This window comes from Actinomycetota bacterium, assembly GCA_012837825.1.
Taxonomy (GTDB): domain Bacteria; phylum Actinomycetota; class Humimicrobiia; order Humimicrobiales; family Humimicrobiaceae; genus Humimicrobium.
Genome location: DUQM01000090.1, coordinates 1 through 50,246 on the forward strand (window position 1 = coordinate 1; position 50,246 = coordinate 50,246).

The 50,246-nt window shown below is 36.4% G+C and carries 38 protein-coding genes; 31 read left to right on the forward strand and 7 right to left on the reverse strand.

The genetic code is table 11. The annotated features are described in order from the left end of the window. Positions 1 to 8: 8 nt before the first annotated feature. The 18 genes from GXZ93_06880 (at position 9) to GXZ93_06965 (ending at position 25,082) form a co-directional block, all read left to right on the forward strand. The gene (locus GXZ93_06880) at positions 9 to 1,157 is read left to right on the forward strand and encodes a hypothetical protein (protein HHT79496.1); all 1,149 of its coding nucleotides are present in this window, start codon (positions 9 to 11) and stop codon (positions 1,155 to 1,157) included. A 54-nt stretch (positions 1,158 to 1,211) separates the two neighbouring features. Continuing rightward, positions 1,212 to 2,480, forward strand: coding sequence for an oligosaccharide flippase family protein (locus GXZ93_06885; GenBank protein ID HHT79497.1), 1,269 nt, complete (start codon positions 1,212 to 1,214; stop codon positions 2,478 to 2,480). Between the two features lie 42 nt (positions 2,481 to 2,522). Then, the gene (locus GXZ93_06890; protein HHT79498.1) at positions 2,523 to 3,398 is read left to right on the forward strand and encodes a glycosyltransferase family 2 protein; all 876 of its coding nucleotides are present in this window, start codon (positions 2,523 to 2,525) and stop codon (positions 3,396 to 3,398) included. Positions 3,399 to 3,436: 38 nt separating this feature from the next. Further along, positions 3,437 to 4,564, forward strand: a complete 1,128-nt coding sequence (locus tag GXZ93_06895) for a glycosyltransferase family 4 protein (protein ID HHT79499.1) — start codon at positions 3,437 to 3,439, stop codon at positions 4,562 to 4,564. Positions 4,565 to 4,719: 155 nt separating this feature from the next. Further along, positions 4,720 to 6,234 carry a sugar transferase gene (locus tag GXZ93_06900; GenBank protein HHT79500.1) on the forward strand — a complete coding sequence of 505 codons (1,515 nt, stop codon included), beginning with the start codon at positions 4,720 to 4,722 and terminating at the stop codon, positions 6,232 to 6,234. 1 nt (position 6,235) lies between these two features. Further along, the gene (locus tag GXZ93_06905; protein ID HHT79501.1) at positions 6,236 to 8,578 is read left to right on the forward strand and encodes an O-antigen ligase family protein; all 2,343 of its coding nucleotides are present in this window, start codon (positions 6,236 to 6,238) and stop codon (positions 8,576 to 8,578) included. Between the two features lie 99 nt (positions 8,579 to 8,677). Continuing rightward, on the forward strand, positions 8,678 to 9,415 hold the full coding sequence (locus GXZ93_06910) for a glycosyltransferase (protein HHT79502.1): 738 nt from the start codon (positions 8,678 to 8,680) through the stop codon (positions 9,413 to 9,415). Between the two features lie 307 nt (positions 9,416 to 9,722). Next, on the forward strand, positions 9,723 to 10,433 hold the full coding sequence (locus GXZ93_06915) for a GerMN domain-containing protein (GenBank protein HHT79503.1): 711 nt from the start codon (positions 9,723 to 9,725) through the stop codon (positions 10,431 to 10,433). 89 nt (positions 10,434 to 10,522) lie between these two features. After that, the gene (locus GXZ93_06920; protein HHT79504.1) at positions 10,523 to 13,069 is read left to right on the forward strand and encodes a hypothetical protein; all 2,547 of its coding nucleotides are present in this window, start codon (positions 10,523 to 10,525) and stop codon (positions 13,067 to 13,069) included. 363 nt (positions 13,070 to 13,432) lie between these two features. Further along, complete coding sequence (locus GXZ93_06925; protein HHT79505.1) at positions 13,433 to 14,161, forward strand: ABC transporter permease; 729 nt, start codon at positions 13,433 to 13,435, stop codon at positions 14,159 to 14,161. A 97-nt stretch (positions 14,162 to 14,258) separates the two neighbouring features. Further along, positions 14,259 to 15,644 carry an ABC transporter ATP-binding protein gene (locus GXZ93_06930; protein HHT79506.1) on the forward strand — a complete coding sequence of 462 codons (1,386 nt, stop codon included), beginning with the start codon at positions 14,259 to 14,261 and terminating at the stop codon, positions 15,642 to 15,644. Between the two features lie 37 nt (positions 15,645 to 15,681). After that, entirely contained in the window at positions 15,682 to 17,280 is a 1,599-nt protein-coding gene (locus GXZ93_06935; protein ID HHT79507.1) for a glycosyltransferase family 2 protein, read from the forward strand. 35 nt (positions 17,281 to 17,315) lie between these two features. Beyond that, a complete protein-coding gene (locus GXZ93_06940) occupies positions 17,316 to 18,656 on the forward strand; it encodes a glycosyltransferase family 4 protein (GenBank protein HHT79508.1) in 1,341 nt (446 codons plus the stop codon). A 3-nt stretch (positions 18,657 to 18,659) separates the two neighbouring features. Beyond that, positions 18,660 to 19,853, forward strand: a complete 1,194-nt coding sequence (locus GXZ93_06945; GenBank protein HHT79509.1) for a glycosyltransferase family 4 protein — start codon at positions 18,660 to 18,662, stop codon at positions 19,851 to 19,853. A 117-nt stretch (positions 19,854 to 19,970) separates the two neighbouring features. Continuing rightward, the gene (gene rfbD / locus GXZ93_06950) at positions 19,971 to 20,837 is read left to right on the forward strand and encodes a dTDP-4-dehydrorhamnose reductase (protein ID HHT79510.1); all 867 of its coding nucleotides are present in this window, start codon (positions 19,971 to 19,973) and stop codon (positions 20,835 to 20,837) included. 30 nt (positions 20,838 to 20,867) lie between these two features. Continuing rightward, entirely contained in the window at positions 20,868 to 22,124 is a 1,257-nt protein-coding gene (locus GXZ93_06955; GenBank protein ID HHT79511.1) for an L-rhamnose isomerase, read from the forward strand. 452 nt (positions 22,125 to 22,576) lie between these two features. Then, positions 22,577 to 23,968: an FAD-binding oxidoreductase gene (locus tag GXZ93_06960; protein ID HHT79512.1), complete on the forward strand. Its 1,392-nt coding sequence runs from the start codon at positions 22,577 to 22,579 to the stop codon at positions 23,966 to 23,968. Between the two features lie 16 nt (positions 23,969 to 23,984). After that, entirely contained in the window at positions 23,985 to 25,082 is a 1,098-nt protein-coding gene (locus tag GXZ93_06965; protein ID HHT79513.1) for a (Fe-S)-binding protein, read from the forward strand. Positions 25,083 to 25,159: 77 nt separating this feature from the next. Here the strand turns inward: GXZ93_06965 and GXZ93_06970 are convergent, their stop codons facing one another. Next, positions 25,160 to 25,744 carry a glycerol-3-phosphate responsive antiterminator gene (locus GXZ93_06970; protein HHT79514.1) on the reverse strand — a complete coding sequence of 195 codons (585 nt, stop codon included), beginning with the start codon at positions 25,742 to 25,744 and terminating at the stop codon, positions 25,160 to 25,162. Between the two features lie 109 nt (positions 25,745 to 25,853). On the opposite strand from GXZ93_06970, the gene GXZ93_06975 reads away from it, so the two are divergent. The 13 genes from GXZ93_06975 (at position 25,854) to GXZ93_07035 (ending at position 43,241) form a co-directional block, all read left to right on the forward strand. After that, positions 25,854 to 27,398, forward strand: coding sequence for a hypothetical protein (locus GXZ93_06975; GenBank protein HHT79515.1), 1,545 nt, complete (start codon positions 25,854 to 25,856; stop codon positions 27,396 to 27,398). 45 nt (positions 27,399 to 27,443) lie between these two features. Further along, positions 27,444 to 28,385: a hypothetical protein gene (locus GXZ93_06980; protein ID HHT79516.1), complete on the forward strand. Its 942-nt coding sequence runs from the start codon at positions 27,444 to 27,446 to the stop codon at positions 28,383 to 28,385. Between the two features lie 10 nt (positions 28,386 to 28,395). After that, complete coding sequence (locus GXZ93_06985) at positions 28,396 to 29,829, forward strand: hypothetical protein (protein ID HHT79517.1); 1,434 nt, start codon at positions 28,396 to 28,398, stop codon at positions 29,827 to 29,829. A 54-nt stretch (positions 29,830 to 29,883) separates the two neighbouring features. Next, positions 29,884 to 30,948, forward strand: a complete 1,065-nt coding sequence (locus GXZ93_06990) for a TIM barrel protein (protein ID HHT79518.1) — start codon at positions 29,884 to 29,886, stop codon at positions 30,946 to 30,948. 203 nt (positions 30,949 to 31,151) lie between these two features. Further along, the gene (locus GXZ93_06995; GenBank protein ID HHT79519.1) at positions 31,152 to 32,534 is read left to right on the forward strand and encodes an extracellular solute-binding protein; all 1,383 of its coding nucleotides are present in this window, start codon (positions 31,152 to 31,154) and stop codon (positions 32,532 to 32,534) included. A gap of 78 nt (positions 32,535 to 32,612) precedes the next feature. Continuing rightward, complete coding sequence (locus GXZ93_07000) at positions 32,613 to 33,482, forward strand: sugar ABC transporter permease (protein HHT79520.1); 870 nt, start codon at positions 32,613 to 32,615, stop codon at positions 33,480 to 33,482. 13 nt (positions 33,483 to 33,495) lie between these two features. Further along, positions 33,496 to 34,323, forward strand: coding sequence for a carbohydrate ABC transporter permease (locus GXZ93_07005; GenBank protein HHT79521.1), 828 nt, complete (start codon positions 33,496 to 33,498; stop codon positions 34,321 to 34,323). 43 nt (positions 34,324 to 34,366) lie between these two features. Beyond that, positions 34,367 to 35,623, forward strand: coding sequence for a methyltransferase (locus GXZ93_07010; GenBank protein HHT79522.1), 1,257 nt, complete (start codon positions 34,367 to 34,369; stop codon positions 35,621 to 35,623). A gap of 112 nt (positions 35,624 to 35,735) precedes the next feature. Next, the gene (locus GXZ93_07015) at positions 35,736 to 36,761 is read left to right on the forward strand and encodes a LacI family transcriptional regulator (GenBank protein HHT79523.1); all 1,026 of its coding nucleotides are present in this window, start codon (positions 35,736 to 35,738) and stop codon (positions 36,759 to 36,761) included. Between the two features lie 192 nt (positions 36,762 to 36,953). After that, positions 36,954 to 39,917: a hypothetical protein gene (locus GXZ93_07020; GenBank protein HHT79524.1), complete on the forward strand. Its 2,964-nt coding sequence runs from the start codon at positions 36,954 to 36,956 to the stop codon at positions 39,915 to 39,917. Between the two features lie 41 nt (positions 39,918 to 39,958). After that, positions 39,959 to 40,804 (forward strand): carbohydrate ABC transporter permease, encoded by an 846-nt coding sequence (locus GXZ93_07025; protein ID HHT79525.1) that lies wholly within the window; start codon positions 39,959 to 39,961, stop codon positions 40,802 to 40,804. A gap of 101 nt (positions 40,805 to 40,905) precedes the next feature. Continuing rightward, entirely contained in the window at positions 40,906 to 42,264 is a 1,359-nt protein-coding gene (locus tag GXZ93_07030; GenBank protein HHT79526.1) for a sugar ABC transporter substrate-binding protein, read from the forward strand. A gap of 107 nt (positions 42,265 to 42,371) precedes the next feature. After that, positions 42,372 to 43,241 (forward strand): sugar ABC transporter permease, encoded by an 870-nt coding sequence (locus GXZ93_07035; GenBank protein HHT79527.1) that lies wholly within the window; start codon positions 42,372 to 42,374, stop codon positions 43,239 to 43,241. A 165-nt stretch (positions 43,242 to 43,406) separates the two neighbouring features. Here the strand turns inward: GXZ93_07035 and GXZ93_07040 are convergent, their stop codons facing one another. The 6 genes from GXZ93_07040 to GXZ93_07065 all read right to left on the reverse strand — a co-directional run bounded on the left by GXZ93_07040 (position 43,407) and on the right by GXZ93_07065 (position 50,058). Continuing rightward, positions 43,407 to 44,921: a hypothetical protein gene (locus GXZ93_07040; protein HHT79528.1), complete on the reverse strand. Its 1,515-nt coding sequence runs from the start codon at positions 44,919 to 44,921 to the stop codon at positions 43,407 to 43,409. 6 nt (positions 44,922 to 44,927) lie between these two features. Then, entirely contained in the window at positions 44,928 to 45,572 is a 645-nt protein-coding gene (locus tag GXZ93_07045; protein HHT79529.1) for a cobalamin-binding protein, read from the reverse strand. A 195-nt stretch (positions 45,573 to 45,767) separates the two neighbouring features. Next, on the reverse strand, positions 45,768 to 46,781 hold the full coding sequence (locus tag GXZ93_07050; GenBank protein HHT79530.1) for a flippase-like domain-containing protein: 1,014 nt from the start codon (positions 46,779 to 46,781) through the stop codon (positions 45,768 to 45,770). A 99-nt stretch (positions 46,782 to 46,880) separates the two neighbouring features. Next, entirely contained in the window at positions 46,881 to 47,876 is a 996-nt protein-coding gene (locus tag GXZ93_07055; GenBank protein HHT79531.1) for an NAD-dependent epimerase/dehydratase family protein, read from the reverse strand. 14 nt (positions 47,877 to 47,890) lie between these two features. Beyond that, a complete protein-coding gene (locus tag GXZ93_07060) occupies positions 47,891 to 48,901 on the reverse strand; it encodes a radical SAM protein (GenBank protein HHT79532.1) in 1,011 nt (336 codons plus the stop codon). Beyond that, positions 48,898 to 50,058 (reverse strand): glycosyltransferase family 4 protein, encoded by a 1,161-nt coding sequence (locus GXZ93_07065; protein ID HHT79533.1) that lies wholly within the window; start codon positions 50,056 to 50,058, stop codon positions 48,898 to 48,900. The genes GXZ93_07060 and GXZ93_07065 overlap by 4 nt, the downstream gene beginning before the upstream one ends. Positions 50,059 to 50,246: the final 188 nt, after the last annotated feature.

Genomic DNA, 50,246 nt, shown 5'->3' on the forward strand with positions numbered 1-50,246 from the left:
TGAAGTTTATGCTTTCAAAATTAAATGAAAAGGTCAGAGCCTGTGGATTCAGGCTTACAAAGGAAAGGGTCAAAGAAGGTGTTCTTCATGTCTGCGGATATCTGATAGATTTCCAGCTTTTCAGAAAACTGAATCTCAGCTTTATGCCGGAACTGCCTGATTTTGATATCGGAGACAGAATAATATATGAATTTATGAAAAACGGCTATGAGATATGCCCTATAAGAAATACTTTTGATGATGAAAATCTTATTGAAATTATTCCGGATACTTTGAAAGTAAAAAAACTGAATGTAACGCGTGCTTTTGATGATGATAATAATGTAATTTACATGCATCTTGGTCGAGGTATTTTAAAATCTCAGGGTAAATATGACAATCCTTCAAGGACAAATGCTGAACAATGGATTGAATATATTAATACTTGTCTGCTATCAAATATTTCATGTCAGAAATTAGATACCGTGTATGTCAGTGGCAGTGAAATTTCTTACGATTATAAGAATTTTGATCTGGATGATTTTGTCATTCATGAATTTTTTAAAGATAAAATCAAAAATCTTCCCGGAAAATCAAGGATACTTTTTGTTAACGGGAAACCTGATTTTAAATTGAATAAAAATATAATGTCTCTTTTTACAGATAAAACCGGAAATCCCTTAACTGTTTTTTATAACTCTCCGGATTATGAGATAAAGCAGCAGGAATTTGACTGTGTGGTTTTCAGCGATATTGATTATATAAACAAAATCGAAGAAGAAGATCTTTCACTTGTTTTTTCGACATTAAGAAAAGGCGGTGTTTTTATAGGGATCCATCATTATGAAATGAATAAGAATGTCGCTGATAATGAAGGAGTAAAAATCTATCTGAACAAAGTATCGGGCATTTTATGGAAATCAGGTTTTAGGGAAGTATGTATTGAACAGATGGGGAATGAAAGATTTACGGATTTTAAGGAAAGATTAAATAAATATATGCAGGTTAATATAAAAAGAGGTATAGAAGAGAATAGTAAAAAATTCCATGAGATTGAGGGAAGGTTTCTTTCAAAAGAGTTAAATAAGTTGTTGAAAAATTACAATAAAGAAATTGATTTTAAAAAATATATAAATGTCCCGGATAATATAAATTTTGGCATATATGCAGTCAAGTAAGTGTTTGAACAAGTTTCCGGTTTACCTGTATGTATATAGATTTAAATAATTTGTATGAAATTAAATAAGGAAAAATTCAAAAATTTTAAAAGCACAATGCTTTATAAATACTTCAAGCATAATTTCACAGACAGTATTTACAGCATATTAAATCTTCTTGTAGCGTCACTGGATGGATTTTTTCTTAATATAATACTTGTAAGATATCTGTCACTTGAAGATCTTGGCAATTATAAAATATTTTTTTCTGTCTTAAACATACTGATTATCTTTTCAATAAACGGATTAAATACATCGGTTTCAAGATCTGCTGCCAAAAAGTATAACAGGTTTTTCATAACAGCCACAAAAATAAGCGCTATCGTAAGCTTTCTGGGAACGATGATAATGATAGTTCTTGCGCTAACATATTACAGGGGAAGTGGCGTAAAGTGGCCGCTGCTTTATGCATGTCTCTTTGTTCCGGTTTATTTTGGTTTTAATATCTGGGAAGCATTTTACTATGGTGAGAAAAAATTCAGGCTGATATTTCTGACAAACCTGGTGCTTGCTGTAATCAGATTCGGCACCTGTGTGTCAATTCTGTATTTTTTAAGAAACTATGTTTTAACTATTGTTGCTTATGTCGGAATAGTATCGGGTTTCAACTTTATAATGTTTCTTAGAATATATAAACGGGTTAAACCTGAAGAAAGAGATGTTCCCAAAGAAAAAGAGCTTATAAAACACGGATTAAAGATAACAGGTGCAAGCACTGTATCAGTTATTGCCAAGAATATTGAAAGACTTATTCTGGATGGTGTTACAAGTGCTTCAATGGTAGGCATTTACAGCATAGTAAGTGTTTTCCCTACATTTATAAAGAATGCATTAAAAAATCTTGTAAATGTTCCAACCGTTAAGCTTGCTGCCTACTCTGAAAAAGATAATCGCAGGATTTTAAAAAAAATGCTTGTATGGATTTTTATTGCCGGGGTTGTTATTGTTGCAGTTTTCTGGCTTATAACTCCTTTTCTTTTAAAATTCTTCTTTAAACAGACTGATCCTAAAATGTTTCTTTACGGACGGCTACTTCTAATACCGTTATTATTTATGCCTATAGATATGACAATAAAATATATGGCGAGTTATCAGGGCTCGGGTTCTAGCCTGTTTAAATTAAGTGTTTCGACCGATATAATCAAGCTGGCCAGTCTTGCTGTATTTATTCCGATTTACAGGATTTATGGAATAATCATAGGACAGATAGTGGGAGAATTTCTGTCATTTCTGACTCTGAGTATCTGGTTTTTAAGAACAAATAAGAAATTTGGTATAAAATAGCTAAAAATATAATTTTATTTTTATAAAAAATACGTATAAAAAATGAATTATCAGCTTGGCATTATCACAATAAATTATTATTCCGAGGATCTTCTGGGGAACTTTATTGACAGCCTGCGCAGTCAGTCATTTGATAACTGGTGCCTTGTTGTGGTAAACAATGGAAGCAATGCTGATATTGCAGAACTGATAAAAAACAAAAATGATTCAAGATTGTTTTCCATTGAATCAGGCGGCAATCCCGGCTATGCTTCAGCAAATAATATCGGTTTTGATTTCCTTAAAGAAAAAAATCTTATAAGCAATAAGTCTTTTTTATGCTTTTCCAATCCTGATATCGTTCTTGAAGATAAAGACGTGATTATAAAGCTTATTTCAGGCATGCAAAAGCATAAAGCTGATTTTATAGGGCCAAAGATTATCAATCAGGATGGAAGCTTTATGCTTCCTCATCTTAAACCGGGCAATTATTTAAAGACTTTTTTCCATCTTGGAAATAATGGCCTTGCCGACAGGATTTTAGGCTATAATAAGAAATTAAAGAAAATGGAAGAAGCTGTTGAAGTATTTATGCTTAACGGCTCTTTCTTTATTGCCGGATTTAAAGCTTTCGAGCAGGCCGGAGGGTTTGACTCAAACACTTTTCTTTATTATGAAGAAGAGATATTTTTCAGGAAAGCAAAAGAATCAGGATTAAAAGCAGTTTATGAGCCTTCAGTTAATGTGAAGCATTTTAACTCAGCAACTGTCCATGCCCTGCTTGGAAGTGCCGGGAAAAAAAGAACAGTATATAATTCAGAACTTTACCTGATAAAAAATATCCTAAAGGCTAATGCTTTTCTTGTTTTTTTGTTCAGGCTTGAAAGAAAGGTGGAATACTGGCTTATAAAACTGACCGGTATTTTTCGTAAAAAGTAATAAATAAAATTATTTTAAATATCTGACAGGAGAAAAAAATGACTGGGAATAAAAAGATTGCGCTTGTCCATTACTGGCTTACAGGAATGAGGGGCGGAGAAAAAGTAGTGGAATCAATTTGCAATGTTTATCCTGATATAGATATTTTTACGCTTGTATATAATAAGGATAAAATATCTGATAAAATCAACAGCCACAAAATAACCACGTCTTTCATACAGAAGATACCTTTTGCCAAAAAGAAATACAGAAACTATCTTCCTTTAATGCCGGTTGCAATAGAACAGTTTGATTTGTCTGATTATGATATAGTTATCAGCTCGGAGTCAGGCATTGCCAAAGGAGTCATAACCCGGCCCGAGACATGCCATGTCTGTTATGTCCATACTCCCATGAGGTATTTATGGAATATGTATTTTGATTATCTAAGGGATGAGCGACCCGGTTTTTTAAAAAAGAATTTTATACGGTATTACTTTAATTACCTTCGTCTGTGGGATTTTTCCAGTGCATCAAGAGTTAATTATTTTATGTGCAATTCTGATAATGTAAGAAAAAGGGTGCTTAAATATTATAATCGTGAGGCTGAAGTGATTTATCCGCCGGTTGATGTGGATAAGTTCAGATATACAGAAAATAAAGAAGACTATTATCTCATTGTAAGTCAGCTTGTAAGCTATAAAAAAGTTGATCTTGCCATTGAAGCTTTCAATGAACTTGGCAGCAGGCTCGTAATTGTAGGAGAAGGTCCCGAAATGAGCAGACTCAAGAAGCTTGCCAAAGGCAACATTGAATTTGCAGGCTGGCAGCCAGGCGATTCGCTTATAGATTATTATGCGAATGCAAAAGCTTTTGTTTTTCCGGGTGAAGAAGATTTCGGGATAACGCCTGTGGAAGCCCAGGCAAGCGGAACACCTGTAATTGGATTTGGAAAAGGCGGACTTACCGAAACCGTAATTGATAAAAAAACAGGAATACTTTTCAAAAAACAGACAAAAGAGGAACTGACAGCAGCAGTAAAATGCTTTGAGGAAAACCCGCAGCTTTTTGTTCCTTCAGAGATAAGGGAGAATTCTCTCAAATTCAGCAGGGATAATTTTGAAAGCAAGCTGAAAAATTTTGTTGACAGGAAATACGAACATTATAAAAGTGTTTATTTGCAATAGTTTTGATATCATATATTAAAACTGAAACCGGTTTATTTCTTATGGTATTTTTCATTTTCGGGTAATTGAACGAGTGCGCAAAGCGGTATTCATATTTTTTATCAGATACAGATTGATATTAAATAATTTATTAACAATCATTTCCGGGAGAAAAATTGTCTGAAAGCAAATTAACCGATATTAATATACCGAATAAAAAGAGGGAAAGAATTTTCGGAATTCTCCTCTTTTTAAATGATGTAATATTTCTTGGTCTGGCTTTTTATCTTTCTTATGTATTCAAATTCAAGATAAACAATCTGGAATTTCTGGGCCCCAATGTCCGGTATTATGTATATTACTCAGTTATTGGCGGAATCATAATGCTTGTATTTTTTTATTTCAGGAGGCTTTATTCATTCAAGAACCTTTACAGGGGGATGGGAGAGAACCAGGGAGTAGTGCTTGGAGTTGTCGCAAGCATTTTTCTTGTAATTATTTTTAACTACTATTTCAACAGGGATTCTTACCAGCTTTCAAGACTCTGGATAGTTTATATAGCACTGCTTCCGGCAATTTTTGTAATGGTAAGCAGATTCTTTGCAAAAAAGATAATCTTCAGAATACTATCCAGGATGAATATTATAACAAATCTGCTCATAATCGGAATAAATGAAGAGGGCAAAAGAATTGCCAGGACTTTAAGTAAAAACAAGATAGAAAAAATAAATGTCATTGGCTTTATTGATGATAGTGAAAAAAGCCATAAAGCACTTACCGGAGCTGAAGAGGATGGACAGAATCTTTTAAAAACCTTTGATGAAAACAACCGGGTCGATCTTGAAGAATTCAAAATACTGGGAAGTATGGAAAATGTTGAAAGCATTATAAGGCAGAATAAGATAAACAGAATTATCATATCATCAAAACACATGGCTTATTTTGATGTGCTTGACCTGATGGACAAGGTGAAGGACTTAAATATTGAAGTCCAGATGTCCCCATCTCTTTTTGAATTTTCAGTTTCAAGAATGAAAATGTTTGAAGCAATGGGTATTCCTCTTATACAGATTCAGAAAGCAGGGATAAGAGGAATAGATATATTCTACAAATGGCTTATAGATTATGGGATCGGGATAGTGATTTTTGCTTTATTCCTTTTGATACTTCCTTTTATTGCCCTTGTCATAAAACTTGATTCAAAAGGACCTGTCTTTTACCGCCAGGAAAGATACGGCAAAGATTTCAGAAAAATCAGGATATTCAAATTCAGGACTATGAGGACAGGTGCGGATAAGGAAAAAGAAATAATCGCCAGTCTTTACAACAGGGAAGAAGGATTCAAGATAAAAGAAGATCCAAGAATAACAAGATTCGGAAAATTCCTGAGAAAAACTTCTCTTGACGAAATTCCCCAGATAATCAATGTAATCAAAGCTGACTTAAGCATAGTTGGGCCGCGCGCTCTTGCAATACAGGAAGGCGATATGCTTGAAGAGTGGGAAAAGAAAAGAATGCAGGTCAATCAGGGCATTACAGGTTTGTGGCAGGTCAGCGGAAGAAGCGATATAAGCTATGAGGAAAGAATGAAGCTTGACCTTTACTATATACAGAACTGGTCAATCCAGCTTGAGATAAGAATAATACTTCTGACATTTTTAAAATTTTTCCCGGACCGAAGCGCATACTGATATGTATTACAGACAGACTGATTTAAAAAAATTCAGGAATCTGAATATGTCTTCCTATATCAGAAATGCAGTGTTTTTCTTATTTTCATTTATTTTCATCTCTTTTTATTACAGTAAAATATTTTCTTCAAATAATATGCTCAGCCTTGCTGCTGCAGTGACCGGCCTTGCAGTATACATAGTGTCGCTGATTAATATTAAAAAAGGCGTTTATTTTTTTATATTTCTTATTCCTCTTTTCGGTTCTCTGCCAAAGATACTTAATGCTCCTGAAACACCTGTAATACTTTTTTTATTCTTCTTTCTTTTTCTGGCTTTTTTATTAAAAAAAGCAAAAAATCATCTGATGCTTGCAAAGAGAGAATATCTTCCCGGCTTAAATGAAAAAGGCGAGTTGGCAGACAGGTATTATTCTTATGCAAGCCATTATCCGGATAACAGTTTCAATATAGCAGTTTTATTGTTTTGTCTTCTTGCATTTGTATCTGCTGCCGTAACCGTATGGCGGTTTTCAAATTTCTATCCATTCATCACCGGCAATTATTATAATTTTAAGGTAAATACTCTTGGCCAGGGTTCAACTGATTCAATTTACTGGACAGTAAAATATTTTTTTAACTATATTGCCGGATTCGGTCTTTTGTATGTGATAGTCAACACTTTTAATAGCATAAAAGACATCCTGAAAGCATTTTTGGCAGTTTTTATTTCCGTTATTCTGATTTTTGCGGTATTTTTCTATCAGCTTCTTGTAAATCCTGCTTTTGGAAATTTTCAGATGTGGGTGGATGCCCAGAGATTTAATTCTGTTTTCTCCGATCCGAATTCTCTTGGCAATTTCATAATAATGGTTTTTCCGGTTTTGCCGGGACTTATGATTTATTTTAAAAAATGGTGGCAGAAACTTTTAACACTTGCCTGCATTGCCATTATCCTTGTTCTGTTTTTGTTTGCCGGCTCAAGGAATGCTTTCATAGGAATATTTTTATCAACGCTTGTTTTTATAATCATCTTTCTGATAAGAGGGCTGGTAAAGCTTGGCAGAAAAATAAGATTTAAGACAAATCCTGCAAAAACGGCAGTTATTATCACGATAATCGCCATTCTTATAATCGGAGCATTGATATCGCCTTTTTATATAATAAAAAAGGGCGGAATACTTGATGAAATTGATAAGCCCAAAACAAATATCAGTCTTGTAAACAGAATGGTATCCACAATATGGATGTCTTACAATACATATGTCCTGGCTGACCTTAAGGAAGCATTCAAGTCTGTTTCATCTTTCAGGTATGCCCTCTGGAACCAGGCAAGAGATATGTCAATGGATTTTCCGGTTACAGGAGTAGGAGCCGGAGCTTTTATAATTGAGCTTCCGGACTATTATGAAAGAAATAAAAGCGAAGTAAGGGAAATAGATTATGCAGGAAATTACTACCTTCAGCTCATGTCAGAGCTTGGAATCCCAGCATTGCTACTCATGCTTTTTATATTTTTTGTCGTTGCAAGAGATGCAGGCCTCTGTCTGGTAAGGAATAAAAAAAAGAAAGATTTTTCAATAAATAAAAAAACAGGGAAAGTTTCAGTAAATGGAAAAGAAAATAGAGACAAATGGCTGCTCACAGGTCTTCTTGTCTCGTTTTCTGTAATGGTGCTGATTCTTTTTCTGGGTCCGCATATGAATTTTTTTGAAATATTGTTTTATTTTTATCTGCTTATAGGACTTATCTTTGTATTTATAAAAGATTCAGAAATATCAGGACATATTAAAAAAACCGTGGCTGGCTTTAAAAAAATAAATCATGGCAGCCATATCAAAAATGTTAATGAAGATGAAAATAATTATGAAGGCAGCAAAGGCCGCGGAATAACGGCAGCAATATTGATTGCCGCCATAGTATTGATATACATGGCAAATTTTCTTTTCATATCAGTAAATAAAATATCCATTGCCAACAAGCAGAACAGTTATGGCATTGATAATAATTTTGGTTTTTACAGTCAGGAAAAAGCAGATAACCATATTTACAGATGGACTTCATCAGATGCAGGACTGACAATTAAAAAGGAAAGCAACAGGCTTGTCATTCCTCTGAGAGCTGCAAATCCCGATATTGAAAGTAAAAACCTGGCAGTAAATATATTTGTAAATAATAAAAAGGAAAGAAAAATTATTTTTAATGATAATGAGTGGAAGGAAACCGTCATAGACGTTTCCGGATATTATGGCGAAAATATATCTGTAATATTTTCCTGCAGCATGACATGGTGTCCGGAAGAGTTCGGCATCAAAGACGGCAGAAGACTCGGGGTGGCAGTGGGAGAAATCAGGTTCCCGGACTGAATTATTATCTCTTTTTCAAATAATATTTTTAAAAAAATAATCAATGGTTTATTATTTTTAAGTATTTAAATTTTGGATTTTAAGTCAGATCTACACTATATGGAAGAGGTAAAAGAAATATCTGTTATTATTCCTGCTTTTAATGAAGAGGGAATTATACAGAGGACCATACTTGAAACTGCAGAATCATTAAAAAGTTTTGGAATTAATGATTTTGAAATAATCATGGTCAATGACGGAAGCAGCGACAATACGCTTGCTGCCACGAAAGAAATACAGGAGCTTCAAAGAGATTTCGTAAAAATAATTGATTATAAACCAAACAGGGGAAAGGGATATGCATTAAGAAGGGGGGCTATGCAGTCTATTAAGGAAATAGTTGTATTTCTTGATGCTGATATGGAGCTTCATCCCCTGCAGATAAGAAATCTTTTAAATAAAATGCAGGAAAGTGGTTCGGAAGTCGTAATAGGCTCAAAGAGAAGCAGGGAATCAAAGGTAAGCTACTCATTAAAGAGAAAAATATTCAGCAGCGTCTACTACTATTTTGTCAAAATTCTTTTCGGCCTGCCCCTAAGAGATACACAGACCGGATTGAAATTGTTCAGAGCTCATGCTTTAAAAAGCATACTGGGCAGACTTGTTATCGATAAATATGCTTTTGATCTTGAGCTTCTGATTGCGCTTAACAGGAAAGGTTTCCGTATAGATGAGTGTCCTGTTGAAGTAACCCAGGTAAGGCAGAAGGGAAGGATCGGCATGAGGGATATTTTCCGGATGCTCAAAGACACATTCAGAATATTTGGCAGGCTTTACTTTAAAAAAGCTTACAGATAATATTTTTTACCTTAAACATAAATGCTATTAATGAATGGGGATATTTTTAATATTAAAGCCTGTATTTTGGGAAAGGCGCTAATTGCCTGTATTTCAGAAAAGATGCTAGTTTATTATAAAATAAAGATTAATACTTATTTTTTATATTTTATAAGTAAATTTGTTGACATATTTAATTATTTATGCAATTATATAAAAAAATTAAAACATGCCTTATTTTTTAATTTTTTGTTTTGAATCGTAGTTTTTTTATACAGTAATTTAAAAGTAATAACATAGTTTTTATCATAGAAAAAAAATAGAAAAAATGAATGAAAGAAAGTTTGTAAAAACTTCTTTTTGGTTTGTAAAATCAATAAAACTGTTTCTTGTAATATTTTTACTATGCATTTTTTGTGCTTTGATGGTTTTTAATTCATCATGCTCATCTTCTTCGGCCTCAGAAACTTCAAAAATTGATGTTGAAAGCAGCAATGAAAATCAGAAGAGCCAAACCGATAAGGGGCAGTCCAAAGAAGAATCCGGGGCAACTGAAAGCACCAAGGAAACTGCTGAAGAAGAATCTGCCACATCCTCAAGCGAAATGGTTACCACAACTACCAAGGAAGGCCTGACGATAAGAGTATATTATGCTGATGCAGAAACCATATATCTGGTTGGGGAAGAAAGACTTGTAAAAGGCTCTCATAAGTATTTTGAAGCTTTTATTGAGCTTATGAAGCCCCCTATTACTCCCGGGCTGATAAAACTTATTCCGGATACCGCAAAAGTAAACAAAATCACCAAAGATGATTCAAATATTGATATTGATCTTTCCCAGAGTTTCATAAATGACAGATTTAAAAGTGATTCGGTTGATATGCTGCTTATATATTCAATAGTAAATACCATGACTGAATTTCCTGAAATAAATACTGTTACTTTTCACTTTGACGGAAAAAAAGCAGATACATTCGGCCAGATGGATTTAAGCGAATCTTTTTACAGGGATACAAGCCTGATAAAGAAAAATAACTGATGCTTTAATAGTTTTAAATTATTTTTTAAATTAAAAGTTTAATAACAATTATAGAAATTAATAACAATTATAGAAAAAAGGTAATAATTATGGAATTTAAAAAAATATTGGCAAACACAAGGAACAGAAACGGTACCGCAGTTTACCGGACAAATGGAAGCAGGCTGAAAAAATTTATTTTCCTGTCTATTATTTTCATTTTTGTATTTACACTTGTTTTTGCCAATCTGGGAGTAAAGGAAGTGCAGGCAGCGCCTGTTTCGGTGTTCATTGATCCGGGACACGGCGGCTCAGACCCGGGTTGTGTACAGAACGGCTATCAGGAAAAGAATATTAATCTTTCTATCGCTCTTAAAACAAAAGCAATACTGGAAGGGTCGGGATACAGTGTTATTATGCGAAGAACCGGAGACACAGGCATGGCTCTGGATGATATCATAAATATGGCTAATGCAAGCGGCGCAAATCTTCTGGTTTCCATTCATTGCAATTCTGCTTTGAATCAGTCTGTTCAGGGCGTGGAAGCTTACTGGAGCACCAACGGGGGAGCAGGCTCAAGCCAGTTTGCAACCTCGATATTTAATTCTGTTGTTTCCGCAACCGGAAGGCCGGGCAGAGTATTAAGATCTTCAGATTTTAAGATTGTCAAATACACTACCATGACATCAGCCCTTATAGAATGTGCATTTTTATCCAATCCTGAAGAAGCAGCGCTCCTTGCAAGCGATGATTTTCAGAACAGGGTTGCACAGGGAATAGTAAACGGTATACATGCCTATGTAAACAGCGCCGGAATTACAGGAAATGTAAATACCGGTCAGGAGGTTTTAAGAGGAGATGTGCTGATGAATATTGATGTTCCGGCCGGAAATTCCAATGTAAGCGGAACAATAAATCTTCAGGGATGGGCTCTGGACAGAAGCGCAACAGTTACTTCCGGAATAACTGCAGTTCATGTTTATGATGGTCCTGCAAATGGTCCGGGAAATCTGGTAGGAATTGCAAATTATGGCATCGACAGATCTGATGTGGCAAAGGTCTATGGAAAGCCTAATCTTGCTCCATGCGGATTTGATCTTGAAATAAATACTTTAAATCTCTCAAAGGGTGCTCATGTACTGCATGTATATGCGCATAATGAGGCAGTAGGGTGGAGATATACTACTGTGAGAATAAATGTTGTAAATGATGGAAGTCCTTCGGAAAATACTTCATCGACACAGGCCGGCGCATCGACACAGACAGCAAACCAGAAGAGCACTACTCAGACTACAAGCTCGGTTTCAACATCTTCAGGGCCAAAAAAGACTGTTATAAATATAGATACTCCTGCAGCAGGTTCTTCAGTAAACGATACCTTTACTCTTGCAGGATGGGCTGTTGAAACTTCTTCGACAAATTCTACCGGTATCACAGCTATTCATGTTTATGATGGTCCTGCAAATGGTGAAGGCAACTTCCTTGCTGCGGCAACATATGGAATTGACAGGTCGGATGTATCAAAAGCCATGGGCAGGGCTAATTTCCAGAATTGCGGTTTTTCTGCAGATATAAGTCTTGCAAAATTGTCTAATGGTTCCCATACCTTATATGTTTATGCATATAATGAAGCAATAGGATGGAGATATGCAACTGTAAAAATCAATGTAGGCGGTGGAGGCGGAGGTATACAGACAGCAGGTATTTCGGCAAGCAACGGTTCTTCCGGAACCCAGACAAGCAGTACCAAAACAAGCCAGACCACAACTGTATCAGGTTCCAAAGCCATAACGATAAATGTTGATACTCCTTCAAATGGTTCGGGTGTGAACGGAGGTTTTACAATATCAGGATGGGCAGCCGACAGGAATTCGTCTTCAGGCACTGGAATAACTGCAGTACATATTTATGATGGTCCGGCAAACGGTGCACAGAATATGATAGGGGTTGCAAATTACGGAATTGAGAGACCGGATGTGGCAACCGCTTTTGGCAATGGCAATCTGGTATCCAGCGGTTTCAGTCTTTCTGTTGACGGCTCAAGGCTGGCTAATGGAAGGCATACTTTATATATTTATGCAAACAACCCGGAACTGGGTTGGAAATATACGACTGTTAATATCGTAATCGGCGGATCCAGCGCGACAGGCGGAACGGCCATTACAGGCGGAACAAATATCGTCGGATATGTACCTGTAAGCGTTGACCAGCTGCTTAGACCTTTTATTAACAGAGGTTCAGGACAAATTGACAGAGCCAGAAGGCTGGCTGATCTATATATCAGGTGGGGGCAAGCTTTTAATATCCGTGCCGATATTGCTTGGGCGCAAATGTGTCATGAAACGGGATTCCTGGAATTTACCGGTGTTGCAAAGGCAGATTGGAATAATTTTGCCGGAGTGGGGGTTACAGGACCTGGCGCAGTGGTCACATTTGCGTCTGAGGAGCTTGGAATAATTGCGCACTACGCGCATCTTGCATGGTATGTATATCCAAATCATGTTAACGGTTACTGCAGCAGCACCTATGATCCAAGACATATAGGAGCGCACAGGTTCAATGGCGACAGTTCGATAAACTGCTTAAACGGAAGATGGGCTCCTGCGGGAGATTATGCAAATAAGATAATTGCTTTTGCAAATCAGATATGGCAGTAATACAGTAAAGAAATAATTTAAAAGATAAAGAACAGGGTCCTGAGTAATTATAATTCGGGACTCTGTTCTTTTTAATAAAGCCGGTTTGTCAAAATGCCTGTCATAAGATATTGTTCCGGAGGAGCTGTTTTTTACTTTTTTAATTTAGGTAATAGGTTAAATAATGGTATAATAGTTCAGATTTTAAAAGCTATTAATCGGTCTTGAATTTTAATATTTAAGTTTTTTATTTTTTAAAAAGTGTTAAAATATCATACTTTAATTTAAATTGACAAGGAGAGCATCATCAAATCGAATACCCTGACAAATGTAAGAAATCTCTTTTCTTATCATGAGCTCATATTCAGTCTTACAAAAAAAGAATTGAAGGTAAAATACAGAGGCTCTTTCCTGGGATTTTTCTGGTCGCTGATAAACCCGCTGCTTACAATGCTTGTATATACTTTTGTTTTTTCTTTTGTGATGAGGCTTGGAATAAAGGATTATGCAGTTTTTCTTATTAGTGCGCTTCTTTCGTGGAATTTTCTTTCCAATTCAGTAAGCTACGGGGCAAACTGCATTGTTGCCAACAGCAATCTTGTAAACAAGATCTATTTTCCAAGAGAAATCATTCCGCTTTCAGTTGTATTTGCAAATCTTTTTAATTTTATACTGGAGATGGCAGCTCTTTTCATAGTCCTGATATTTCTGGGTTATAACTTTTATGTTTATCTTTACTGGCTGCCGGTTCTGATAATTGTTGAATTTTTTCTTGTTGCGGGCCTTACTCTTTTGGTATCGGCGCTGAATGTATTTTTCAGGGATCTGTCACATCTTATAAATATTCTTATAATGTTGTGGTTTTTCGGAACGCCTATCATTTATCCGATAAATATGGTTCCTGAAAGATTTCAGGCGATACTGAGATATAATCCCATGACGACAATAACATCCATGTTCAGGAATATGTTTTATAATGTCAAATATCCTGAAAATCTGATGTGGCCGACGTGGAAAACAGCGGTTATTACTCTTGCAGTGGTGGCAGTGATTTTCATGCTGGGTTATTTTATCTTTAAAAAACTTGAACCGCGGTTTGCTGAAGAGATATAGCCTGTAATCAGCGGTCAGGACTTTTGAGATGATGAAAATCATCCCTGATTACAGAATTTGAATATGTTTAAAATGACTGAAGGAAAAATCTTAATATATGACAGAAGAAAATAAAGAAAATTCAAGAGAGAGCAAAGAAAGCAAGGTTACTAATTCTGTCTTGTCCAGAGATGTAAATGATTATGCGGTTTGCATAAAGAATGTAACCAAAAGATACAGGATACATTATGAAAAAAATCCCAGCCTTAAGGAAACAATAATTCATCTTCGAAGGACCAAATTCATCGAATTCCTTGCGCTTAATGACGTTTCATTTGATGTCAGGCGTGGTGAGACCCTTGGCATTATAGGGCCAAACGGCTCAGGGAAAAGCACCATGCTCAAACTTATTTCAAGGATACTGAAGCCCACAAAAGGAGAAGTGATTGTAAACGGCACGATTTCTGCGCTTCTTGAGCTTGGAGCCGGATTTCACCCTGATCTGACAGGAAGGGAAAACATATTCATAAATGCTGCAATACTTGGAATGAAAAGAAAAGATGTGGAAAAGAAATTCAGCGAGATTGTGGCATTTTCAGAGCTTGAAAAATTTATAGACATGCCGGTCAAAAATTATTCTTCGGGGATGTATATGCGCCTTGGATTTTCTGTGGCGATAAACGTAAATCCGGATATCCTGCTGGTTGATGAGGTTCTCGCAGTCGGGGATCAGGCTTTTCAGGCAAAATGCTATAAGGTTATTTATGATTTCATAAAGCAGGGCAAGACCATAATAATAGTTTCACATGATCTCGGAACAATACAGGATTTATGCAACAGAGTAATATTTTTAAAGAACGGCAGAATAGAACAGATGGGAGGCCCTGTTGCTGTGGTAAACTCCTACAGAAAATATGTGGAAAATATTGAGATAGAGAGAGCGCATGAGCAGCAGAAAGAAGAGCGGAAAAAAATATTCCAGACAATCATAGAAAATAATCAGAAAGTAATTTCCGGCGAAGATATAGACAGGCTGGCAGCTACCAATCTTGGGAATAATGTGATCAACAGGTTTGGCTCAGGCGATGCAGAAATAACAGATATAAGGCTTCTTGACAGCAAAGGACAGCAGATAGATTACTGTAAATATGGAGACGAAGTAAGCATTGAATTTGATGCTGTTTTCAAAGCCGAAGTTGAAGACCCCATTTTCGGGATAAGAATAGTGGATTTTAAAGGCAATACTGTTTACGGTACCAATAACAGATTAAATAATATAGTGACCGGAGTTCTGAAGGATGGAGACAGGGTAAAAGTAGTCTTTAAGAATACAATAGTGCTTATGGGCGGCATGTATTATGTCTCTCCTGCTGTAGGTTATAAGGATTTCAGGACTTACTGCGATTGGGTCAATAATATGCTCACCTTAAATGTAATAAAACATGAGAAAGCTGAAGGGATTGCCGATCTTAATACCAGCATGTCCATACTGAGAAATAACTGACTTTTAACATCTTTATTTGTGTGTGAAAGGTTTCTTCTTGAACCCTGAAGTTTTATTAATAATCATAAATTACAACGGCATAAATTTTCTTGGTGAATGTCTTGACTCGGTATTTGCCCAGTCTTATAAAAATATAAAGGTGCTTGTTGTCGACAATAATTCAAAAGACGGCAGCGTTCAGTATATAAGAAATAATTATCCGTCAGTCGACATACTCCATAATATCTTCAACAAAGGATATGGTGATGCCATAAACAGGGCGGTCAGGTACGGAATGCAGAAATATCCTGATGCAATGTATTTCGGAATTTTAAACAATGACTTAAGACTTGGTGAAAAATGGACTGAGAATCTTATAAGATATGGTGAAAACCAGCCGGAGTGCGGAGTCATGGGTGGAAAGATGCTGATTTATTACTGGCCCAAATACATAAACAGTACCGGCAGTCTGGTAAATTATTTTGGAAGCGGATGGGACAGGGATTTTTTTGAAATAGATTCTGAAATTAAAAGAGAAAGCGGAGAGGCTCTTGCTGTTTCGGGCGGCGCAATGCTTGTCAAGAAGGATGTTTTTCTGTCCTGCGGTTTTTTTGACACAAAATATTTTATGTATTATGAAGACATTGATTTCTGTTTTAAAGTCTGGAAATATTCAGACTATACCGTTGATTATGTAAGTGAAGCCCCGGTATATCATAAGTTTTCTTCGTCAAGCGGGGTGCTGTCTTTAAAGAAACATTTTTACCTCAAAAGAGCAAGATTTATTTTTATACTGAAAAATTATCCTCTTGGTTTTTTAAGAAAGATTCTTCCCGAAATCTCTAATTATGAAGTCGGATTTATCATGAAAGACCTGCTGGCAAGATATGATATTATAAATTTCTGGAGAGAATTTTATATATACCTTATTTTTCTTGCAAAGCTTCCTGTTATTATCGGTTCAAGGATTTTAAAAAAAGATAATAAAAAATTCTTAAGAGCGTCTAAAGCTCTGAAAATGTGGGGAATGGTGAGCACTACGACAACTGATTCAGGGAGAAAGCAGATACCCATGCAATATCTGGATATGCTCTGGAACAGATATGAAAAATTCGGAAGCCTTACCAACAGGATAATAATGGGCATAAATGACGAAGGTCTGAAAAGAGGATGGAAAAGCCTTATAACAAAAGGCTACCCGAGGGGACGGTTCTTTTTCAATTATGCAGATGCTGTTCTTGCTAGCCCCTACAGGGGAGAGAATCACAAGTACTATTTCCAGATGCAGTATTTTTTATACGACAGAAAACAGGACAAACTTTTTATTGATATTGAAGGCAGAATTTTTGAAGCCGGGCTTAATGAAAGAATGAATACAATAGTTTTTGAAGTCCCTGATGACTTGCTCAGAGATAAAAACCAGCTTATGGTAAAATTATCTTTTTATAATGATTTTTTGAAAAGAAGCAATAAAAGCCATGCTGAAAGAAATGAAATATTGCTTGATGGCGAGATTGCCGGAATGGATAACAGGGTATTTGAAAAATATATAGCCTGCTTCAAAGATCTTTTTGTAATAGAGATAGCGATTTTAAGCGATGATTCCCAGTATCTGAGAAGAGAATTCTCACTGCTTGAAAAGATAAGCGAATACTGATTTTTTCTTTAATTCTGAATCATGAAAAAGATAATATGAATAAAACAAAAGATGAAATTGAAGAAATAAAAGATACTGACAGGAACTGGAAGGCCGGTCCTGATGAACTGTTAAATGTTGAGGGCAAAAGATGCCTGATGGTTCTTCACAGATTCTGGCCATTCCTTGGCGGTTCAGAAAAGCAGTTTTTAAAATGGGCCCGGGTTCTTGACGATAAAAAATGCAGGGTAAAGGTATTTACCACAAATGTCTGGGATAATGATTATTTTTATTTTCCGGAAAAAAGATATATTAAAGAAACCTCTGCAAAAATAGGAAATAATATAAAAATAAAAAGGTTTAAGGTCTGTCATCTTCCGAGAAGGAATGCCATGCTTTCTTTTCTGGAGAGGTTCCCGTCAAAGACTCTGAAATTTTTAATCGGAAAGCCTTATATATTTCTGCCGGGTTATTATTTTTATATGTTTATGAGCGCCCTGTTTCTGCCTAAAAAATTTGACTTTATAATAGCCGGGGTCTTTCCGCATTATTACCTGATATATCCGGCAATGTTTTATGCAAAAGTCAAGGGCATACCTTTTATCATGAGCCCGCTCATACATTTCGGTCAGCCCAATGATGAGGAGAATTTTGAGCTTTTTCTTAATGAAAAATCAAAATATCTTTTAAGAAGGAGTGATTACATTCTGACTATTACTGATGACGAAAGAGAGAAGCTTGTCTTACTGGGGATTGCCGGAACAAAAATAAAGGTCAGCGGAGTCGGCATTGAAAAAAATGATGAGAGTCTTGAAGGCAATGGAGCAAGATTCAGGAAAAAATATAATATCACCGGCCCTTATGTTTTGCAGATATCGACACAGACTCATGATAAAGGCTCTCATCATGCTGTTGAAGCTCTAAAGGTTTTGTGGCGCAGGGGAGTAAAAGTAAAACTTGTCTTAATAGGGCAGATCCTTAAGGAATTTGAAGAGTATCTTATAAGACAGAAATCGGAAGTATTTGAGAACACAATAATCTTAAGCTATGCGAGCGAACAGGATAAAAATGATGCAATTGATGGCTGTGATGTATTTTTAATGCCCTCAAAATCTGATTCTTTCGGTCTGGTATATCTGGAGGCATGGCTGCATAAAAAACCTGTAATAGCGGCTTACTGCAGCGGAGTCACCGGAGTAATAGATGAAGGAATAAACGGATTTTTTGTACCTTTCGGTGATTATGAAATGATTGCAGGATATATTTATAAATTAATTAATGACAAAGAACTTTCAATGAAGATGGGCGAAGAAGGATTCAGGAAAGTAGTTAATAATTATTTATGGGAAAAGCGTCTGAAAAATTTTATAAAACTTATTGAAAATCTTAAATTATAAATTATGAAAATCGGGATAGACATTTCAAGATATATAGATAAATCCGGTGGTGTCGGAATCTATGCTGCAAATCTTATGAATTTTTTACTGAAGCTTGATTCTGATAATGAATATCTCGGGTATACATTTTTTTATGATTGTTTTCCTGATGGATGGAACAGTGAAAAAGAGGCAGGCATTTTTGCAGACTATTACAGAAGCCCTAATATTTATACAAATTTTAAAATAAATGCTCTTAACCGGCAGACAGGAAAACTTAAAAAATTATGGCAGAAATCCAGTATTGAAAAACATGAGGCTATTCTGGGAAACCCTGATGTTATTCATTCAACGGCATATATGGTTCCGGAGCTGCTTAATGCAAAACTGGTAGTGACCATTCATGATTTAAGTTTTCTTTTGTTTCCTGATCTGCATACTGAAGAAAACAGGAAGCTGCTGATGCAGAATCTTATATATGTTAATTCAAGACCTGACATGGTTATCTGTGATAGTGAACAGACCAAAATAGACCTTATAAAATTTTTTCATGTTCCGGAAGAACGTATAGAGGTAATTTATCTTGGCGTAGACCATATTTTCAGCAGTCCTGTGGTTGAGGAAAACAGGCGGAAAGTCCTGGAAAAATATAAAATAGACGGTCTTGACTATCTTCTCAGTGTTTCCTCCATTGAGCCCAGAAAAAATTTCGAAAGAATAATAAATGTTTTTTCAGAAATAATAAAAAAAGAAGAATTCAGCAAGATGTATCTTGTATGCGCGGGAGGAGCAGGGTGGAAAAATGAAAAGATATATGAACTTGTAAAGAAAAACAAAGTGGAGGAAAAAGTAAAATTCATAGGTTTTGTAGACGAAAAGGATCTTCCGTCTATCTATAGCGGTGCCAGATTATTCTTATATCCTTCGCTTTATGAAGGGTTCGGCCTTCCTGTGCTTGAAGCTATGTCTTCAAGAGTTCCGGTCATTACATCAAACATATCCTCTCTTCCGGAAGTAGCAGGAGATGCCGCGGTAATGATAAATCCTTATAATAAGAAAGATATTTACAATGCCGTCGTAAATGTTCTGAGTAATGAAAACTTAAGAAAGCAGCTTGTTGCAGAAGGCACACAGAGGGCAAATCTTTTCACATGGGAAAGTACGGCACAGAAAACTCTTGAAGTCTACTATAAAGTTTTTGAGAATGATAAGATTTAAAAATTAAAAAAATATTTAAATAGTTTGAATAATAAAATATTATAATACTATATACGGCCTGTTTTACCGGGGTCTTTGTTTTAATGATAATATGGTTTTTATGCGGAAGGAATAAATTTGAAAATAGCCTTGATTGGTTCAAACGGTCAGATAGGTACTGATATCCTGAAATATTTCACGGAAGAAAAAGAAGAGGTAATCGGTCTTACACAGGATGATATTGATGTCTGTTATCCTGAAAAATGCGAAAACGTGCTTTTTAAAATTAAACCGGATATTATCATTAATACCGCTGCTTTTCACGTTGTTGATTTGTGCGAGGATGAAACTGCTGCTGCTTTTGCGGTAAATGCAGAAGGAGTAAGAAATCTCTGCAGAATCTGTGCAGGACTTGATATTCCTCTTGTTCATTTCAGTACCGATTTTGTATTTGGTGCCGATAAAGAAAGAAAAATTCCTTATGTGGAGACTGATTGCCCCGGGCCGATAAGCATGTATGGCATTTCAAAACTTGCAGGCGAGCTTATCATAAAATATATGCTTGAGAAGTATTACCTTTTAAGGGTCTGCGGTTTGTATGGATATGCCGGAAGCCTGGGCAAGGGAAGCAATTTTGTTGAACTGATGCTTAAGCTTGCAAAAGAAGGTCATGAAATAAAAGTAGTAGATGATCAGATAACAACACCGACAAGCACCAAGGATGTGACTGAAAAACTCTATGAGCTTATTAAAACAGGAAGATTTGGGACTTATCATATGACCAATTCAGGGCAATGCTCATGGTACGAATTTGCTCTTGAGATATTCAGGCTTGCAGGGCTGTCCCCTAAAATAATTCCTATCTCCAGTATGGAATTAGGAGCGAAAGCAAAAAGACCTTTTTATTCGGTTCTTGATAATATGATGCTGAGATCTACAGGTCTGGAAGATATGAGAGACTGGAAAGAAGCGCTTAAGGATTATATCGACGGAAGACCAATTTAAAAATTTTAAATAATTTAAAGGGTAGGAAAAATGAACAATAACTACATATCTGCCAGACAGAAATATGCAGAATTCGGCATAGATACCGATAAAGTCATAGAGAAAATCAGCGAAATACCGCTATCTATCCATTCCTGGCAGCTTGATGATGTCATTGGTTTTGAGTCAGATGTTTTTTCGAAACCAAGCGGAGGGATAATGTCCATCGGCGATTATCCCGGAAGAGCATCTAATATAGAGCAATACTGGAAAGATTTGGAAAAAGTTTTATCACTTGTTCCGGGAAACAAAAAAAAGATAAGCATTCAGTCAACAGAAGGAGATTATAAGGGCAAGCTTAAAAACAGAAACGATATGTCAAAAGAGCATTTTGTTTCATGGATTGACTGGGCAAAAGAGAACAAAGTCGGCATTGATTTAAGCCCTGCTTTTTACTCTCACGAAAATGTAAAGGAAGGATATACGATTGCTTCCAAAGACAAGGCAGTAAGGGAATTCTGGATAGAATATGAAAAAAGAAACAGGGAGATTGCTAATTTTATTGGCAAAAGTCTTAAATGCGCTTCAATATGCAATTTCTGGATTCCGGATGGCTCAAAAGATATTACGCCATCAAGATTTGACCACAGGATGATACTCAAGGAAGCTCTGGACGAGATCTATGCAATAAAATATCCGAAGAAAAATCTTATCGATACTCTTGAATGCAAGGTTTTTGGAATAGGCTTTGAATTTTACAATACCGGTTCGCTTGAATTTTATATTTCTTATGCAGTCAGAAATAATCTTGGATTTACATTTGATACAGGACATTTTCACCCTACGGAGGAAGTTTCAAATAAAATATCATCCGTCCTTCCTTTTCTGGATGATATAGTCCTACATCTTTCAAGAGGTCTGCACTGGGACAGTGATCATGTCACAGTGCTTACAGATGAGATTGTTGCAATAATGCAGGAGATTGTCAGGGCAGATGCTTTCGACAAAGTCCATATAGGGACGGATTATTTTGATGCCACCATGAACAGAGTCGGAGCCCTTGCTCTTGGCGCCAGAGCTGCCCAGAAAGCCCTTTTAATAGCGATGCTTGAACCTTTTGAGATTTTGAAGGAGTATGAAGAAGACAATAATTATTTTGCAAGACTTGCTCTTTTGGAAGATCTTAAAACAATGCCTTACGGCGATGTGTGGCAGCAGTATTGTGAAAAAAGCAATGTTCCCGGTGATGGAGACTGGGTAAAGGAAGCCCTTGCTTATGAGAAAGCAGTATTGCTAAAAAGGAAATAAGGGTTATTTCTATCTCGTATCATAAAAATTCTTATCTTAAGAAAATCTATCATAAAAACAAGAGCGGGGCTTGAAGAAAAAGGAAAATAGTATCAGATACTGACAATAATAAATTTTGGTTAAGGTTAATAAAGATAATCTGTGAACTGATTAAATATTATAAAAAGCGAACTGATTAAATAATTATGAAAAAAACTTGATTAAATATTATAAAAAGCGAACTGATTAAATATTATGAAAAATAACTTGATTAATTAATATCGATAACCTATAATAAAAAAAGCACATAGTTGGTAGAGATATAGAATCCAATAAAGCTTTAATGTTTTGTTGGGTTCTTTTTTTATGCCTTTGGCAGTCATTTCCAGGTTTTTCTGTTAAAGGCATTAAAACCGGATATTGAAGCTAGCTGTCTGATTAAATTATTTATTTATATGAAAAGGATGATTTTTTTGGATAAAAAACTGGCAGAATTGATTGGAAAAGATAAAGTAAGCACAGACATAGGTGACAGGCTTTGTTTTTCAAAAGACGTCACCCCTTTATGTTATAAATGGATAGATCTTTATAAATTACCCCCTTATGTAAGTGATATTATTGCAAGTCCTGAAACCACTGAAGATGTAATAAAAATAGTAAATTTTGCAAGGGAAAATAATAAAAAGCTATTTATTTATGGAGGCGGTTCCGGTGTTGTCGGAGGAGTGATTCCTACGGAAAGCGGTATCACATTGGATATGACAAGGATGTCCGGAATAATAAATTTGGATGAAGAATCTCTTACAGTGGAAGTCCAGTCCGGAATAATAGGTCAGAATCTGGAAGATTTTTTAAATAAAAAAAATTATACTCTGAGACATTTTCCGCAATCTATACGCTCAGCTTCTGTTGGCGGCTTGATTGCGACAAAATCCACCGGACAGTTTTCAACAAAATATGGAGGAATAGAAAACTATGTAGTTGGCCTGGAAGCGGTTCTGCCTGATGGTTCTTTACTGAATACGGGAGATAAGCCCAGAAGTTCAACCGGCCCGGATATCAATAATTTTTTCATAGGTTCAGAGGGAGTATTCGGGGTAATTACAAAAGCGATTCTGAAAATCTACAAAATGCCCGAAGAGGTAAAATACCACTGCTTTATTTACAGCGATATTTTCCGAGCCCTGGACTCAATAAGAGAAATTATGCAGTCGGGCATCAAGCCTCCGGTAATCAGGCTGTATAATAGTGAGGAATCCCGCCTGAAATTTGAAAAACTTGGTTTTGACTATGACGGATGCCTGCTCATATTATGTTTTGAGGGTAAAAAAGAATTAGTAGAAGCAGAATCTTCAGTTGCCAAAAAAATCTGTTCCGGAATGCATGCTCGTGATATCGGAGAAGAACTTGGAAAGATTTGGTTTGAAAACAGATTTGACACAAGACACATACTGGAAAAAGAGGAAGAATATGGAGGGATGTCAGATGCAATTGAGCTTGCTGCTTCGTGGAGCAAGATCAAGAAACTTTATACTGAAGTTGAAGAATACTTTAAAAAGAGAAATATAACACTGGCTTCTCATTTTTCGCATGTTTATACAAGCGGTGTCTCTGTTTATAATATTTTCTATCTTAATGCCGGAGATGAAAAAGAAGCAATTGATAGATTTTACCAGATCTGGGATGATGTAATGGAAATTGCCCTGAAAAATGAGGCAACCATAAGTCATCATCACGGAATAGGAATCATAAAAAAAACCAGGCTGAAGCAGGAACTTGGCAAAGGGATGGAATTAATTAAAAAGCTTAAGGATAATCTGGATCCTGAAAATATAATAAATCCGGAAAAATTAATAGAAAACTGACAAACAACAAATTACTATGAATATTGATAAAAAAACACAAAGACAGTGCATATTCTGCCATAACTTCTGTAAATTTTCCTGTGCCCCCTATATTGCAACGAAAAATCAGAAAGTGATACAGACCCAGAAAAATTACCTTGTTTATATGGCTGAAAAAGAGAAAATCAAAGCAAACTCCGGCCTGGGAGAGGCCGCTTACCTCTGCAATGACTGCAGACGCTGTGAAACATACTGTGTTTTTGAAAATAAAAAAGTAATCAATAATAACAGGTATTCTAGAAATATCATTTTTAAAGAGAAACTTGCGCCTGATAAAATATATGAAATTTATGATAATTTTGCCAGATATGGGAATTTTCTTGGAGAGAAAAAAGAAGCAAAAGAAATAAGAAGTTTTGATAAAGATAAGAAATATGACTACTTTATTTATTTCGGAGATTATGTGAATTTTCTTGTTCCTGAAATTAAAGAAAGTTTTATAAAAATCCTGACCAGTTTAAATAAAAATTTTGTGTTCTGTGATGACGAGGTTTCTGACGGGACACTTGCTCTCAGCCTGGGAATGGAAGAACTTGCGCAAAAATTGATGGAAAACAATTTTAAAAAAATAAGCCGGTACAGATTTGATACTATTATCTGTCTTGATGCCTATTCCTGCTATGGCTTTAAAAATGATTATAAAGATTATGGCTATAAATTTGATTGCAAAATAATCCATTATACTGAATTTTTGGAGAACAATATAAGTGATATTAAAATCAAAAAAACAGACACCTCCATAAAATACTTTGATCCCTGCATGCTTTCAAGAGGACTTAAGATAAATGAAAGTCCGAGAAAAGTACTTGATTTGATTAATTCCGGAAATAATTTTGATCTCATAAATAACAGGAAAGATTCAGAATGTTGCGGCGGACACTTAAGTTTTATTTTTCCCGATGTTGCTGAAGCTATTTCAGCCAGCTTTTTAAAAGAGCTGGAATCTTATGATGATAAAACAGAGATACTTATAACTGCCTGTCCGCTATGTCTTAGCAACCTTTCCAAAGTACAAGAATCATCAAGGTTTAAAATATATGATTTGGCAGATTATATCGGCAGAAATATTGATTAAGTAAGCAGATGGCTTCAAAATAAAAGTATCTGTTTCTGATTTTTTGTCTCTGGATAAAGGTTCTTTGAAAATTCATTTCAGCAGTAAAGATTCCAAAGTTCACGAGAGTTTGTGGTAACGCCGACAGCTCCGCTGTCCAGGATTTTTTTAAGCTCTTCCTGACTGTTGATAAATCCTGAACAAATCACCGGGATATCAAAACTCTCTCTGAGAAGCCCTGAAGCTTTAGGGTAAAGTATGCCCGGTCTTATATCAATAAGATCAGGCTTTCCTGCTTTTACAAGTTCAATTCCTTTTTTAAAAGATTTTGTATCAAGAATGAACATTGACTGCATTACAGGAAAGTTGATTTTTTTTAAACAATTTATTGATTTGGGAGAAGATGAGGTTACCATATTGATTCCTATATAATCTTTTAAAAACTTTATCCCGTACTCATCAGCTGACAATCCTTTTAAAGTATCGATATTAAGGATTATAATCTTCTTTCTATCCTGATTATTTTTTGCAACATCCATGAGATCAAAAATATTCAGATCATAAAGCAACACCACCCTGATATTATCATATCCGGCATCCAGAACATCACCAAAGTTGTTTGTGCAGGGGATAACAGGGTTTTTTGAAAGTTCTCTGATAATATTTTTTACATATAAGTTCATTTTTATTTTGCAATATATAGTTTTTTATATAGGTAAATGTTTTTCATATTATAACATAATAACTTTAAATGTCTTTTATTTAAAAAACAAAGGATCCGGAGTATAGATTATGTATCTGCTTGCTATTGATATAGGCTCGACCTCAATAAAATCAGTCATATTTGATTACAAAGGCAGAATTGTTTCCTTAGGCAGAAGAAAGACAGAAGTCTTTTATGAAAAAGAAGGTTCGCAGGAATTTGCTTTCTGGATGCCTGAAAACATATGGGGAAACGTATGCGGCGCAGTGAAAGATTCTGTCAACCTCATCAAAGACCCTGGCCTTATAAGATCAGTATCCGTTACCGGGTTTGCCTGCGACGGTGTCCCGATTGATAAGAATGGAAACTGGATATACCCTTTTATCAGCTGGCATGATACCAGATGTGTCGAACAGATAGAATGGGCAGAAAGAAATCTTGATTATGAGGAAATATATAAAATAAACGGCCAGAAACCCTGGCTTCACAATACTATAATGAGGAATGTATGGGTAAAAAACCATCTTCCGGAAATATATAAAAAGACTTACAAGTGGCTTCTTATAGAGGATTATATAAATTTCAGGCTTTGCGGGTCTATTGCTACTGATTACTCCCTGGCTTCAACCACGCTTGTTTTTGACCAGAAGAGTCTTAACTGGTCTGACAGACTTTTTAAAATGTTTGATATTGATATGGACATATATCCCGAGCCCAAACCCAGCGGCACTTTTCTTGGAGAGGTATCGGGTGAAGCTTCTGTGCCGACAGGCTTAAAAAAAGGAACTCCTGTAATTCTGGGCGGACTTGACGGTCTTTGCGGAGTCTATGCAACAGCAGGCGACCAGGAAGAGGATCTTGTCGGAGTAATGGGGACTTATGAGCATTATCATAAATGTCTTGACAAACCTATCCTTGAAAAGAATGGATTACTTTCCAGCATCATCTGCCAGGCACATGTAATAAAAGGTAAATATGGTATTTATGGAGTAGCTGTATCAGCAGGGATATTTGAGTGGTTTAAAGATGTTTTCTGCAGCGAAGAAGAAAGATATGCAGAAGAAAACAAAAAGAATATATGGGATGTCCTGATGGATAAGGCGGCAGAGTCTTCTGCAGGCTCCGGCGGGATTTTTATGCTTCCTGATCTGTATGGAAGCGCGTGTCCTGTTCAGGATAATTATTCCAGAGGAGTTTTTACAGGTATTTCTTCAACCTCAAAAAAAGAAGATTTCATAAGAGCTGTTATTGAAGGACTGAGTTATAAGGGGTTCGAGCTATACGAAGCTATCAGGGAGTATACATCTTCCGAAAGCAGAAAGATAATGATAACCGGCGGAGCTACAAGGAATTCATTCTGGATACAGCTTAAGTCGGATATTTCCGGCATTGAAATAGAAGTGCCTGATATTGAAGAAGCAACTCCTCTGGGAGCGGCGATGATAGGGGGAGTAGGGACAGGCATATTTGAAGATTTCAGTGATGCCTTTAAAAAAATAGAAAGAAAAATTAAAAAATACAGTCCGGATAAAAACAATCATAAATTATATAAAAAATATTATAATGATATTTATAAAAAGATTTATCCTTCATGCAGGGATATAAATAATTTAATATCAACAAGGATTCTGTAATTTATTCAGGCCTGGACAGAAAATTTAAAAGAACTGGAGGTTAGCATGTACGGCAAAAAGATAAGGATGGGAAGGCTTATAGATCCACGATATGGAAGAGGAGTAATAATACCTTATGCGCATGGCCTTCTTCAGGGCCCGATTCCCGGACTTGAAAATATAAATGAAATCAACAGGTATATGGAGATATTCAGAAAATCAAGGGCAACCGGGATAATCATAAGTTATGGATATGTCAAGTACAGTGCAGACTATCTTATCGGAAGATGCGTTCCTTCAGCCGTAATCCTGATTGACTGGATAAATATGACGAAAGCATATAGGGGAAATGTTCCTTATGACGAAGTAAGGACATGCATCTGCACATCCATTGAAGATGCGATAAAAGTAGGAGCAGATGGTGTAATGACTTATCTCACTTTGGGATTTGAAGATCCCTCGCTTGAGGCTGAAGAAATTAGAAAGAATGGTCTTGTAGTAAAAGAATGTGAAAGGGTAGGCCTTCCTGTCATAATCGAACCCGTTATGGCAGGATTTAAGAACAAGGATATTTTTTATGACAAGGAATATTTGAAAATAAATGACAGGATAGCTGCAGAAATAGGAGCAGATATAGTTAAATCACAATATACGGGAGACTCTGAATCTTTCAGGGAAGTGGTGGAAAACTGTGCGGCTCCGATAATGATTGCCGGCGGGCCTAAATCAGGGACAATGGAAGAAACGTATGAAATGATAAGAGGTGCAGTACAGGCAGGTGCGGCAGGAACAATAGTGGGAAGAAAGATATTTCAGGCTGAGAATATTGAGAAATGCTTAAACGAAGTATGCAAAATAGTCTATGATGAATTTCCCAGAAATAATGACATACAGATAAGATGCATAAATGGTGTCTGCAGCGCGTCCGGTGCTGGGGATGAAAATGAACTTGTTGAAAAAATCGCCAGCCAGGTTATTTCTGAATATAAAAATAAAATCAGTAAATAGGAGGGTTTAAATGGTAGGTCCCAGACCCAGAATCGGCTTGTTTGCTACAGTCGATGAGCTTTATTCCACAGCATTTGATATGGCTGAAATTGATAAGGTCGTAAAAGATGATATATCAAAACTTATCAATAATTTGTCGGTTCAGAACGAGGTTGTTTTCAGAAAAATAGCCCGGACAGAAAAAGACGGAATTGAGGAAGGCAGGTATTTCTGCGGACTTGATCTCGACCTTATTATAATAAGCGAATTTGTTTACACTCTTGATGAAGTTATAATCGGATTTTTAAAAAATATTAACAAAAAGGTACCCATACTTGTCCTAATGGTTCAGGGTTACGAAGGAATACCCGAAGATCTAAGTGTAAAAGACTTTTCCAGATCATGGGGAATAAACGGAACAGTTCAGCTGACCTCATCAATCCCCAATATGGTTGACGGTTTTGAATATAAGTTTCTTGTAGGAAATCCTGGTGAAAAAAGCATCTCTGAAAAGATCAGCCTGTTTGCAAAAGCATCATGGGTAATTAATTCTCTTAAAAAATTAAAACTGGCATATCTTCCCGGAGTTTTTAAGGGCATGCATGACAACTGGGATAATAATGCAAAGCTTGAAAAATTATTCGGTATTGAGCTGGACTGGCTTAATTTTTCCGATGTGGTAAAAGAGGTCAGGAAAGTCAAAGAAGAGGAGATAAAAGCTGAAGTTGAAGATATGAGAAAAAAATACAAAATAATTGAGCCCGAAGACATTGATTTATATGACGAAGCAAGAATGTATCTGGGGGTTAAAAATCTTATAAAAAACAAAAACCTCTCCGGACTTACAATAACAGTCGATCCAAATAATTGTAATGAATTCATGGATTTCAGGGTGCTTGCTTATTATACAATGTCAAAACTCATGGATGATTGTTTTGCATGTTCAGATGAAGGAGATATGTCCCATGTAATCTGTCAGCTTATACTTGGAAAACTCACCGGAAGCCCTGTCCAGCAGTGGGAGAACTGGGCGTTTGATAAAAGCAAAAATATTGTAATGGGTGGACATAGCGGGATTGGTTCAACCAGGCTTGCAAAAGACAAAAATGAAATATATGTAAGAAATCTTATGTATGATACATATACTCTTCCTGACGGACAGGTAAGGAAAGGTTTTGCATTTAATTTTGTTTTGAAACCGGGAAAGGTGACTCTTCTTACCATGGGAGCTATTCACGACGAATATAAATTAAAGATAGTAAGAGGCAGTGCTATTGATTATAGTCTTCTTGATATACACTCTCCCTTTGCTGTAATCAAAATAGATAATACGGACATTGAAGATTATTTTGAGAAAATATGCAGATTCGGCTGTGGAAAGCACTTTGCTCTTGTCTATGGTGATGTTTCAGAAGAATGCGTATCAATAGCGGAAATAATGAAAATGGATTATCTTCTGATTTAATACTAAAAAATAAATTTTCTTAAACTATTATGACCGGACATATTTTTAAAAATAATGAGAATAGGAATTAATTTCTATCCTGATTTTGTTGAACTTCCACTTGAAGTTCTTAAAGAAGGCATCCTTAATGAAAAGAATCTTAAATTTGCAAAACAGATAGGTGCAGATGGTATTGTTGCATGGATGCCGTTGCCTGCAAAGAACGGGGTCTGGGCTTATGAGGATTTACTTGAATTAAGAAAGTTTGTTGAAAAAACCGGTCTTAAAATTGAGGCAGTTGAGAATCTTCCCCCTACTCATTATGACAGGATTTTATTTGGTCTGGAAGGCAGGGACAGTCAGATTGAAAATATCAAGACAACTATCAGGAATATGGGAAAGGCAGGTATTTACTGTCTTGGCTACTCTTTTTCAATTCCCGGTTACCAGGGACATTGCAGCAGAGGTGAGAATGGCGGCGGAAGAGGAGATTCAGGAATAATAAAGTTTGATTATGATAAGGTTGACAGCAAAGACTATCTTAATTATGGCGAATTATGGGGTGGCTGGAAGACTTCATATTATGATAAAAGCAAGCTGCTTGGAGAGGTAAAAAAGGAGCAGTTATGGGAAAGACTGATTTATTTTCTTGAAAAAATACTACCCGTTGCTGAAGAATCAGGTGTAAAGATGTGTATACACCCTGCTGATCCGCCGGCACCTGTCCTGAGAGGCGTAGAGAATATTATGAATACTGTTGAAGATTTTAAGAAACTCATTGAGCTTTTTCCCGGCAATTATCACGGCCTGGAATTCTGTCAGGGTACTTTTGCAGAAATGCAGAATGTGGGGCCCGACGTAATAGAACTCATACATTATTTCGGGTCAAGGAAAAAGATATTTTATGTTCATTTCAGAAACGTTAAAGGAACATTTCCAAAATATGAGGAAGTATTTATAGACGAAGGAGATGTGTCTATGATTGAAGCTATGAAAGCTTACAGGGAAACAGGTTTTGACGGGGTTCTTATTCCCGATCATGTTCCTGTTATAAATTCGGTTTCCGAGCCTTGGCATACAGGCATGGCTTATTCAATAGGATATATGAAAGCGGTGATGCAGGCTTTAGATACTATCTGAAATTCTTGACAAATTTTTGCGGGGAATATATTATTGAAATCGATACCATAAACAAATTAATTTCTGTTATAAAATCTGATTAAACAATTAAATCTAATCAAAACAATGCTTTCCAAGCATATTTCTATCGGAAAGGGGTGGTAATATAGTAATAATTTACAAATGTAATAAACAATCTTGTTATGTTCTAGGAAGGAGAGCAAATGAAAAAAGGTATTTTTTTCAAACTGTTGATTACAGCAATATTAATAATTTCCATGCTCGCAGCTTATGGCCTTGCAGGTTGTTCACGGGCTGAATCCACTGCAAGTGAAGTTGTTGAAGAAGTGGCTGAGAAAGCTGTTGAAGAAACAACAACCACAAAAGCTGCCACAGAAGAAACGGAAGCCGCCAAGGACTATTCAGGGACGGTTCTCTCATTGCTTCATGATAAGGGAGGCAACCCTAATTACCAACCTTACTTTGAGGAAATGGGGGCAAAAACAGAAGAACTATTCGGAATTGGCATTGAACCTGTTCCATATCCTACGACAGACGTTTTTATTGCAACAGTAAATGCTTCTTTATCTACAAAAGATGCACCGGATATGTTTACATGGTGGTCGACATGGAGAATGAAAGACTTAATCGATCAAGGTCTTCTTGCTCCCACCACAGCTCTATGGGATAAGCATAAGGATGAGTATTCAGAAGGGCTGAGGAATGCATTTACATTTGACGGAGAAGCCTACGGATATTCTTATACACAGGAATACTGGCCGGTATGGTATAACAAAGACGTATTTGCAAAGTATGATCTTAAAGAACCAAAGACCTGGGCTGAGTTTGAAGCAGTATGCGACACACTTCTTAAAAACGGAGTTACTCCGATGGCACAGACAGTACAGGGAAGATGGCCTACCTTTATTATGTTTGAGCAATTCGTAATTGGCGAAGATCCCCAGCTTTATGTTGATCTTTGCGAAGGAAGAGTAAAGTATAGCGATCCCAAAATGAAGGCAGCTTTTGAGGTATGGAAAGATCTTATTGATAAAGGATACTTTACTGACCCCGGTATAGATTATTTTGTTGATGCACCGGCCATGTTTAATACGGGCGAACTAGGAATGATTCAGGCAGGAACATGGTATTATGAATCAGTTCTTATAGCTGCAGGAGTTGCAGAAGACCAGATAGGTGCATTTATACTACCATCCCAGAAAGAAAGCGCCGGAAAGAATATAATTCTTGAAATGTCTCCTATTTGTGTCTGCGCAAACTCTCAGAATCTTGAAGCTACAATGGTAGCGGTAGATTACTTTATGAGTGCAGAAGGAAACGAAATATTTGCTAAGTTAAATAAAGCATATCCCTCTAATATGAACTCAAATACCGATTTCCTTCCCGAGATAAAGATTAAAATAGCTGATACAGTTAAGGGCGAAAATTATAATATTCTTAACAGATACTGGGAAGCAACACCTACACCTATTTGCGAGGAAGCAGTTGATAAATTCGCTGAATTTATAACAAATCCGGACAAACTGGACCAGATACTGGTAGATCTGGATGTGATCGCCGATAAATTCTGGGGTGCAAACCAGTAAAATTTTTTCAGTTTGCGGGAAACAGACCGGTTCTGTTTCCCGCTCAGGAATATATTATCGGATTTGAGGAATAAACTTATGAAATATCATAATAAATTTGTTAGTTATTTATATATATTACCTTCTTTTCTGCTGGTATTTTTACTGCTGCTGGTTCCGATGTTTCAGAACATATACTACAGTTTCTTTCAGTGGAACGGGATTGCTGAACCTATCTTTAATGGTTTTAGCAATTATATTCAGCTTTTTAAAGATTCGAACTTTTTTACTTCATTAATAAATACAGTCCTCTGGGTTGTGATTACACTGATTTTCCCTGTTTTCGGAGGCCTTCTGATCGCAGTTTTCTTAAGGGGAATCAAATTCGGCAATTTCTTTAAGTCGATTTTTTACATACCGATTACAATATCTTTTGTTGCAACAGGAATAATCTGGAATTATATGTATAGCAGACAGATCGGTGTTTTAAATACTTTTCTTGATCTTATCGGAGTGAATAAAATTTCCTGGCTTGTAAATGTTCCATTAAATACTTTTTCCCTGTTAATTACATGGACATGGCAGCAGCTTGGCATAAATATGGTTTTGTTTCTGATGGGTCTGACGTCTATTCCTGTAGAACAGACAGAAGCTGCGACAATAGAAGGAGCAAGCAAATGGCAGACTTTTATTCATGTAACATTTCCCATGCTCAGACCTATTACCACGGTTGTTATTGTGATGGCAACAGCAAATTCCTTTAAAGTTTTTGACCTGATATATGTAATGACCAGGGGAGGCCCTTACAGATCTTCAGAAACACTGGCAGTAACCATGTTCAGGGAGACGTTTACGATGTCTAATATGGGTTATGGTGCTGCGATCTCAGTGGTTCTTTCTATTATAGTTGTTGCAATTTCGGCTATATATCTGAGAACCATGGTTAAAAAAGATTTGCTATATTATTAGAGAGGTAAAAAAAATGGCGGTGCTCAGAAAAATAATTACATATATTATTATAATATTTCTTGCTCTTGCGTGGTTATTGCCTGTATTCTCGGTTATTCAGGCTGCAGTAAAAAGTCCTGAGCAGTTTAATTCTTCAAGTTTTTTCCATTTTCCTACAGAATTTGCCTTATTTGAAAATTTTAAAAAAGCAATACAACAATGGAAACTACAGGAATTTTACATTAATTCCATTATATATTCGGTAGTCGGTGGGATTATAACAATAATTGCTGCCTCAATGGCTGCTTTCAGTATTGTAAGATTAAAACCAAAATTTAACTTTCTTTTGTTTTTGATAATTTATTCCGGTACTTTGTTTCCTTTCCAGATGTACCTGATACCTCTTTACAAGATTTTTAACCAGACAGGCCTTTATGATACAAAAACAGGAATGATACTTGTGTATTCTGCACTGGCAATTCCTTTCAGTCTTTTTGTATACAGAGGCTTTTATTCGACTATCCCGAAGGAAATCGAGGATGCTGCGATGATAGACGGGTGTAATTCTTTTCAACTTTATACAAGAATATTCTTACCCCAGTCTATAGCTCCCACTGCAGTAGTTGCATTATTTCAGATGTCATGGATATGGAATGATCTGTTGTTCGGAATGGTGCTGACAAGAACAGGAAATGCCAGACCGGTAATGGTATCTCTTGCTTCCATGTCAGGTGTTAGCGGAGGAATAATCCCTTATATAATGAGCGGAGTAATATTTACTTCTCTTCCGACAATTTTATTGTTTATTCTTCTGAGAAGGTATTTTATATCCGGAATGGTTTTATCTGTTGCAGGAGAGTAAAAAATTTTATTTGAAATTTATTTCTTAAAAAGGGGAAAGTTTAATGAATGAAGACTTAACTTCAAGACAAAGAGTCAGAAAGGCTCTGGAACATAAAGAAGGTGACAGGGTTCCAATTGATTTTGGAGGAATGCGGTCAACAGGAATATCTACAATTGCGTATAACAATCTCAGGAAAAAACTAGGTATAAAAAATAGTCTTTCAAGGATGTATGATTTTCAGCAGCAGCTTGCTTACCCTGAAAAAGAAGTAAGGGATCTTTTTCATGTGGATGTAATAGATGCAGGACAGGCCTTTCTTGCTGATGACAGTGAATGGAGACAGTGGGAACTAAATGACGGTTCCTTATGTCTTATTCCGAAATATATTGATGTTGAAACAGACGATAAGGGAACAGTATTTCTTAAAAATAAAAGAGGTTTGATTGTCGGTAAAAAACCGACAACATCTCTTTATGTTGACCAGGTATACTGGCCTTACTCTGATGAACCTTCCATCCCCGAGAAACTGGATGCAGGTAGATTTGTAGATATATTATGGTCTGTGCCTTCTCCTCCATGGCATCTGGATATCTTTGATGATAAGCAATATGAACTTTTTATAAAAACTATTAAAAAATTACATGATGAGACTGATTATGCGATAATGCTGGGGGTTGGATGCAATCTGTTTGAAATGGGTACATGGCTGAGAAGATTTGACAATTTTCTTTCAGATATAATGCTCGATAAAGCCGGTGTTGAAAGACTGCTTGACAAACTGGTTGAAGGATATCTGAAAAATCTTGAAAGAATTTTAAGCGGGGTAAAGGATTATGTAGACCTTCTTCAGTTTGGAGATGATCTTGGCACACAGCAGGGCCCATTTGTGCCACCAAAAATATTTAAGGATATTTTTGCTCCACGATATAAATTAATGTGGGATTATGTACACGAGAAAAGCAACTGCAAAGTTTTTCTGCATTCATGCGGTTCGATTTATGAACTTATCCCATTTATGATTGAAGCAGGAGTTGACGCTTTAAATCCCGTACAGACAACCACAACAAATATGGAAGAAGAGAAGCTTAAAAAAGAGTTTGGAAAAGATGTAACATTTTGGGGAGGCGGGGCAAATACCAGAGACGTTCTTGCATTGAAGACTCCGTCGGAAGTAAAGGAAGATGTAAAAAGAAGAATACAGGTTTTCGGCAAAGGCGGAGGATACGTTTTTAATTCCATTCATAATGTCATGGCTGATGTACCTCCTCAGAATGTGATTGCAATGTTTGAAGCTGCTTACGAGTTCGGAAAATATTGACAGTGTATTTATTTAATAAATAATTACGAATAAATTACAAAGATAAATCGCATGTCATTTCCGGGGTTTATCCGGATGAAGTATTAACTTCAGCTATATAATTATATGTTATATGAATAAAAATATTACAATTGGAGAAATAGCCAGGCTTGCCGGGGTTTCCAAGACTACAGTATCAAGAGTTTTGTCCGGAAAGACAAATCTTGTAAAAGATGAAACTCTGGAAAATATTTCAAAAATAATTAAAGAACAGAATTACAAGCCAAGCATTATAGCAAGAAGTCTAAGAACAAAAAAAACAAAACTCATAGGACTTATTATTGCCGACATAGAGAATCCTTTTTATTCCAGAGTAGCAAAAGGCATACTGGATGAAGCAGAAAAGCTCAATTATACGATAATAATAAGTAATTCAAACCACAGCACTTCACTTGAAAAAAAATTATTGGATACTTTTATTAACCGCCAGGTTGAAGGGCTTCTGCTTGCTACGATAAAACTGGAGGAAAATATGGTCCGGATTCTTCAGAAAGCGGGAATACCTTTTATTTTAATTGACACAAAGACCGACATGGAATCTGTAAGTTATGTTACCAGTGATAATTACTATGGAGGAAAACTTGCTGCAGAATATTTTATACAAAATGGTCATAGAAATATTGGATATCTGAGGTGCGACAAGTTAAGCAGCTTCAGAGAAAGAATGTTGGGTTTTAAAAAAACGCTGCAGCAGAATAGCTTGAATCATGACTATGAAGTCAGTCTTGAAGAAATAACATGCATCGGCAAAATATTTAGTGATCTGAAAACCTTGATAAGGGATGAAAAGATAACTGCTTTTTTTGCCGGCAATGATTATATTGCCATACAGGTATTGAAATATCTGACAAATGAGCTTAAATTAACGGTGCCTGAAGACCTTTCGCTTATAGGTTATGACAATATATCGATATCTTCAGCGGCAATGGTGCCTCTTACAACAATAATGCAGCCTAAATATTCAATGGGGAAGATTGCTTTTGAACAATTGATGCAGCTTATAAATGATAATCAAATAAAAGGTACTGCCAAAATAGTTTTCAAACCGGAACTTTTAGAAAGGAAATCAGTAAAAAAAATAAATTGCAATAAAGGTTAAGAATCTATATAATCTTACCATATAGTTAAATTAAGGTTATGATTTAAATTAAAGTATATTTTAGTTGGTAGAGACAAAGAGTCCAACAAGATATTAATCATTAAGATTATGTCGTGTGGGCTTTTTCTTTTTTTGTCCACTGTTTTCTATAGAATCATTTATTAACAAACTTAATTAATAAAAAACATCATGATGAAAGATTTCAACTTAAAAACAACTGTATTTTACAAACTTATAGACAAAACCCTTAAGCAGAAAATACACCTGCATGTAAAAGAAGTGTCAGCGAAAGAAGGAGATGATATTTCTCTTGTCATTTACGACGAAGGGATAGAAAAAAAATTTGATTTTTCACTGAAAGATGCTAAAAGCGATTTTTTTGAATTTTATCTTTCGCCTGTTGAAAGCAACAGAAAAATAGTAGCGGAATTGCTTTCCGGAAACATTAAGTTAAAAAAGGAAATCGTATTAAAACCCAGGAGGAAATGGGAGATACATGTTCAGAATTTTACGCATACCGATATAGGTTTTACGGATCTTCCCAGCAGGGTAGTACGAGGATACCAGGAGGCAGCAAAATCAATAATTGACTTCTGCAGACAGACTGCAAATTTTGATGAGGGGAGCAAATATAAATGGAATGTTGAAACAGGATACTGGCTTAAGAATGCATTAAAAGGAATGGACAAAAATGAATTACAGGAGTTCAGGGAGCTTGTAAAATCCGGATTTATTGAAATAACCCCTCTTTATGTTGCCCATACTTCCGAATTCAATGATGAAGAGACACTTATAAGAAGCATGTATTTTGCATTCAGGTTTGCAAAGGAATGTGGTGTCAAAATCGAGACGGCAATGGCATCAGACGTGACCGGCCAGCCCTGGATTCTGCCTCAGATTCTTTTAAAATCAGGGATCAGGTATTTTTCCACAGCAGTAAATTCAACAATGGCGAAAGCCCCCAAGCTTGAGAGGCCTTTTTACTGGCAGGCGGCAGATGGCTCAAAAATAATGTTACTTGATACTGATGAGAGACAGGCATACCAGGAAGGTATAATGATAGGTCTTCATGAAGATTATGAGACTGTTTATAAAAAGCTTCCCATCTATCTGGAAGATCTGGAAGATACCGGAAATTTTAATTTTGACCTTATTGCCTTAAGAGCTCCGGGCTATCCGGGAGATAATACAAAGCCCAATATAGTTGTAAGCCAGATAGTCCAGGAATGGAACAGGGAGTGGGTATTTCCAAAACTGATTATTTCAACTTACAGTGATTACTTTAAAAAGTTTGAAAAAATATATGGAGATAAATTAAAAACTTATTCAGGGGCATGGCCGGACTGGTGGGTTAATTACCATGGCGCTGTTTCATTTGAAACAGGTGTAAACAGGATAACCCATACTGATATTTCCAATGCTGAAAGATTTTCAACTCTGCTTTACATAAATGACAGAAAGGAATACAAATATCCCAAACCGGAAATAGACTATGTTTATGATAAACTGCTTCTTGCCGATGAGGCAGACTGGGCTGCCTACACCAGTAGTTCTGAACCCGACTGTCTCCAGTCAAAGGGACAGAAATATGAGATTGCTTCTTTTGTTTATCAGGCAGCAATAGATGCAAAAGAACTTTCAGATAATTCCAGAGTATCGCTATCGAAAATGCTGAAGTCAGGCAAGGGATCAGGAATAATTGTAAGCAATCCGCTCGGTTATAAAAGATCGGAAATTGCAGAGGTAGTTATACCGAAAACAGCAATGAAAGGTAAAGAAGGATTTAAAATAATCGATAGTATAACCGGAAAAGAAGTAAAGTCTCAATTTATGGAACAGGAATTGCACGATTTTCAGACGGCAAGTCTTAGAATTGCATTTTTTGCAGAAGATATTCCTCCTCTGGGATTTAAGGTTTTTGATTTTATTGCTGATGATTCTGAAAAAAAATACATAACAAAGAAAAGCATGGCCGGCGACCTGATAGAAAATGATTTTTATGCTATCAGGCTTAATCCTGATTCAGGAGAAATAATGGCAATAATTGATAAAGCTATTAAAGAGGATATTGTAGACAGCGGAAGCGAGTACAGGTTCAACCAGTTTGTTTATGACGCTGATGAAAATGAAAGACTGGTAGATTTAAGCAACCATGAAATATCAGAAAAAGATATCCTTTTCCTGCAGCCTTATTACAGGAAACTGCATGCAGACTTTTATGATTCTCCTACAGAAAAAGTCAAATTCAAAAGATATTTTGCTGAAAACAGCAGAATTGCAGAAATAAGAGAAGGTTCTTTGTTTACTGAAATAATTACAACTTCTTCCAGCTATATGTTCCCTCAGATAAAGACAAGAATTATGATTGATAATATCAATAAAAGGATAATCTTCAGAAACTACTTGTCAAAATATGAAAACCTGAATATGGAATCGCTTTATTTCATGTTTCCCTTCAATGCTGTAAAACCTTCAATGAAAATCAATATCCACGGAGGATTTTTTGAACCTGAGAATGAACAGCTTCCGGGTTCAGCCAAAGACTGGTACTGTGTGCAGAAGTGGATAAATATTGCCGACGGGAATCGCTCGTTTTTATTCAGTCCTCTTGAAGCGCCATTAGTTCAGCTTGGCGGCATAAACACAGGGAAGTATCTTGATAATATAAAAATCGATAATGGGACTGTAGCGTCCTTTGTGATGAATAACCACTGGTGGACTAATTCTCCGGCAAGCCAGTGCGGCAGGTTTGAATTCAGTTATTTTGTGAGCAGCAGTTCATCAGAATTTGACCCTGTCAGATCCGGCAGATTTGGCTGGTCTTCGCATTTCCCTCTTATTGCGGATTTCATAAGCAGGGAAGACGGAAATGGCAAATATGAATCATATAGTCTTATGGAAGAAGAACTTCCGGAAAATGTAATCCTTACAGGACTAAAAAAGGCTGAAGACGGCAAAGGTGTGATTTTCAGATTTCTTGAAACATCCGGAAAGAGCTGCTGCTTTGATTTTTCCTTAAATGGCAGAAAAATAAAAGAAGCATTTCTTACAGATCCTGTTGAGAAAAAATTAAAGGTTCTTGATATTGAAAAAGGGAAAATAAAAATTTCCCAGCTGCCTTTTGAGATGTCAAGTATTTATATTGCTACGGATTGACTTGATATGTCTGTTAAACTAACTGATAAAAGAGGCTTATTTTGAATGATAGAGTAAGATTAAATGTAAGAAAAAGTATTCTTTTCATTATAATTATATTTTTGTGTGCAATATGGCTTGTACCTATATATTTTCTTATTCTTATTTCTTTAAAATCATCAAAGGAATTTGCGGTAACTTCATTCTGGGAACTCCCAAAGACTTTTGCGCTTTTAAAAAATATCAGATATGTTTTTATTGAAACCAAATTGCTCAGGCCTTTCTTAAACAGTCTCATTTATGCATTATGCGGGAGCACTGTGGCAATTTTTATATCGTCTCTTGCAGGTTACGGACTTACAAAATTAAAGCTTAAAGGGGCTTTTCCTGTATTTATAATAATATGGAGCGGAATGATATTTCCGGTGCAAATATATCTTATTCCTCTGTATAAAGCATACCTGACTCTGAATCTTTATAATACAAGGATAGGCATGCTTCTGATATATATTGCTTTGATTATACCGTTTTGCGTTTTTGTTTTTAGAAATTTCTTTTTAACTGTTCCGGATGACTATATTGAAGCGGCAAAAATTGATGGATGCAGCAATTTTCAGATTTATTACAGGATACTTCTGCCTAACTCCTTTGCTCCCATGGCAATACTGGCACTTTTTCAGGGTAGCTTTATCTGGAATGATCTGATACTGGGAATGGTTCTGGCCGGGTCAGATTCAGTCAGGCCTGTCATGAATGCACTTGCTTTGCTTAATGCTGTTTATTCGGGGAAAAACATACCTGCAGTTATGACCGGAAACCTTTTAAGCGGGCTTCCGATCGTTATTGCTTATCTGCTGCTTCAGAAATATTTTATACAGGGACTAAAGCTTCAGGCGGCAGGAGAATAGTATTTGATTATAACAATTTTACTTTTTTTATTTAATTATTAGCTATAGGAGGTAAGAATAGGGAATTTTAATTGGTTCATAAACAATAAAAGGAGAAAAATATGAAAAAGTTTTTTATCTGGCTACTGGTTTGTATTTCTGTAGTTTCGTTAGGCCTGACATTTACAGGCTGTAAAAAAGAAGCTGCGGTAACGGAAACCACTGCAGCCCAGGCAGAAACCACAGCAGCAGAAACCACTGCCGCTGCGGCTGAAGAAGAAACAGCGGAACCGCTTTCAGGACCGTTAAGACTTTTCACCGATAAACCAGGCTGGCAGACAGGATGGGATGCAATTTTTGCAGGATTCAAGGAAGCAACCGGCGTAGATGTGGAAATGACCGGATATACTGAAATCGACACTTATACAGCAGCTGTAAAAACAGGGATACCTTCTACACAGGGTCCGGATGTTTTTACATGGTGGTCAAATTATAAGATTGCCGATCTGGCAAAAGAAGGTTTACTGGAAGATCTCTCACCTTTATTTGAAGCAGAGCAGGGAAAATACAATCCGGGCATTCTGGATAGTTTTTCTTACGAAGGCACCATATACGGAGCTCCTGTTCTTGTAGCTTCATGGCTGATGTTTTACAACAAACCTGTTTTTGAACAATACGGACTTTCAGAACCCAAAACCTGGGATGAATTTATGGATATATGTGAGACCCTTAAGTCAAACGGTGTAACTCCTATCGGTTTTACAATAGGAGGAGGATGGACAAGTTTCTTCTGGTTCCAGCAGATATTTGCTTCGAATTATCCGGAAGCATATTATGCAGTATGCCAGGGAGAACAAAGCTGGGATTCTGAAGAAGTAAAAAAGACATTTGAAATCTGGAAAGAAATGATTGATAAGGGATATTTTACAGATCCGGGAGTTGATCTGGGCAATGATGTGCCCCCGATGTTTGCAAAAGGTGAAGTTGCAATGACATACTGTGGCGACTGGTATACTGCTTATTTTGATGCAATTGAATTAAAAGGCGGGGAAGATTATTCTATGTTTGTAGTTCCGCCATATGAGCAGAACAGGACAAAGACTGTTCTTTACGAAGCAGGACCTATATGTATATCAAAGAATGCAAAGAATAAGGAAACAGCACAGAAATTCATAGAATACTGGATCTCAGATGAAGGACAGCAAATATGGTCAGAAGCAATGAAGTTTGTTTCACCTAATTCAGCAACACCCAAGGATCATCTTGATTCTGTAAAACAGAAAATTTCTACTGATGTTTTTGGCGATCCTGACGCGAAGCTACTTGTCAGATTCTGGGATGTAACACTTGAAACTATAACCCTGCCTGCCTGCGCCAGCTTTGACAAATTTGTTCTTGCTCCGGATACTTACGAGAATGTCATAAAAGAGCTTGATGAGATGTCTTCCAAGGCATGGGAAGAATACAGAGCTCAGCAATAGTATAAATAAGTATGGTATTAGTGGTAAAAAATACCTGATTTTTATTCAGCAAAATGGCGGACATGTAAAAAATGTCCGCCGAAAAAACAGCGGGGAAGTCGTTAAAAATGAAAAAAACTGGAAAAGCCGGAGTAATTTCCAATTACCTTTATGTGCTTCCGGCACTTATAATGGTTCTCACATTTCTTATTGCTCCGGTAATTTTTGTAATTTACGCAAGTTTTACAGACTGGGATTTACTTCATCCCATGAGTTTTGTCGGATTAAGAAACTATATAAAAATATTTACAGACCCCAATCTTCTTGTTTCGACAAGAAATACTTTGTTATGGGTAGTTATGATACTTGCAATACCGATGTTTCTCGGACTTGTCCTGGCAGTTTTTATTAAGAATGTCTGGTTTTCAAAACAAATAAAATCAGTTTTTTATATTCCGCTTGCGATGTCAGGAGCAGGAATAGGAATAATATGGAACTGGATTTTTTCAAGAACCGGACTGCTTAACTCCGTGCTTATTTCGCTTGGTGTTTTAACGATGCCCTCTTCATGGCTGCTTAATGTACCGCAGAATACATTTTCCATGGCTGTTGCAGCTACGTGGCAGGTGACGGGCCTGAACATGATACTGTTTCTCATGGGGTTGCAGAATGTACAACCTGAAGTTCTGGAAGCTGCAAAAATAGATGGAGCAAATGAATGGCAGACTTTTACGCGGATTATACTGCCTCTTCTCAAACCTATTACAACAGTAGTAATAATTCTTAATATCATAGGTAGTTTCAAAATATTCGATATAATCTGGGTGATGACGGCCGGCGGTCCTGCAAGGAGTTCGGAAACACTGGCTGTTTCCATGTATAAAGAGTCATTCAGTCTTTACAGAATGGGCTACGGCTCATCAATAGCGGTGCTTCTTTCTTTTATAGTTTTTGCAGTGGGCATAGGTTATCTGAGAATAGCAGGAAGGGAAAAATAAAAAGTAAAACCTCTTACTTCCTAATAAAAAATAGTACCCTGTTATATGTATGGCAAGGTGCTAAGTTCTTCAAACGCTATTTAAGTTCTTCAAGCACTATTTTTAAGCATACTTCCAATAATTACTTCAATAAATATTAAATACTTCAGAAATACTGATTATGATTTAATAATATGGATAACCCGGAGAATTCAAGTCCTCTTTATATGCTTCCCACTCTTTGTCAGAAATATTGCCGTTTTTCCTATAAAACTCTCTGGCTTCATTTAGAATCTCTTCGATTGCTTTTTCCTCGCTGCCGGACAATGGTTCAGGCTTATGTGTTTCCAGTATTTTTTCCATACGGTCTTTTGCATATTCAATACAATCTTTCTTGTTTGCTTCCATCCATTCAAGATATGTCAGGCTGTCTGAACTCTTTGGAATGAATTGTTCGCTTTTCCACCATTTTCTTGTATGCTCTTCAGTCAGGTATGTACCTGGAATGGGGCCGACCTGGCTGATGACATCAATAGCCAGAGTGTCATCATTTATCTCTACGCCCTGGAGGAATCGACCAATTGTAGCAGCAACATCATCATCCAATATCAGCTGAATGGGGTGAAATGAAAGTTCTCCATATATACATCCGTGATATCCTATCTCATTTGCCCCTGAAAGCAGTGAAAGCATAAGAGATATTGTCTTTTCATAACCACACTGATAATCTATTCTCTTGGAATTTGAAGCGCCGGTTGAATGATTTCCGATAGGGATTTTATACTTTCTCCATACCTGATTAAATACCACCTGATGCATTGAACTTTCTATTCTTCCAAAAACAGGATATCCTGAGCGCATATTCTGGGCAAATCCGAAATCACTTACAAGCACGCCTGTTCCCGGCTTTATTAATTGCGCCATAACTACTCCGCCCATTAATTCTGCATTATTTGTAACGGTCGCTCCTGCTATAGTTACCGGTGATGTTGCTCCATAAGTGGGACCGCTTTGTATGTATAAAGGAAAGCCTGCTTCAATATTTCTAAAGGCCGATATGCAGGCATCCTCCTGATATGTAAGAGGAGGTGAGATTGCAACCACTCCCAGGTTTATTGCTCCCAGAGCTTTTGCCATTCTGATTGCAAATGTCTCACAATCATTACCGTAATTACAATGCAGAGGCATTGTGCTGTTTCTGAAATTTGCTGCGTCTCCTTCCAGCATCTGCATTACTGCAGGTATATTTTTAAACCCGAACCATGGCACATAAGAACCTGTATAATGAACTGTGTCCAGTGCGTCCATTATTTTAACTGTTTCATAAAACTCTTTTCTTGTAGGCATTCTTGGTTCCCATGTTTCCATGTCAATAGTGTCTTTTCCGGGAAAAGGAAGAAAATTAGATACATTTCCGCCAAAACGGACATTGCTCCTGTGACCACGGCCTTTTACAGTGAAACTGCTGGGGCATTTTCTTAAGCATTCCTCTACAAGCCAGGGTGGAAATCTGACAATCCTTTTATCCATATCCACATTACAGTCATTTTCTTTAAAAAGTTTCAGCGCCCTGTCGCTTTCAAACCTGATACCTGTATTTTCAAGAATGTCCAGGGTGTTTTTGTGTATTGATTCAATCTGCTCTTCAGATAATATCTCCAAAGGCCTGAGATTGCGTGTTATTCCTTTTTTTCTTATCATTAAAGCCTACTCCTTTCCAAGCAATGTTTTACATAATCTGGGTGCTCTGGCAGCAGTTGCCTCATATCCGTCTGCACCGATTTCATCCGCAAACTCCTGGGTTGTTGCTGCTCCGCCTATTATTACTTTTACTTTTTCCCTGATACCTTTATTTTTAAGGACTTCAATAATTCTGTTTTGCTCAGTTACAGTTGTAGTAAGAAGGGCGGATAATGCAAGGATTTCGGGATTATATTTTTCAATAGCCTCTATGAAATGCTCAGAGGAAATATCTACTCCCAGATCAATTACTCTGAAGTTTTCTGCAACAAGGAAAGTTTTAACCATTGTTTTTCCAATATCATGGATATCACCTTTGACTGTACCCAGCACCACAGTACCTATCTTTTCAACTTCCTTTCCTGATTTTTCAATCTCTGCTTCCACTACTGCAATAGCTCCGGACATTGCGCTGGCAGCTCCTACAAGATCAGGAAGAAAGAGTTCTCCTTTTCCGAAATCATCACCTATCTTCCTGATAGTTTCAGTCATTCCTGCCAGGATATCATTAGGTTCAATTCCCTCCTCAATTGCTTTTACGGCTGTCTCCTGAGCCATATTTCGGTTATAAGTAATAATTGACTCTTTCAGACTGTTAATAGTATCAGACATATTGCTATTCCTCCAATCCGGGAAAGCGGCACCATAGGTGCCTTCTTTATATTTAAGATATTTTAAGTATATCGGTAAAAATGTACTATACTATTTTTGCAGGTAGTCCATCTGGTAAATCAAGACCAAAATAGTAAAAATTATGCGTGCTTTAAGTTAAAATGCTAAAATCAATTAAAGCTTTTGTCAATACTGTCAGAGAAGTTTGTCTTTTTCTTTTTTTTCAATTATCGGCCTTGCCCCGTATACGACTCCTCCTGCTATTGCAAGTATTACAAGCATGGCAAAAAGAAGCAGGGAACACATTGCAGCCTTTTCATTCTGTGCTCCAAGCTTAACCATCATAAACACAAGAGACCCTTCTCTTACGCCGATTCCCCCAAGCGAAATAGGAAGCATGGCTATTATTGTTACCACAGGTACTATAAAGATGAAATCGACAAGATTCAGCTCTATCCCCAGCGCTCTTGCTGCAAGCCAGTAATTCAGTATTACTGCAAACTGCAGCGTTATACTGTAAAACATGACCTTTACAAGAACCCATTTGAATTTTTTAAATGAAAGAAAAGTCTTATAAACATTTCTGAGTTTCTCAAATAATTTTGATAAAAATCTGATTTTACCGGCAAGTTTTTTAAGTCCCGGTATGTTTGGATTAAGAACAAGGAAAAAAAGCAGAAAGCTTATTGCAACAAAAATAATTATGGGTATTATTATGGACTTTTCGCCAATAGTGGTAAATCCCAGAAATAAAGCAACGATTGCAAATAATCCTGAAGCAATAATACCTGAGAGTCTTTCAATTACTATAACCGATACAGAAGAACTCATGGGAAAACCGGTTTTTTTCGTAACATCATAAGCTCTGTAAACATCCCCGCCGATACTTGTGGGAAGAAAATTGTTAAAAAGCATTCCGACAAGAACAGAACCTGAAAGAAACGATATGGAAGTGTTCACATTTTGTGTTTTCAGGAGAGTCTGCCACCTGAAAGCAGTTATCCATATACCATAGGCATGTGTTAAAAAAGATAATCCGAGCAGAAGAATGTTTATGTCTTTTAGATTGGAAGCAATGGTTCTAAAGTCTTTGAATTGTGAAAAAATCAGAAATATTATTAGTCCGAGACTGATTGCAAGACGCAATGTGGTATTTATTATTTTTTTTCTTTTCCGGTAAAAAGCTTTTATTTTTTTGATTGCCGCCATTACCCAGGACCCTTCTTCTTTAATAATTAAATTTAGATTTTAACATGTAAATATTTTTTAAAAAAAATAAAACTGTTTTTTTATATCCTTATCCGGTGTTTACCTTATTTTTATAAAACCATTATCCAGATACCACTGCGCAGTGAGATTAATGCCTGTTTTCATATCTATCTTCGGTTCATATCCAAGCACATCTTTTGCTTTCCGGATGCTGAATGCCCTGTTTTTCTTGAAAAAAGCTACTCTTCTTTTAAAAATAGGTGGCTGTTTTTTAATTTTTAATAATTTATAAGTTCCTTCTGTCAATGCTGCCAGGGCGTAAATCGGCAGGTAGGGAATGTGGATTTTTGGCGGATTTACGCCAAACTCCCGTGCTATCATCTTTGTCAGTTCATTCAGACTGGCATAACTGTTGTCGCCTATTATAAATACCTCTCCTACCGCTTCATCTTTTTCGCCACAGAGAAGGTAGCCGTCAATCAGATTATCTATATAAACCATGTGAAAACAAGCTTGTCCGTTTCCCATGATAAACCATCTTCTGGCTGCAATCATTTTGAACATTTTCAGAAGCCTCATATCTCCCGGTCCGTAAATCGCTGCAGGTCTTAAAACAGAAACCGGCAGGTTTTTTCCTTTTGCATATCTTAATGCTTCAAGTTCAGCCCTGCATTTGGACTGCTGATAAGCGTCACCGGGGCTGTGTGGTTCGGTTTCGTCTGAAGGAGGATTTTTTACTGTCGTGACAACACCTATGGTGCTGGTATGAACCAGTCTTTCTACATTATATTCAAGACATGCATCAAAGACGTTTATGGAGCCTTTATAATTGGTATCCCAGTAAAACTTCTCATCAACATAGGCTTCCCTGTAAGCTGCTGCAACATGATAGACTTTTTGTACTCCCTTAACAGCTTTAAAAACCACGTCCCTGTCCCTGATATCTCCTGTAATTATTTCAGCTCCTGCTTTTTTTATCTCTTCTGCTCTGACTTCCGAACGGGCAAGAACCCGTACATCATTATTTAAACCCAGTAGTTTTTTTGCAAGATGACCGCCTGTAAATCCGGTGCCACCGGTGACAAGAACTTTCATTTTTACCTCACTTTTTAATTTTTCCTTATGCTGTCCCTAAAAAATATTCCCATATAATCGGAAGGTATTCCCAGGATTGTCCGTCTGAAAACCCTATCGCAGTTTGAGCAGGGATGCAAATCATCAATATCTCTGCCGGAAAATTTTTTTCTCATATGGACAATCTTATTGTCATTAAATATTTCTTTTAAGTTTTTCCTGTTTATATCTCCCAGCTCTAATCTGCCAAAAAAATCCTGAGGACAGGGAACGACTTTTCCATCACTTAATATTACCATTGCATACCAGAGGAATGTGCATTTTAAAATTTTTGTCTTTTTAAAACCGGTGTCAGCGCTTTCCGGTTCGGCAGTTTTCAGGGAACCGCCCCAGTTATGCGGTTTTCTGATAACGAATCTGTCCGGAGTATTATTTTTAAAAGCGGAAAAGAATTTTCTTTTTTGCTTTCCCAGCTCTTTTTGCATTAGGTCTTTATCATATTCGATTACCTGAATTGTAGTATGCGGGGTTTTTGAAAAAAGATCCTTTTTTATTCTTAAAAACTCATTTATTTTCATCAGGACATCTTCAAATTCTGCACCTATACGGTTTTTTTCATACATTTCCTTTGTATATCCGTCAAAAGAAAAAGATATTCTGTGCAGACCTGACTTTATGAGTTTTTCCGACATTTCGGAATCGAGAAGTACCGCATTTGTGTGAAGTCTTGTTTTAATACCCGAACTTACCGCATAATCTATCATTTCCGTAATTTCAGGGTTGATAAGTGCTTCTCCTCTGTGGAAAAGATTTACTTCATATACCTGTGTTTTGATTTCATCTATTATTTTCCTGAAAAGGTCAAAATTCATATTATTTTTTTGTTTATCAGGGAGATCTTTGTTTACACATAAACGACATGCAAGATTACATATTCCGGAGGTCTCAATCCAGAGTTTTACAGGAAAGTAGCTGACTACCTTTTTTCCTGTAATATAAGAGAAATATATTTTTAAGAGGGTAAAATAATACTGATATTTTTTCATAAATTTATAATACAATGTCTGTAAACATCAAACGTTTCCGCCGCAGTCTTTGACCAGCTGAATTTTCCGGAATTTGTCAGGCATTGCTTTCTTATGTATGCGCTCAGATTATCATTTGACAGAATTTCATCCATTTTTAAACATATTTCTTTTTCATCAAAAGGTTTAAACAGCAAGTCAGGATGCTGAAGCACCTCAGGAATTGAAGATGTTTCCGAAGCAATGACAGGCAGTCCGCAGCTCATTGCTTCCAGCACAGGAAATCCGAAACCTTCAAATATTGAAGGATAGACAAAAAGGCTTGCCATATTATAGAGTTGAACAAGATCGTAGTCGCTGATCTCTCCGGTAAATATTATATCTGCCTTGTTCTTGCTGCTATTATAAAAATCAAAAGTCTCCTCACTTTTCCAGCCGGTCTTTCCTGCGATTACAAGCTTAAGGTTTTTGAATTTATATTTTTTCTTTAAAAGGTCAAAAGCCATTATAAGAGTTTTGAAATTCTTCCTGGGTTCAATAGTCCCGACACTCAGTATAAAATTACAATTGATGCCGTATTTCTGCATGACTTTTATGTCTATGTCATCTTCATCCAGAATCCTGAAGATATCTTCAGATGCAAGATAAACGACTCTTATTTTGGACGGTTCTGTTCCAAGATATTCAATTATGTCTCTTTTTGTAGATTGAGAGTCTGCAATTATCATCTTTGCCTTTTTTGCATTTTGTGAAACCATCTTCTGGTATTTTCTGACAAACCATTCAAAATTAAATTCAGGAAATCTGAAAAAAGACATGTCATGGATTGTAAGAACAATATTTTTATTGAAAGTAGGAGGAATTATATAGTCAGGACAGTGAAGAATATCGCTTTTGAATCCCCTTATCTCTATTGCAGGGAATTTTTTCCGGCCCAGTTTTTCAAGCTGCTTCTGACTGACAGGGTAGAAGCTTGCTTTAATATTTTTTTGCGGATTGTTTTTTAAAAAATCTTCAAATATATGCATGTGCTCATTTGAAGCATGATATCCCGTGAAAATAAATTCATCATTATTTTTGGATTTCAGCAGATTTTTAATAAGATTATTTATGTATCTTCCGGCACCCATCCTGGTTCCGAAATTTAATACTGTTGAAACTTCTATTCCGATTTTCATGAAAATTTCATTATTTTAAAAACTGTTTTATAATCTGTCGATGAATTCGTGAACACTTACCGGTTCTTTTTCAAGCTTGTTGTGAAGCTTGGACGTCAGGATTTTCTTATCGAATTTTAGTTTGGTATTTTCAAGACTTTCCAGATAGCTTATATATTCCATATATCTGCTGCTGCCTGTAATCACAA

Bases quoted from the DNA above. Each gene is read 5' to 3' on its own strand.
- GXZ93_06880 (HHT79496.1), top strand. From the start codon at position 9: ATGCTTTCAAAATTAAATGAAAAGGTCAGAGCCTGTGGATTCAGGCTT.
- GXZ93_06885 (HHT79497.1), top strand. From the start codon at position 1,212: ATGAAATTAAATAAGGAAAAATTCAAAAATTTTAAAAGCACAATGCTT.
- GXZ93_06890 (HHT79498.1), top strand. From the start codon at position 2,523: ATGAATTATCAGCTTGGCATTATCACAATAAATTATTATTCCGAGGAT.
- GXZ93_06895 (HHT79499.1), top strand. From the start codon at position 3,437: ATGACTGGGAATAAAAAGATTGCGCTTGTCCATTACTGGCTTACAGGA.
- GXZ93_06905 (HHT79501.1), top strand. From the start codon at position 6,236: ATGTATTACAGACAGACTGATTTAAAAAAATTCAGGAATCTGAATATG.
- GXZ93_06910 (HHT79502.1), top strand. From the start codon at position 8,678: ATGGAAGAGGTAAAAGAAATATCTGTTATTATTCCTGCTTTTAATGAA.
- GXZ93_06915 (HHT79503.1), top strand. From the start codon at position 9,723: ATGAATGAAAGAAAGTTTGTAAAAACTTCTTTTTGGTTTGTAAAATCA.
- GXZ93_06920 (HHT79504.1), top strand. From the start codon at position 10,523: ATGGAATTTAAAAAAATATTGGCAAACACAAGGAACAGAAACGGTACC.
- GXZ93_06930 (HHT79506.1), top strand. From the start codon at position 14,259: ATGACAGAAGAAAATAAAGAAAATTCAAGAGAGAGCAAAGAAAGCAAG.
- GXZ93_06940 (HHT79508.1), top strand. From the start codon at position 17,316: ATGAATAAAACAAAAGATGAAATTGAAGAAATAAAAGATACTGACAGG.
- GXZ93_06945 (HHT79509.1), top strand. From the start codon at position 18,660: ATGAAAATCGGGATAGACATTTCAAGATATATAGATAAATCCGGTGGT.
- GXZ93_06955 (HHT79511.1), top strand. From the start codon at position 20,868: ATGAACAATAACTACATATCTGCCAGACAGAAATATGCAGAATTCGGC.
- GXZ93_06965 (HHT79513.1), top strand. From the start codon at position 23,985: ATGAATATTGATAAAAAAACACAAAGACAGTGCATATTCTGCCATAAC.
- GXZ93_06970 (HHT79514.1), bottom strand. From the start codon at position 25,744: ATGAACTTATATGTAAAAAATATTATCAGAGAACTTTCAAAAAACCCT.
- GXZ93_06975 (HHT79515.1), top strand. From the start codon at position 25,854: ATGTATCTGCTTGCTATTGATATAGGCTCGACCTCAATAAAATCAGTC.
- GXZ93_06980 (HHT79516.1), top strand. From the start codon at position 27,444: ATGTACGGCAAAAAGATAAGGATGGGAAGGCTTATAGATCCACGATAT.
- GXZ93_06985 (HHT79517.1), top strand. From the start codon at position 28,396: ATGGTAGGTCCCAGACCCAGAATCGGCTTGTTTGCTACAGTCGATGAG.
- GXZ93_06990 (HHT79518.1), top strand. From the start codon at position 29,884: ATGAGAATAGGAATTAATTTCTATCCTGATTTTGTTGAACTTCCACTT.
- GXZ93_06995 (HHT79519.1), top strand. From the start codon at position 31,152: ATGAAAAAAGGTATTTTTTTCAAACTGTTGATTACAGCAATATTAATA.
- GXZ93_07000 (HHT79520.1), top strand. From the start codon at position 32,613: ATGAAATATCATAATAAATTTGTTAGTTATTTATATATATTACCTTCT.
- GXZ93_07005 (HHT79521.1), top strand. From the start codon at position 33,496: ATGGCGGTGCTCAGAAAAATAATTACATATATTATTATAATATTTCTT.
- GXZ93_07010 (HHT79522.1), top strand. From the start codon at position 34,367: ATGAATGAAGACTTAACTTCAAGACAAAGAGTCAGAAAGGCTCTGGAA.
- GXZ93_07015 (HHT79523.1), top strand. From the start codon at position 35,736: ATGAATAAAAATATTACAATTGGAGAAATAGCCAGGCTTGCCGGGGTT.
- GXZ93_07020 (HHT79524.1), top strand. From the start codon at position 36,954: ATGAAAGATTTCAACTTAAAAACAACTGTATTTTACAAACTTATAGAC.
- GXZ93_07030 (HHT79526.1), top strand. From the start codon at position 40,906: ATGAAAAAGTTTTTTATCTGGCTACTGGTTTGTATTTCTGTAGTTTCG.
- GXZ93_07035 (HHT79527.1), top strand. From the start codon at position 42,372: ATGAAAAAAACTGGAAAAGCCGGAGTAATTTCCAATTACCTTTATGTG.
- GXZ93_07040 (HHT79528.1), bottom strand. From the start codon at position 44,921: ATGATAAGAAAAAAAGGAATAACACGCAATCTCAGGCCTTTGGAGATA.
- GXZ93_07045 (HHT79529.1), bottom strand. From the start codon at position 45,572: ATGTCTGATACTATTAACAGTCTGAAAGAGTCAATTATTACTTATAAC.
- GXZ93_07050 (HHT79530.1), bottom strand. From the start codon at position 46,781: ATGGCGGCAATCAAAAAAATAAAAGCTTTTTACCGGAAAAGAAAAAAA.
- GXZ93_07055 (HHT79531.1), bottom strand. From the start codon at position 47,876: ATGAAAGTTCTTGTCACCGGTGGCACCGGATTTACAGGCGGTCATCTT.
- GXZ93_07060 (HHT79532.1), bottom strand. From the start codon at position 48,901: ATGAAAAAATATCAGTATTATTTTACCCTCTTAAAAATATATTTCTCT.
- GXZ93_07065 (HHT79533.1), bottom strand. From the start codon at position 50,058: ATGAAAATCGGAATAGAAGTTTCAACAGTATTAAATTTCGGAACCAGG.